This is a genomic window from Erythrobacter crassostreae (assembly GCF_019204045.1).
GTDB classification, from domain to species: domain Bacteria; phylum Pseudomonadota; class Alphaproteobacteria; order Sphingomonadales; family Sphingomonadaceae; genus Erythrobacter; species Erythrobacter crassostreae.
This window is the reverse complement of the sequence record NZ_JAGSPC010000004.1, coordinates 1-57,671: the sequence shown is the minus strand read 5'-3', so window position 1 is coordinate 57,671 and position 57,671 is coordinate 1. Positions and strand designations below refer to the sequence as shown.

40 protein-coding genes and 3 pseudogenes (1 of these 43 running past the window's edge) are annotated in these 57,671 nt (G+C 54.7%); 11 read left to right on the top strand and 32 right to left on the bottom strand.

The features are described 5' to 3' along the window. Positions 1 to 3,147 carry the 5' portion of a TonB-dependent receptor gene (locus tag KCG46_RS12150; RefSeq protein ID WP_218405710.1) on the bottom strand. Its footprint begins 27 nt before the window's first position, so only the first 3,147 of its 3,174 coding nucleotides appear in the window; the start codon lies at positions 3,145 to 3,147; its stop codon lies beyond the left edge, outside the window. Positions 3,148 to 3,521: 374 nt separating this feature from the next. Here KCG46_RS12150 and KCG46_RS12145 point away from each other — a divergent pair, with 374 nt between their 5' ends. The 4 genes from KCG46_RS12145 (at position 3,522) to KCG46_RS12130 (ending at position 10,626) form a co-directional block, all read left to right on the top strand. Then, positions 3,522 to 6,569, top strand: coding sequence for a TonB-dependent receptor (locus tag KCG46_RS12145; protein WP_218405709.1), 3,048 nt, complete (start codon positions 3,522 to 3,524; stop codon positions 6,567 to 6,569). A gap of 262 nt (positions 6,570 to 6,831) precedes the next feature. After that, entirely contained in the window at positions 6,832 to 8,427 is a 1,596-nt protein-coding gene (locus KCG46_RS12140) for a toll/interleukin-1 receptor domain-containing protein (protein ID WP_218405708.1), read from the top strand. Continuing rightward, on the top strand, positions 8,427 to 9,107 hold the full coding sequence (locus tag KCG46_RS12135; protein ID WP_218405707.1) for a hypothetical protein: 681 nt from the start codon (positions 8,427 to 8,429) through the stop codon (positions 9,105 to 9,107). The genes KCG46_RS12140 and KCG46_RS12135 overlap by 1 nt, the downstream gene beginning before the upstream one ends. A 34-nt stretch (positions 9,108 to 9,141) precedes the next feature. Continuing rightward, complete coding sequence (locus KCG46_RS12130; protein ID WP_218405706.1) at positions 9,142 to 10,626, top strand: TRAFs-binding domain-containing protein; 1,485 nt, start codon at positions 9,142 to 9,144, stop codon at positions 10,624 to 10,626. A 9-nt stretch (positions 10,627 to 10,635) separates the two neighbouring features. Here KCG46_RS12130 and KCG46_RS12125 read toward each other — a convergent pair whose 3' ends face one another. Beyond that, complete coding sequence (locus KCG46_RS12125; protein ID WP_218405705.1) at positions 10,636 to 11,289, bottom strand: Crp/Fnr family transcriptional regulator; 654 nt, start codon at positions 11,287 to 11,289, stop codon at positions 10,636 to 10,638. 246 nt (positions 11,290 to 11,535) lie between these two features. Between KCG46_RS12125 and KCG46_RS12120 the strand changes: the two genes are divergently transcribed. The 4 genes from KCG46_RS12120 (at position 11,536) to KCG46_RS12105 (ending at position 14,751) form a co-directional block, all read left to right on the top strand. Beyond that, entirely contained in the window at positions 11,536 to 13,131 is a 1,596-nt protein-coding gene (locus KCG46_RS12120; protein ID WP_218405704.1) for a phage tail sheath family protein, read from the top strand. A gap of 61 nt (positions 13,132 to 13,192) precedes the next feature. Then, on the top strand, positions 13,193 to 13,756 hold the full coding sequence (locus tag KCG46_RS12115) for a phage tail protein (RefSeq protein WP_218405703.1): 564 nt from the start codon (positions 13,193 to 13,195) through the stop codon (positions 13,754 to 13,756). Between the two features lie 237 nt (positions 13,757 to 13,993). Beyond that, positions 13,994 to 14,527, top strand: coding sequence for a DUF2975 domain-containing protein (locus tag KCG46_RS12110; RefSeq protein WP_218405702.1), 534 nt, complete (start codon positions 13,994 to 13,996; stop codon positions 14,525 to 14,527). Next, entirely contained in the window at positions 14,527 to 14,751 is a 225-nt protein-coding gene (locus tag KCG46_RS12105; protein ID WP_218405701.1) for a helix-turn-helix domain-containing protein, read from the top strand. Before KCG46_RS12110 ends, KCG46_RS12105 begins: the two co-directional genes overlap by 1 nt. Positions 14,752 to 14,904: 153 nt before the next feature. Here KCG46_RS12105 and KCG46_RS12100 read toward each other — a convergent pair whose 3' ends face one another. From KCG46_RS12100 to KCG46_RS12770, 20 genes and pseudogenes are all read right to left on the bottom strand, one after another. After that, positions 14,905 to 16,086: an ABC transporter permease gene (locus KCG46_RS12100; RefSeq protein WP_218405700.1), complete on the bottom strand. Its 1,182-nt coding sequence runs from the start codon at positions 16,084 to 16,086 to the stop codon at positions 14,905 to 14,907. 1 nt (position 16,087) lies between these two features. Then, complete coding sequence (locus tag KCG46_RS12095; RefSeq protein WP_218405699.1) at positions 16,088 to 17,236, bottom strand: ABC transporter permease; 1,149 nt, start codon at positions 17,234 to 17,236, stop codon at positions 16,088 to 16,090. After that, positions 17,229 to 17,921 (bottom strand): ABC transporter ATP-binding protein, encoded by a 693-nt coding sequence (locus KCG46_RS12090; protein ID WP_218405698.1) that lies wholly within the window; start codon positions 17,919 to 17,921, stop codon positions 17,229 to 17,231. The genes KCG46_RS12095 and KCG46_RS12090 overlap by 8 nt, the downstream gene beginning before the upstream one ends. A gap of 3 nt (positions 17,922 to 17,924) precedes the next feature. Further along, positions 17,925 to 18,986 carry an efflux RND transporter periplasmic adaptor subunit gene (locus KCG46_RS12085; protein WP_218405697.1) on the bottom strand — a complete coding sequence of 354 codons (1,062 nt, stop codon included), beginning with the start codon at positions 18,984 to 18,986 and terminating at the stop codon, positions 17,925 to 17,927. 43 nt (positions 18,987 to 19,029) lie between these two features. Further along, positions 19,030 to 19,974 (bottom strand): thiopeptide-type bacteriocin biosynthesis protein, encoded by a 945-nt coding sequence (locus tag KCG46_RS12080; RefSeq protein WP_218405696.1) that lies wholly within the window; start codon positions 19,972 to 19,974, stop codon positions 19,030 to 19,032. A 44-nt stretch (positions 19,975 to 20,018) separates the two neighbouring features. Then, entirely contained in the window at positions 20,019 to 21,401 is a 1,383-nt protein-coding gene (locus tag KCG46_RS12075) for a TfuA-like protein (protein WP_218405695.1), read from the bottom strand. Then, the gene (locus tag KCG46_RS12070) at positions 21,398 to 22,663 is read right to left on the bottom strand and encodes a YcaO-like family protein (protein ID WP_218405694.1); all 1,266 of its coding nucleotides are present in this window, start codon (positions 22,661 to 22,663) and stop codon (positions 21,398 to 21,400) included. The genes KCG46_RS12075 and KCG46_RS12070 overlap by 4 nt, the downstream gene beginning before the upstream one ends. Next, positions 22,663 to 24,066, bottom strand: coding sequence for a molybdopterin-synthase adenylyltransferase MoeB (gene moeB, locus KCG46_RS12065; protein ID WP_218405693.1), 1,404 nt, complete (start codon positions 24,064 to 24,066; stop codon positions 22,663 to 22,665). Before moeB ends, KCG46_RS12070 begins: the two co-directional genes overlap by 1 nt. After that, positions 24,059 to 24,502: a M67 family metallopeptidase gene (locus KCG46_RS12060; RefSeq protein WP_218405692.1), complete on the bottom strand. Its 444-nt coding sequence runs from the start codon at positions 24,500 to 24,502 to the stop codon at positions 24,059 to 24,061. Before KCG46_RS12060 ends, moeB begins: the two co-directional genes overlap by 8 nt. 11 nt (positions 24,503 to 24,513) lie before the next feature. Further along, the gene (locus KCG46_RS12055) at positions 24,514 to 25,941 is read right to left on the bottom strand and encodes a nitroreductase family protein (protein ID WP_218405691.1); all 1,428 of its coding nucleotides are present in this window, start codon (positions 25,939 to 25,941) and stop codon (positions 24,514 to 24,516) included. Next, entirely contained in the window at positions 25,910 to 27,802 is a 1,893-nt protein-coding gene (locus KCG46_RS12050; RefSeq protein ID WP_218405690.1) for a TOMM precursor leader peptide-binding protein, read from the bottom strand. The genes KCG46_RS12055 and KCG46_RS12050 overlap by 32 nt, the downstream gene beginning before the upstream one ends. Then, on the bottom strand, positions 27,799 to 29,502 hold the full coding sequence (locus KCG46_RS12045; protein WP_218405689.1) for a hypothetical protein: 1,704 nt from the start codon (positions 29,500 to 29,502) through the stop codon (positions 27,799 to 27,801). The genes KCG46_RS12050 and KCG46_RS12045 overlap by 4 nt, the downstream gene beginning before the upstream one ends. Further along, complete coding sequence (locus tag KCG46_RS12040; protein ID WP_218405688.1) at positions 29,499 to 30,593, bottom strand: lantibiotic dehydratase C-terminal domain-containing protein; 1,095 nt, start codon at positions 30,591 to 30,593, stop codon at positions 29,499 to 29,501. Before KCG46_RS12040 ends, KCG46_RS12045 begins: the two co-directional genes overlap by 4 nt. Next, positions 30,590 to 33,337 carry a lantibiotic dehydratase gene (locus KCG46_RS12035; RefSeq protein ID WP_218405687.1) on the bottom strand — a complete coding sequence of 916 codons (2,748 nt, stop codon included), beginning with the start codon at positions 33,335 to 33,337 and terminating at the stop codon, positions 30,590 to 30,592. Before KCG46_RS12035 ends, KCG46_RS12040 begins: the two co-directional genes overlap by 4 nt. 6 nt (positions 33,338 to 33,343) lie before the next feature. After that, positions 33,344 to 34,075, bottom strand: coding sequence for an ABC transporter permease (locus KCG46_RS12030; RefSeq protein WP_218405686.1), 732 nt, complete (start codon positions 34,073 to 34,075; stop codon positions 33,344 to 33,346). After that, entirely contained in the window at positions 34,068 to 34,799 is a 732-nt protein-coding gene (locus KCG46_RS12025) for an ABC transporter ATP-binding protein (protein WP_218405685.1), read from the bottom strand. Before KCG46_RS12025 ends, KCG46_RS12030 begins: the two co-directional genes overlap by 8 nt. Positions 34,800 to 35,136: 337 nt before the next feature. Beyond that, positions 35,137 to 35,316, bottom strand: coding sequence for a thiazolylpeptide-type bacteriocin (locus tag KCG46_RS12020; protein ID WP_218405684.1), 180 nt, complete (start codon positions 35,314 to 35,316; stop codon positions 35,137 to 35,139). Between the two features lie 928 nt (positions 35,317 to 36,244). Next, positions 36,245 to 38,902 (bottom strand): transferrin-binding protein-like solute binding protein, encoded by a 2,658-nt coding sequence (locus tag KCG46_RS12015; protein WP_218405683.1) that lies wholly within the window; start codon positions 38,900 to 38,902, stop codon positions 36,245 to 36,247. A gap of 245 nt (positions 38,903 to 39,147) precedes the next feature. After that, complete coding sequence (locus KCG46_RS12010) at positions 39,148 to 40,476, bottom strand: surface lipoprotein assembly modifier (RefSeq protein ID WP_218405682.1); 1,329 nt, start codon at positions 40,474 to 40,476, stop codon at positions 39,148 to 39,150. 308 nt (positions 40,477 to 40,784) lie between these two features. Beyond that, positions 40,785 to 41,195: pseudogene (locus KCG46_RS12770) on the bottom strand (DDE-type integrase/transposase/recombinase). A gap of 207 nt (positions 41,196 to 41,402) precedes the next feature. Here KCG46_RS12770 and KCG46_RS12005 point away from each other — a divergent pair. Next, positions 41,403 to 42,326, top strand: coding sequence for an alpha/beta hydrolase family protein (locus KCG46_RS12005; RefSeq protein WP_218405681.1), 924 nt, complete (start codon positions 41,403 to 41,405; stop codon positions 42,324 to 42,326). A 3-nt stretch (positions 42,327 to 42,329) separates the two neighbouring features. On the opposite strand, the gene KCG46_RS12000 is transcribed toward KCG46_RS12005, so the two are convergent. Together KCG46_RS12000 and KCG46_RS11995 are read right to left on the bottom strand one after the other, a co-directional pair. Continuing rightward, positions 42,330 to 43,781, bottom strand: coding sequence for an SLC13 family permease (locus tag KCG46_RS12000; RefSeq protein WP_218405680.1), 1,452 nt, complete (start codon positions 43,779 to 43,781; stop codon positions 42,330 to 42,332). A gap of 68 nt (positions 43,782 to 43,849) precedes the next feature. After that, positions 43,850 to 45,226, bottom strand: a complete 1,377-nt coding sequence (locus tag KCG46_RS11995) for a lyase family protein (protein ID WP_218405679.1) — start codon at positions 45,224 to 45,226, stop codon at positions 43,850 to 43,852. Between the two features lie 157 nt (positions 45,227 to 45,383). Between KCG46_RS11995 and KCG46_RS11990 the strand changes: the two genes are divergently transcribed. Beyond that, the gene (locus tag KCG46_RS11990; protein ID WP_218405678.1) at positions 45,384 to 46,598 is read left to right on the top strand and encodes an FAD-dependent oxidoreductase; all 1,215 of its coding nucleotides are present in this window, start codon (positions 45,384 to 45,386) and stop codon (positions 46,596 to 46,598) included. 3 nt (positions 46,599 to 46,601) lie between these two features. On the opposite strand, the gene KCG46_RS11985 is transcribed toward KCG46_RS11990, so the two are convergent. The 7 genes and pseudogenes from KCG46_RS11985 to KCG46_RS11955 form a co-directional block, all read right to left on the bottom strand. Next, positions 46,602 to 47,840, bottom strand: coding sequence for a dicarboxylate/amino acid:cation symporter (locus tag KCG46_RS11985; RefSeq protein ID WP_218405677.1), 1,239 nt, complete (start codon positions 47,838 to 47,840; stop codon positions 46,602 to 46,604). After that, positions 47,834 to 49,420 carry an N-acyl-D-amino-acid deacylase family protein gene (locus tag KCG46_RS11980; RefSeq protein WP_218405676.1) on the bottom strand — a complete coding sequence of 529 codons (1,587 nt, stop codon included), beginning with the start codon at positions 49,418 to 49,420 and terminating at the stop codon, positions 47,834 to 47,836. The genes KCG46_RS11985 and KCG46_RS11980 overlap by 7 nt, the downstream gene beginning before the upstream one ends. Continuing rightward, positions 49,417 to 50,655, bottom strand: coding sequence for a M14 family metallopeptidase (locus KCG46_RS11975; RefSeq protein WP_218405675.1), 1,239 nt, complete (start codon positions 50,653 to 50,655; stop codon positions 49,417 to 49,419). The genes KCG46_RS11980 and KCG46_RS11975 overlap by 4 nt, the downstream gene beginning before the upstream one ends. A 68-nt stretch (positions 50,656 to 50,723) precedes the next feature. Beyond that, positions 50,724 to 53,855: a TonB-dependent receptor domain-containing protein gene (locus KCG46_RS11970; RefSeq protein WP_218405674.1), complete on the bottom strand. Its 3,132-nt coding sequence runs from the start codon at positions 53,853 to 53,855 to the stop codon at positions 50,724 to 50,726. A 189-nt stretch (positions 53,856 to 54,044) separates the two neighbouring features. Next, complete coding sequence (locus KCG46_RS11965; RefSeq protein ID WP_218405673.1) at positions 54,045 to 54,923, bottom strand: LysR family transcriptional regulator; 879 nt, start codon at positions 54,921 to 54,923, stop codon at positions 54,045 to 54,047. Positions 54,924 to 55,187: 264 nt separating this feature from the next. Next, positions 55,188 to 55,880 (bottom strand): annotated as a pseudogene (locus KCG46_RS11960) (IS6 family transposase); the annotation flags it as partial. A 70-nt stretch (positions 55,881 to 55,950) separates the two neighbouring features. After that, positions 55,951 to 56,667: an IS6 family transposase gene (locus KCG46_RS11955; protein WP_218405672.1), complete on the bottom strand. Its 717-nt coding sequence runs from the start codon at positions 56,665 to 56,667 to the stop codon at positions 55,951 to 55,953. Positions 56,668 to 56,772: 105 nt separating this feature from the next. Between KCG46_RS11955 and KCG46_RS11950 the strand changes: the two genes are divergently transcribed. After that, positions 56,773 to 57,045 (top strand): hypothetical protein, encoded by a 273-nt coding sequence (locus KCG46_RS11950; RefSeq protein ID WP_218405671.1) that lies wholly within the window; start codon positions 56,773 to 56,775, stop codon positions 57,043 to 57,045. A 459-nt stretch (positions 57,046 to 57,504) separates the two neighbouring features. On the opposite strand, the pseudogene KCG46_RS12765 reads toward KCG46_RS11950, so the two are convergent. Then, positions 57,505 to 57,671 (bottom strand): annotated as a pseudogene (locus KCG46_RS12765) (IS6 family transposase); the annotation flags it as partial.

The following is a 57,671-nucleotide window of genomic DNA, read 5'->3' as shown; positions in this document are numbered from 1 at the left end:
GTAGCGCGGTCCATAGACTTGGATAGCGCCAAAATCGTCCGGCGCACCGCGGAAGTTGGTGCGCGGCTCGTTGAATAGGTTGATCCCTTCAACCGAGAACCGGACATTGCTGTTCAGTTCGTAAGACATGCGCGCTTCGAATACGCCCACATCATCAACGTAGCGGACCCGGCCCGGCGTCGAGACGAACTGCTGGAAGTAGTCGCTGCGATATTTGTAGACACCTTGGAAATCGAAGTCGCCGATCTCGTAATAGACCTGTCCCGAGAACACATGCTCGGAGAAACCGAACAGGTTCGAAGGAGCGATCAGTCCGTTGCTGGTCGTCTGAACGTTGTTCGCATCAACCGTTGTAATCGCACCAAGGCTGTCATCTTCGAACTCGAAGTTTGAATCCGCATAGTTGTAGCTGAGCTTGAAACCCAATCCGTCGAGCGGAGCAGGCAGATAGCTGAAGCGGTGCGCAGCGGTCACTTCGATGCCGTAGATCGTGCTGGTTTCATCGGTCGTATTGATCGTGAGAACCGGCAGGTCGACCAGGTTGCCTTCGATGTTGAAGGTTTCCGTAACAGCCGCCGTTTCAAATCCGCCGTTAAAGCTCTTGTAGTAAGCGTTGAAGGCAAGAATCGTATCGTCATTCGGATACCATTCGAGACCTGCATCGATATTCCATGAGAGCAATGGATCGGTGGCTGGGTTACCGGTAGCGGTCACGCTGTCGATGCCGCCGGTCAGAGCCTGCTGCGCGGACGTAAATTCATCGTTGTTGGTGTTGAACGTGCGACCATTGCCGAGATCCGAAGGATCGGGACGCGAGAGCGAACGGTAAACACCAAGACGACCAAGAAGGTCAGGCTGGAACTCCGCGACCAAGTTAAAGCTCGGCAGGAATTCGGTGTAGGAACCACGCGTAACGTTCGTAACGAGAGTGTCCGTGTCCTGAACGACAGTGAATTCATCGGCTGAGTTGGGATCCGTCGGGTCTGCAGCCGTAAACAGCACAGACAATTCAGAGCGGAAGCCACGTGTTGTGATGTCGGTACCCACAATGCGAACACCGACATTGCCGCGGATTGGCAGGCTACCGAGATCACCATCGAAGTTGGTCTGGAGATAAGCAGCCCAACTTGTTTCTTCGACGTCGGTGTTATCGATCGAGTCAAAATCACCAGTGAGATAGATCGGCACGCCGTCTTCGTCGAACTGCAGACCGCGCGGATCTTCACGCTCAAGCACTTGCGCAATGCAGAGCGCATCGAAAGTCGCAAAGCTATTCGAGCTGCTGAGGACGTTTCCATCAAGATCAACATTGGTCACAAGCGCGTTGCCGCCTGAAACCGACTCCAAGAAGCCGGCTTCAGGGAAGCTGGTACGACACTCTTGGTTAGCTACGAACAGCGCGCCTGACCCGTCGGTGTCGTTATAAGTTTCCTCGAAACGGCTCAGGCTGTCGTCTGAGCTTCCTCGCGCACCAGGCACGTCGCGATATACGAGCTCCTGATAGCGCGCACCAAACATGACGGAGTTGAAAAAGCCGTCCATCTCGTAGTCGAGATCGCCGCGAACCGCCCAAATCTCATTGAAACGATCCTGCTCGAGATCGGCGCGAAGGCGCGGATCATTTGCGAACAGCGTGTAATCGGTCACATCGAAGTTCTGAGTGATGAAATTCAGACCTTCAGAACCGTTTTGCTGGATCAAGACAGCCGTCTCGATACGGTCATCCGTACCGTTGGTACGGCCGGCATTTGGAGTCTGATCGCTTTCAAAAGCTTCCGGGAAGAACGGATTGCCATCAGCATCTGTGTTGCCAAAAATGCTCTCTCCATCCTCAGTCCGGAAACGAATCTGAACCGCTTCTTCGACACGCTGGGTGCGCGAATAAGAAGCATCGAGCGAGACTGTGAGACGATCGCTAACCTGCGCCTCTAGCGAGAGGCCACCACCGTAATACTCTTCATCACGCTCAAGATATTCACTGACAGCTTCGACACGCTGCTCGTTGGTGAACGAGCGCAAAGCGCCGCTTTCTGTGAACGTCAGATCAACGCCAGGAATTGTGTTCGGATCGCCAGGGCCGTCAATCCGGCGACCTTCAGCAAAGTTCAAATCGCTGCGCTGCTCTTTGAAAAGTCGCTTGGAATATTGGAAGTCAGCATTGATATCGACGCGCGGGCTCGGCTTGTACTGAATAGCGCCGAATACCGCGTCACGTGTGTCTTCGGTGATGTTTGAACGGAGTGCGTAGCTGTTGCGTGCGATAACAAACGGCAGATCGACACTGCCATCACGCAAACCATCGATCGTGCCGCTGCTTGTATCGCAGTTGCCATCATCAAACACGCCGTCGCTGGTCGTGCTTGGGTCGATCACGCATGCGCGGATCGTGTTTGAAACGTTGGCCTCTTGCTCAGGATTGGTTGTAGAGTTGCGCTGATACCCGATTGCGATACCGAATTCGCCATCACCAACCTGGAACTGATCTACATAGCTTCCGGTCGCGCGGTAACCGAATTTCTGGAACCGTTGGTCAGGATCAATATCAAGGTTGTCCGGGTTGATGTTCAGTTTGAACTCCCCCTGGATACGCTGCTTCCCGTAATCGACAGGCTTGATCGTCTCTAGAACGATCTGACCAGCGACGCCGCCCTCAACATAACTCGCAGCCTGCGTCTTGTAGATACCAATTTTGCTAAAGAGCTCAGAAGGGAACTGACTGAAGTTTACCGAGCGATCGCCTGAGCCGTTTGTTGCGACCCGGCCATTGATGACTGTCGAGCTAAGGAATGGACCGAGGCCGCGAATCGAAATCTCGGTGGCACCGCCCTGCTCGCGGTGCGAACCCGCACCGGTCAGCGTTTCAAGCGCCTCACCAATTGAGAGCGCTGGAAGGTCACCGATTTCGGTGGCTGACAGCGCGTCAAAGACTTCAGTCGAATTGCGCTTCTCTTCAATCGATCCCTGGATCGTGCCGCGGATGCCGGTGACAAGAATAGCGCCCTCTCCGTCAGCCACTTCCACTGGCTGCTCATCCGGATCCGCGTCCTGCGCGTACGCAGGCGCCCCAACAAATGCAGCCCCGGCCATGAGCGTAGCCGAGATCGAAATGCGCGCCGAAGCGCCGCGCGAGATTGCACGAAAAGTCATTGAGCCCCCTCCCTGAGGTATGTTTGTTGGTCTTTGGGATATAGGCCTACACCGCATTGTCAACCAATCTATCATACCAATTGGTGAGAAAAGTGGGGAGTCCGCAAACTCAACAGCAAAGGATGACGCAGACGACAAACCAGGCCGACAGCAGACTGTGCAAAATTGCCACACTCCTGACCTTTCGGTCAGAGCGTCACGTCAAAGCTCACATCTCAAAATGTCATCACTGCATTGATTTTAAACGCCTTTACCCGGCTTACAAATTGGTATACTTCTTCGCAAAAATAGGACTGCCACTCTGGTTGACAGAGTATGTGCCCCGACTATGTTACGTGACAGATAAAAAGAAGTTCACAGTGAGGGGATTACTTATGAAGTACGGGAACGGGGGCGTAAGCCTGTCCGCAAAGAAAGCGCGTATTGTTGCAGGCTTGATGGCTGGTTCGGCCATTGCGTTCACGCCAGGCGCCGCTTTCGCACAAGACAGCGATTCGCCAGCCGATGTTGCTAGCGACGCTGATGAGAATACAATCATCGTGACCGGCATTCGCAGCTCGCTCGCAAGCGCGCTGAATGAACAGCGCAATGCAGACAGCATTGTTGAAGTCATTCAGGCAGAAGACATTGGTAAACTGCCTGACCAAAACCTTGCAGAGGTTCTTGAGAACGTCACCGGCGTTCAAATCACCCGTACTGCTGGCGTCGGCACCGGCGTCCAGATCCGTGGTACCAATGACAACCAAGTTCTGATCAACGGCGTTAAAACCGTTTCCGCCGGCACAGGCCGCGGCGGCATCAGCTTTGAAGACATCAACCCGGCCATCATCGGCTCCGTTGAAGTTATCAAGGCGCCAACTGCTGACACTATCGAAGGTTCTGTCGGCGGTACCGTCAACCTGCGCACGATCCGCCCGCTCGACATCGCCGACCGGATCATCTCTGTTCGTGCACAAGGCGAATACAGCGAACTTTCAGACAGCATCACACCGCGCATCTCCGCAAGCTTTGGCGATGTATGGCAAGTTGGTGACGGAGAGCTCGGCATTGTATTGAGCGGCAGCTATTCCGAACAGGAAGCCACATCGTTCCGTCCGCGTGTCGACCGTGACACTGTGGTTCTTACAGGCGCGGGCGTCGCTGCTGATGGGTCACCTGGACCGGCATTCAACTATCTCGGTATTCAGTTCCTCAATCAGGAACTCGAAAACTTCGAATACGAGACCATCAACTTTGCTGGTTCGATCGAATACGCACCGAACGACAATTTGATGTTCTTTTTCGACACGATCTACAACGATCAAACTCGCACGCAAGATAGCTCGCGCGTTCAAGGCTCGGGCGTAAGCTCGCTCCGTTTCAACAATGTGCCAAACCAGTTTGAAACTGTGAATTTCGGTTCGCTCGACGGTGTCGCGCTCGGATCGATTGAGGCCGCGTTGGTCGGAGCAATCGAACCGAACATCGCGCGCGACGATGATGATCCCAACCTGCGCTTCTCAAGCGACACAGGCGCACGTGTCACGACCAGCGAACTCTACCGCCTTGGTACCGAGTTTGAAACTGGCCGGTTCTCCGCCCGTCTCGAAGCGTCGCGTTCGACGTCGGATTCGAGCAACCCGAACCTCAGCACCACGCTAAACTTCATCAACCCAAACCCGCTGACACCTCTGGATGGATCGAGCAACGATAACAGCGTGCCATTCCGCTACGATTTGTCCGGCGGCTCGCTGACATTCGGTGTGAACTTTGACTCGCCGTTCGCACCGACAGTCGCTGATCTAACCGATCTCAGCGGCGCCAACGTTGTCCTGGATGCGGTTACAAACAGCAACAACCGCACGCAGAACGAAGAAACCGCTTTCCGCATCGACACCACGCTCGATCTGGAAGACCTCACTCCGTTCTTCACATCGTTCGATCTGGGTTATCGTTTCAACGATACATCGACACAGTTTGATCAAGTCCGTTCCACCTTTGGAACCGGGGCGATTGCAAACAGCCCAAGCGGCACGCTGTTCGCCGACTTGCTTGTCGCTGGCCCAAGCAACTTTGGGGATGCCGATGGCCGCGAACTTGCCTTCCGCAACTTCGTTCTGATCGATCCAAACCGTGCTTTCTCTGATCGTGACGCTGTGTTCGCGCAGCTTCAGGCCGCGCTTGATTCAACCCCAGGTGGCCAAGCACAGATCGCCAACGGGAACCGTCTTCTTTCGGACCTCGATCCGAACGCACCGGGCAACCTGTCAGGCTCGTTCCGTATCGAAGAGACAACCAACGCCGTTTACGGTCAGCTGAACTTCGAAACCGGCCCGATCCGCGGTAATATCGGCCTGCGCTGGGTGAGTTCGGAAATCGATTCGTTCGGCAACACTGTCGCCAACGGAGTGGTTTCTCCGATCACATCACGCGGCAGCTACGATGAGTGGCTTCCACGGGTTAACCTGATCGCTGATATCACTGATGATCTTGTCTTCCGCGCAAGCTACACCGAAGACATCAACCGCCCGGACTTTGACGATCTGTCGCTTTCCGTGACATTCCCGACCGGTCCGAACAATCCAGTGTCTTTGGGTAACCCGAACCTGGCTCCGGAAACTGTGCAATCTTACGATGCTTCTTTGGCATGGTATTTTGCACCGTCTTCGCTGATCAGCATCGGCTTCTTCCACAAGGATCGTACGAACCTGTTCGTGACCCAAGTTGAAGATGCCGTCGAAGATGCCAATGGCTTCCGCGATATCACTGCGCCGTGTGAAGGTGGCGGTATTTTTAACCCGGTTCCGGATCGCAACGTTCTGTCGCCAACGATCGGCAACGGCCTGTGTGTTCCGCTGCAAACAATCATCAACGACACGGCAACGACGACCCAAACCGGTATCGAAGTCGCGTTTCAGTATGATTTGTCGCAGTTCGAAGACACACTTGGCTTTGCATCGGGCTTTGGTGTGATCGCCAACTACACCTACCAGGAATTTGGTGGTGGTCAGGCGACCAATGAAAACTCGGGCCGCGGCGAAGATATCTTCCAAGCGATCAACCCCGGCATCGCAGTTCCTGTGACTGCGGTTCAGGGTCTGCTCGACTTCTCAGAGAATGCGTACAACGCGACGCTTTACTATGAGAAGTACGGCCTGTCGGCTCGTGCACGCTACACATGGCGTGACGCGTTCCGTACGCTGGATACAGCTGGCGGTGCATCGCTCAACTCGACCCTCGGCTTCCCGACAGTAACGGAAGCTCGCGGCCAGTTGAACGCAAGCGTCACCTACGACGTGACCGAGTGGCTGAATATCGGCGCGGAAGGTGTGAACCTGACCAAATCGGATATCACACAGCGCTGTGTGAACTCCGGCGCGTTGCTCTGCTTCCAAGGACTTCCGGATCGCCGGATCACCTTTGGTGCGACGCTGCGTTTCTAACGCCAGAAGAACATAGAACCCAAGACTGACTTCGGTTGGTTTCGAGGCGTCGCCAAACTCTCCTGGCGGCGCCTCTTTTGGTTTTTAGGTTCGGCTTTGCCCGCCGTGAGAAATAGCCTCGTGCGTCCAATAAAGACGGTTCAAGCGATCTCGTCTTCCGAATTCTCTTGCCCAATCCCCATCAAGATCAAGAATTCGCTACACCCCAAGACTAACAATCGATAGCATACGCTCACTTTTCCAAAGCTGATTGGGGGTTGCATTGGAAAATCAGTCAAGTGTCACGTCCGAAACAGAGGATGAGCACCAGAATTATTTTGGTGCATTCATCAGCTACAGTCACGCCGACGGCAAAGCTGTTCGTAAGCTTCATAGACAAATCGAGGCCTACCGCTTGCCCAAGGGTCTTGGTTCTGTCCGATCGCTGAATGGCGAACCCGGTAAGCTTGGCAAGGTATTCCGAGACCGGGAGGACCTTTCTGCGGCTGAAGACCTGTCAGGAGCGGTTAGAGCGGCTTTGGATGGCTCTCAGGTGCTGGTTGTTGTCTGCTCGCCGGCTGCCAAATCATCCCACTGGGTCGGCCAAGAGATCGCTTACTTCAGGGAGCAGCACCCTACCCGCCCTATCCTTGCCGCAATAGTCGATGGCGAGCCGAAGGCGGCGTTTCCTTCAGCATTGACCACGGGCGGAATCGAACCGCTAGCCGCGGACCTGCGCAGGGAGGGCGACGGATGGAAGCTCGGCTTTCTAAAAGTCGTCGCAGGGATCGCCGGAGTGCCGCTCGATGCTTTGATCCAGCGCGACAGTCAAAGGCAATTACGCCGCGTGACGACCATCACGGGCATGCTCGCTTTCATAGCCATAGTAATGACCGCCATGACGACAATCGCAGTTCAGGCGCGCAACGAAGCGCAACGACAATCAAGGACGACCCAAGAGTTTAATGCTTATTTTCTGACCGAGTTTCGAGAAGAAATGGTGGCAATCGGGAAGCTTGAAATCGCGATGGGCTTCTATGACCGAATTCTGAGCTATTGCGAGGAACAAGAACGTATTGTTCAGTCTCTTGAAGACGGCCAACGGACGTGCGCGCGTCTCGTGGAGATCACGGGCATGGACTATGAACGGCTTGGCGATTTTGATCAGGCCCGTCAGCACTATCTGTTGGCATTCAGAGCCACAGAACTAGATCTGAAAGCCAATCCAGATGATCCCGCCCGGATATTGGAACATGCAATTAGCGAGAACCGGATTGGCGCCTTGGAGGTTAGGACTGGGAATTATGCGAAGGCGTTAGACTGGTTTGATTCGGCAAGAGGCCAAATCACCTCAATCAAACAATGGGGTCAAACCCGCCAAAAATGGCTCCGAGAGGCTGCATATGTGTACGCGAATCAAGGCGCGCTCTTTGTCCGGCAAGATACTTTCAATCAACAGGCCCGGGAAATGCTTGAAGAAGCCGTGTCCCTCAATCGACAAGCCCTCAAGCTAGGTGAAGACCAGAAAGGATTTGAGTACGATTTAGCGTTTCACCTAATATGGCTAGCGCATGGCGAATTCATCGCGTTGAACCGCGATGCTTACAACTCATATTCGCAAGAGTCGCTTGCAACCTCTGAAGCGCTACTCGCTGAAAATCCGAACGACACGTGGATCGCGGAACAGAGGATGGAGTTGATATTCAGGCACGCTGATATCCTGAATGAAGCCAATCTAGATACAGCCCAAATTGGTAAGCTTCTCAAAGAAGCTATTTCAATCAGTGCCACCCTCGCAGAACTGGAACCCAAGAATGAAAAATGGGTAGCCTATCGCGATCGAGGGTTAGATTTGAACAAAAAAATGGAGGATTATTAATGGATTACACCGTATTAGAGATACACAGAGCGGGTGATTGGCTCAAGTACCGAAACATCAAGAAAATCGACTCAGAAGCCAAATTGGATGAGTTCTTGGCAGATCCTGTTGGCAATATTCAAACACTTGAAGACTCTGAAAATTTCTCAAGAGATTCAGAACCTCCAAGCGGGGAACGGGCACTTGATATTGTATCCGGTTCAAAAGAACTGCACACCTACATTTTCCTGATTGCCGACACCGCCTTCAAACATGAAAACGTTCTCCATTCACATGATCACGGCGTCAAGTTTGCATCTCCAGTGGCCTTCGGCATCGCTCCATCAGGAGAAAGCATCGGGCGGGACTTTGGCAGCGTCATAGTAGAGCAGCAGGTTTGGGAGGGCGGCAGACTTGCAAAGGTTGTAATTGACGCGGATCGTATCCAATCTTCGCCGGCGGCCTGTGCGCTAAAGGAGCTTAAGTTTGACTCTATCGCGATCCCTTTCTGCCTGAATTTGGTGGCCAAGTTTGAGTCAGACACCGCTCTGCCAGTTGTGATGGTCTCCGGTTCCCATTCCGGACGGCACCTGTCCGATCACTCTGATCACGAACACCTTGATAGAGATCATAGTCATGAATTTGCTCATCGCGGTCCTCATTTGGCGGCCGCCTCTTACTTCGTTCAGGACTTAGGGTGAGCGAGTTTCGGGCAACTGTTCTCTGAATTTGACGATGCAAAAACACAGCACCATTCTGCGTATCGCCCGTGCCGGAAATCCGGCGCGGGCTTTGCGCTTGTTTCGCGGGCAGGGTCTCGATCAACATAAGGATGATCCCAAGCTTCTAACGCTGAATGGCAGGCTGTTAAAGGATCATGCCCGGCTTGCGACAGTCCCTGAGCGGCATGATCTGTATCAAAAAGCGTTGGCGGCATACCTTGCGGCGTTTGAATGCGAGCGCGATACCTATCCGCTTATAAACGCGGCTTCACTCGCGATGTTTGCCGGCGATGCCGAACAATCCCGAACGCATGCGCAGCAAACGCTGGACATGCTCAACGCCGATCCTGACGAAGGCGAAACGCCGTACTGGCGGGAAGCGACACGCGCCGAAGCCTTGCTCCTGCTCGGCAATCATGCGCAGGCTAAGACCGCGCTTTCCGCCGGGATCGCGAAACAGCCTTTGGCGCATGAGGATCTTGCCGCGACTATTGGCCAGTTTGAGCGCATCATCGCCGCACAACACGGTGATGCAAAATGGCTAGATGGCTACCGGCCTCCCGCATCAATCCATTTCAGCGGACTGATCGGGCTTGATCCGAATGCGTTTGGCTTACACGAGGCGATAGATGAAGCCATCGCCGCCCTGCGACCCGGCTATGCCTTTGGCGCGCTCGCCGCAGGTGCCGATATCATGATTGCCGAAGCTGCTGTTGCGGCCGGTGCGCAGCTGCATGTGACGCTTCCAATGGCGATTGGGGAGTTCCGCAAGACTTCGGTTGAACCATTCGGCGAAAACTGGACGGCTCGGTTCGATGCTTTGTTGAACCAAGCAGCGCAGGTCGATGTTCTGGCAGATTATCTGCTGCCCGACACCTGTCCCTTCGCCCTTCGGATCGAACTGGCGAGCCTGATTTCGATGGGCCAGTGCCTGCGCCAGTCCTTTGTTCTGCGCAGCCAGTCTCATGCCCTTACAATCGCTGCTCCTGGAGAAGCGGAGCGGCCGCATATCGAAAAATGGCTGAGCGCAAATCGCTCTATGATGCGGATTGAAACGCCTCGATTGGGCAAGAACCCCAACAGCGCCGAAAATCAGCTAGACATGCAATTGATCGGGCTAGCATTCGCTGTTGGATGTGAACTGACAACCCTGACCAGCATCGCTCAAGACTATGGCGCCAGAGTTATCGTGCATCCCGATGGATGTCTTTTCAACGTGCCGCTCGAAAACTGCCTCAACTTCGCTAGGAAGTGCCTACAGGCTTTCCCTACGTGCGACATCGGTATGGCGATCACTGTCACCGATAACAGCGCGCCGATGCGGTCTGTAATAGAAATGGTAGAATTGCTCGCAAAGACGGCCGAGCCGGGTCAATTGCACGTTGACCGAATGACGGCGTTTGTCGCCAAGACCCTCGATCAAGAAATCAAGACGGAAGAGATCGGCGAAATCCCGTCGCTCTATGGCGCGATCTCGCTTTGGCAGGCGCGCTTTTGATCCGCTTCCTTAAAGGACCAAATCCTCAAGCTGCCTACGAGAGACGATAGTAAGGCTTACGCTGTCCCGCGCTATGATACCGCGTCGTTCAATTGCGCTGGTGGCGCGTGAACCGGTCTCGCGCGTTGTTTGCGCTGACAGAGCAACGGCGGCGATGATGGGCGCCGGTGAGATCGTATCGGATGGGCCCGCAATCCGCAAAAGCTCTCTGTAAAACCGGCCTGCCGCGGAAAGCGTCACTCGTGCTGCCAGCCGGTCGAGCACTGCATCCAATTGACCTGCGTAAATTCGCGACAGGCCCGCTCCCAATTCCGGCCAATCCATCAAGAGCTGTCGCAATTGAAGGCCATCGATTTCCAAAGCCTCAACCGGTGTGAGAGCGCAAATGTCGTAGGCGCTTTCATAGTCGTCCGGCGCGCCGCCGATCAATTCTCCCGGACCAAAGGCCGAGATGATAGTCGCTTGCCCTTCTGCAGAGATCGCCTGAAGCTGGACCGTACCCTCTAGGATAAGCCAGAGTTGACGCCTTACGCTGCCCTGATGGCAAAGTGTGTCGCGGGCATCGAAATCGCGGCTCTGCATCCGCGCTGCGAGCGCAGCCGCAGCCTCCACAGAACAATCGAGCAAGGCCGAAAGAACAGCCGATCGTTGGTCCAAATTCATCAAAGCCCCTCGTCCGAACACACCCGCGAAGCTAACTGAGGCTTACAGGTTGCGTCAATTGTTGCGGAAGGTGATTTCTCATCATCCGTCGATCTTATTCTTACGCTCGATGACGGGATCAGCTTTACTCAGCTTGTTACTCGGTATCGCGTGCTATGCTGTTGCGGCGAACGAGATGTTAGAATTGTGATAGACGTTGCGCTCCCACAACCAGGATCTGACAACAACCCGCACTGAGGAAACAATATGCCAATCGAAGTGTCCTATCCGGGTGTGTATGCTGAAGAGCTTCCAAGCAATTCGCACTCGATAGCCCCGGTCGTTACCAACATCACCGCTTTCGTTGGACGAGCAATCTCCGGAGCAGTCGAAGAGCCAACCCCTATTTTCAACTTTCAGGATTTCCGCCGCTATTTCGGCGGCCTCCAGCATGACTATCCAATGAGTTATGCGGTTCAGGATTTTTTCGAGAACGGCGGGGGCCAGGCGCTCATAATCCGGTTGTTTGAGCCTGCGATCGGGCGCGGAGCCGCAAGGCTGAGTTTTCAGTGTCCGCTGACCTTGCAAGCAGCCGATCCGGGGCGGTGGGGCAACATGCTGAGTGCCAAGATCGATACCAACGGGATCAACGAGCAAACAGCAGCGCAATTCAAAGACCAATACGGCATTGGCAAGGATGACTTGTTCAACCTCACATTGACGCTGACCGATTCAAAAGGGAAGGCTGTTTCGGTAGAGCGGTACCTCAACCTGTCTGTTTCCATGGAAGGGAAAAGACGAACCTTCCCCAATCGGCTCGACAAAATTCTCGCGGCAGAAAGCTCGCTCGCACGGGTCAGTCACATGCCTGAAACGCCGCCCGGCGACGGCGAGACCGCGCAAGGGGTGGATGGCGATGACGGGACCTATCTGCAGCCCAGCACCTACCTTGGCAGCAGGCGGGCAAAGACCGGGATTTACGCGCTTGATAAATGCGAGCTTTTCAACTTGCTTTGTATCCCGCCTGATCGTCGTTTGCTGCCTGACCTGCCGCAATCGGAGTGGGATTTACCCTCATCAGTGCGCTCTGCGGCCGCGCAATATGCCGCAGAGGCACGGGCCTTTTATATAATCGATCCGATCTCTGAATGGGTGGATAAGGCGAAGCGCGGCGAGCTTTCCGATATCCACCCTTCACAATTGGGTATCGACGGCGGCACCCCATCAGATGGCAAGGTTGGTCGCAATTGCGCAGTCTATTTCCCGCGGATCATCAAAGAAGACCCGGTGAACGGGGACGAGGCACTCTTCCCAGCATGCGGCGCGATTTCAGGGGCCATAGCCTCCAACGATGTCGCCTGCGGGGTCTGGAATTCTCCTGCAGGAGCGACAGCTGGGCTCAGCGGAGTTGTCAGACTGGAATTGGATCTGTCAGATGACGACAACAGTCACTTGAACAGTTTAGGGATCAATTGCCTTCGGACTTTCCCGAAAATTGGGCCGACAATCTGGGGAGCTCGCACATTGCGAGGTGCCGACGCCAATGAAGATGAATTCCAATACATTGCAATTCGGCGGCTTTGCCTGTTTGTGGAAGAAGCCCTCTATTGCGGCACGCAATGGGCTGTTTTCCAGCCCAATAATGAAGCCTTATGGTCTTCATTGCGGCTGGGAGTCGGCACCTTTCTCGCGGGCCTCGGGAAGCAAGGGGCGCTCTACAACTACACGGTCCAATGCGACGCGACGAACAACACCTTGGATTCAATCGAACAAGGGATCGTGATAATCACCGTGCGCATTGCCCCTGTCGATCCGACTGAGTTTATCACCTTACAAATTCAACACAGCGTCCTGCCGGTTTAGCGAATACGATCATTGCAACACTATCGCACCGAAATCCTTCGCCAAGGACTGAGAAGCAGCCATGACAAAGAACACAGATTTCCCAAAGGCGACATACCGCCTCGATCCGTATCGCAGCTACAAATTCCGCCTCAAATGGGACGGGAAATATGTGGCTGGCATTTCCAAAGTCAGCGCGCTTTCGCGATCGACTAAAACCGTCACCCATCGATCAGGCGGCGATCCGTCGTTGCCCCGCCGGATGCCAAGACAAAGCGAATATACCGCGATCACGCTCGAACGCGGAGTCACCCATGATCCAGCGTTTGAGCGGTGGGCAAACAAGGTTTGGGACTACCACAATTCGCCCGCTGATAATCAACAAGGCGGCACCGGCAACAAAGACGTCTCGATCAAGGATTTCCGTAAGAACATCATCCTCGAGGTCTATAACGAGGCAGGGCAGAAAGTGATGGCCTACAACATCTATCGCTGCTGGCCTTCCGAATTCGAAGCCCTGCCCGAGCTTGACGCCAATGGAAATGCGGTGGCGATTTCATTGCTCAAGCTTGAAAATGAAGGTTGGGAGAAAGACACCTCTTTTCCCGAACCGTCAGGGCCGAGCGATATCGAGCCGTTAAGCTAAAGACGGAGTGGCACCGCTCACGCCGCATAGAGCACGCTAAGCGCCTGCGGGGCGCAGATAGCCGTTCGCTGGATTAACTTCAAATCACGAGAATTGCCCCTTAGTCAGACGCCAGAGGCGACGAAATTGGCGTCAACCGCAACGTTTTAAGTTAAGTGCCTTTATGTTTTACATAAAACATCTTGATGTATTTCGACAAGCTTCTATATGTCTTGCATCAACAAAGGAGAAGAGCAGATGTCTCAAGCTGAAAACCAGAACCTGTTTCGTCTGACCGCCGCAGTTGTTAAAGCTTCTGTTGCACTCTTTTCTGTATTGGCCGTTGCAGCCCTGCTGGTTCTTGGCCTGGCAATCGTCAATTCTCAGTCAGTCCTGCAGTTCATCTTCAGCGACTTGGGCAGCGCGGCTGATGTTACCTCTCCGGTGGCGCTGCCGCTGTACCTGACGAGTTTGTTCGCACAGCTCGCAGTCACCGCCATCGCGCTTCGCATCCTGTCAAATTTGGTGACTGCCATTCGGGAGAACGGCCCTTTTACGAGCCAGAACATTACCCGCCTCAAGCGTCTTGGATGGTTTGCGATTGCGATTTCGATATTGGGAATGCTTGTAAGCGTCACCAAGGCGAATTTGTTCGAAGGCCTGCCCGATATGACCGCGCCTCCGTATCAATTTGACATCGCTGGCCCGGTTCTGGCGTTGACCTTTTTCGTCATCGCGCAAGCCTTTTCAGTTGGTCTTGCCAATCGGCAAGAGCTTGGCGAGTTCGTTTGATGGGCATCAAAGTCAATCTGGATGAAATGCTTCATCAAAGACGCATGACACTCACCGAGCTTTCCGGAAGGGTTGGAATAAGTTTGACCAACCTTTCCATTCTAAAAAACGGGCGGTCGAAAGGTATTCGTTTCAGCACGCTTTCATCAATCTGCTCCGAGCTGGATTGCGAACCAGGAGATATCCTAGCACGCGATCACAGTTCGTTAGAGGGCGAAGATTAATCACAACTTCCTCAGGCTGTGAGAAATGCCCTCGTTGGAACCCCCGGTGTGCGAAACGCGCCGGGGGTTTCTTCGCTCAGCGATGTGTCGCCCAAAACGGGGAGCGCATCTTGCCAGAACTGCCCGGCATGGCGCTTGCGAAGTTCGCCCGGATCAAGCCAGAATTTCGCGTATAGGTTTTCTGGCCGCTTGCCATGCAGGGTAGACACCGCCCAGCAAAGCGAGCGCAAGTGCCCAAGTCACACCTGTAAGCGCTTCTCTCCATGTAAGTCTCAGCTCAAATACAATCTGGGTGAAATTGCTTCCCAGAGTGCTCGCGCTCAGCCCGTTGAAGATCAGCAAGGAGAACAGAACGCCTACGGCGCCGCCGACGACGCCAAGAACCACAATCTCTGCAAGGGTCCCGAAAAAGACGGCAGACCGGCCGAAACCGATCGTTCTAAGGGTCGCGATTTCGACGCTACGCTGGCTAACCGAGTTGAATGCCGCATTCACCGCGCCAGCCAGCGCACCGAACGACATTAGGATCGCCAAAGGGCGACCGATCATTGTAATCAAATCGCTAACCGCTTCGCTTTGGCTCGCGAAAAACTCGGTTTCAGTCGATACTGTCGCATTCAGTCGAGGATCTTCCTCAATGAAATTCTTGAGACCTTCGATAGACCCTATGTTGTCAATCTTCGCCCGAACGCTTTGCACCGTGTCGCCGCGATTGAAGAGGTTTTGCAGGATTAGGCGATCAGCCCACATCTCTGTGTCATATACCGAACCACCAGTTTCGAAGACGCCTACCACCTCCCATTCGGAGGCTCCGAGCCGGGTCTTCTCTCCAAGAGCAAAGCCGTCAAAATTTTCGATCACATGCTTGCCGACAACAATCTCATTGGAACCCGGTTCAAAATTGCGCCCTTCGACAATGTTGAAGTTGGTCCGAAGAGCCGCTCCTGCCGGATCGATGCCTCGCAATGGCAAATTCACCTCGGTCCCGGTCGACCTTTTAATACCATCAACTGCGACCACAAATTCATAGGAAATCAGCAATTCGTTGCCGGAAGTGGCGATGCCTGGAGCTTCCGCCAAAAGGCTATATTGCTCCTTTGTTAGGCCGCTACTCGCCTCGCTGCTCGCTCCTTCACTAAGGATGACGACAACGTCATCTGCGCCGGCCCTGTCCAACGTTGCTTGCATGCCTTTATCCAGTGCAAGCGCGCCCAACAGAACAAACACGACCATCGCGATAGCCACAACCATCGACAAAGCGACCCAGAGCCTTTTGGGAACGCTCGCCAGAATGATACGGGAAACGGCAAGGAATTGTCGGAACTGACTTGTCATTTTACCGCCTGCCCAATGCTTCGAGGATGGTGAGACGCAACGCTGTAATCGATGGGGTCACGGCCGTTACGAGGCCAAGCAGAAGCACAAAAATCATGCCTGTCGCCCATACTTGCCAACGCATATCGATGCCGCCAAGGTCCGCATACTGACCAGCCAACAATAAGATCACTTGCGCGAGAAAAAGGCCAGCCGCCCCGCCGATGAGAGCGATTGCGAGCGTTTCCCCCAACAGCAAACGCACAATCGAACTATCAGAGAACCCGAGAGTTTTCAGCAAGCCTAACTCACGGGTGCGCGATCGGATCACAGAGGCCATTGTTGTCCCGACAATGATCAGACTCGTTAAGAATGAACAGCCGACCACCAACGCGATAATCAACCTCAAATCGCCGAATTGCTGCGCAAAGGAGGCCGCAAATTGCTGTTCTGTCACTGTTTCGGTTTCAGCCGGTGAATTCGTATAGCGGGTATCAATCGCATTGATGATCTTAGCGTTGCGATCAGGCGACTGCGGGGTCAGCGTGACAAGCCCGATCGTGTCGACGCCAAGGTTGCGTGTCTCGTTGAGGTATTCGAAACCGAAATAGACCGCATTATCGGCACCGCGCTCGTTGGTATCAGAAAAGAAACCACATATTTCGAATTCCCAAGTCCGTCCTCCGTCGCGGTTCATAAAGATTGCGCTGTTCAGGCCGATCCTGTCCCCTCTCTGCCAGCCCAATGCATCAGCCATGGCCTGGCCCACAGCGATACCATCACGCGTTGCAGAGCATTTTTGGAGGTCGGATGGTGCAATCTCAAGCTCGCTGAAAACATCAAAGTAGCTCTCGAAATCAATCGCGAACGAGACGATGAAATTGCTGGGTTCGCGGTAATACCCGCCGAACCAGGTGCTATGCGTTGCCGCATCCACGCCCTCTGTCTGCGCCACTTGTTCGTAATATGAGATCGGCAATGGCTGCGTGAAACTGATTTTATTGGCAACAATCAACCGGTCACTGCCGCTTGTGTCAGTATTCAGTGCGCTGAAATGGAAACTGGCGAGCAACCCGAACAACAGAAAGCTGCTGGCAACAGCAATGCAAAGCAGCGCAGTTCTCAATTTATTGTGCAGCAAATTGCGCACGACGAGGGTACTGTTATGCATCAGCTTTCTCGGTCGCGACAAACCGTCCCTTGTCCAGCTTGAGCAATCTGCGCGCGCGTCCGGCGGCGGCCGGGTCATGAGTAACCATGACGATTGTCTTACCCATATCGTCATTCAAGAAATTCAGAATTTCAAGGACTTCCTCCGCGCTCTTGCGGTCCAGATCGCCGGTTGGTTCGTCGCAAAGCAGAACCGGAGGATCGGCGATCAAAGCGCGTGCAATGGCCACTCGCTGTTGCTGTCCGCCAGACATTTCGTTGGGGCGATGGCCGGATCTTGCGGTTAGGCCGACGGCTTCCAATGCGGAAGCCACTCTCCTTTTTCTTTCCTTGGCGCCTAGCTTTGTCAGCAGTAGCGGCAGTTCAACGTTCTGTGCGGCATCCAGCATCGGCATGAGATTGTAGAATTGGAAAACAAAGCCAATATTGCTCGCCCGCCAGCCTGACAATTGGCTCTCTGAAAAGGTATCGATCCGCTGGTCGCGAAACTCAATCGTTCCGCCGTCTGCCCGGTCAATCCCGCCTAGCAAATTCAAAAGCGTTGTCTTTCCCGAACCCGACGGCCCCATCAACGAAACATAGTCTCCTTCGGGAACGGCGAAATCCAAACCGTAGAAGATTTCGATCTTCTCTCGCCCGCGACTATAGACCTTAGTGATATCTCGAAGTTCGAAAATATTGGCCATATGTCAGGCTCCATCTGAGTTTGGATTGCGGGTCTCGGAGACTGGGCGAAACTGCACCTTGACCGACAGATTGGGAATGAAACGCGGGTTTGTTTCATCGAATGCGATGCGAACCCGAAGCGTAGACCGCGCCCGGTCCACTGTTGGAACGATCGCGATCACGCGCGCATCCGCCTTCAGGGATGGGTAGGCATCAAAAGACACCTCCGCAGCCTGACCCACGGCAACACGTTCGATATACTGCTCGTTCACGTCGACTTCGATTTCCAGACTAGACATGTCAACAATTGTGCAGATGCCGGTTCTGGTGAATCCGCCCCCGGCCGAAATTGGTGAGATTACTTCACCGACCTGCGCATTCTGTCCGACCACCACGCCGGAAAACGGGGCGCGGATGAAGTACTGCTCAGCGCGGTTCTGCACGCCTTTTCGACTTTCACTGGCAGCCAAAATGTCGGCCTTAGCTCCGCGGATTCGGGCGCCAAGGCTATCTACCGATGCTTGCTTACGACCAAGCTCCGCTTTGGTAACGAAACCGCGTTCATCCAAAGCTATGGCTCGCCCAAGATCGGCCTCGGCCTCTTTGAGCTCCGCCTTCAGAGCATCGAGGTTAGAGCGTGAGGAAGCCAACCTGGCTGATGCCGTTGACACTTCTGACGCTATGACGTCGCGATCAAGAACAGCGAGAATCTGTCCGCGGGTCACTGATTGACCTTCTTCAATCCGGATTTCGGTTATCCGGCCAGTGACCTGGGCTGCAACAGTGGCTTGGTTTCGCGCCACAACATAACCCGAAGCAACCAATCCAGCCGGCTCGGCTGCAGCCGGTTGAGATTGATTGGTAGAAGACGAAGCTTCCGCCACTTCACTTTCAGAGGAGCCTTCGCTTTCGTCAACGCTCCAGGCGGATACAATCCCTGCGCCTAAGATTATCCCCACCAAGCCAGCGATCAGCAAGAATAGCCAGTTGGGCCGCACCTTGCTGACTTCATCACCGTCGAACTCTTCGCGATCAAGAGAAAGAGATCGCAAAAGTTTGCCACGATCGTTTTCTGTGCCTTCCATCTCGACTTAATCCGATCCCTAGTTTCAGCGAATAATTATATTCTCAAGACGCCTTTATAAAAGCGTTCGCAAATATATACTCATTAGCGGGAGTTAAGCCCAACCTATTATTCATCATATGAATTTGTGAGAAAAGAATATTATGCAAAGCGTCAGATAATTCGCTTTCATCTTTCGGCCGAACCCCGGTCAGTGGAGAAATAAGCAAACCCTGATTGTACAAATCTCTCAAAGCATCAAAATAATTGACAAGGAGCGTGCGCCATAAAGTAGCGACTTTTGAAAGTTCGCTGCTTTCACTGTCGAGCGCGTTGTTTATCCAAGCTCTGATACGATCAGAGGCCGCATTGTGGATCGCATCGATTTGAGCGGTTGCACCATCGGGATCGGTTAAAAACCCTTTCCAACCTTCGCTCATCGATTGTGCAAATAATGTGAACTCTTCCCGATCGGATGCGAGCACGCCGATTGCTGTCGCGGTGAGTTCCAATCCAACCGATTGACGACGGCTCATATCGCCGAGCGTCTGCCCAACGATGGGTATCGCAATTTTCGAAGAGCTTTGAAAAACCTTATGAGCGAGATCAATCGCTACCGACCCTCCATAACGCCGGATCTCCGGCTCATAGGCGACTTCCAAAACGGCGCCTTCATCGAACCAAGGCGCGGCATTGGCTGAACTGTGCCAGCCATCAACCGGCATATCTTCGGGAAAGCTAGATATGGTAGACGGCGTTCTTTCTGCCGCTGAACTGGCTGCCTCTGAAAGCTTCTCGCCCAAGCGAGAGAACGCGGTGTCCTGTGCGTTGCACAACCGGATGCGCAGATGCGGACCATTTTCCCAATACCGGATAAAGAACCATTTCAGCTCATCAAATTCTTGACTTAAAGATGCAATCTCAGAGCCTAAGCACCTTACGAGCACCTCTTCCGACGCGACTGGATTATGAACGAAAACATGCCAAGCGCGCCAATCGCCGATGCGCATTTCGGCCTTCAGTTCTTCACACTTTTTCAGGTTAACAGTGGAGTTCATTCTTGATCCTCAAAAGTGTGTGACAAATCATTGGCAAAGGATTTTTGCGGGTCTTTTTTGCGGTCAGCGAGGAACACGACCGTGGCGCAATCGACGAATTGGCGTAGGCTTTCGAAGCCCAAGCGCTTTGCATGTCCTTCGGGATCAGGTGTCATCCGCCCGCAGCGTTCGCGATACCAATCCTCCAATTCTGCAACGCCCAGACCAAGCGATTCAAGCGATGCTTTTTCCGCGCCGTTTTTCCGCTGGTCATCGATTTCATCCGTCACAAGCGAGGCAAATTCCGCAAAATCGCCTCTCAGGACAAGGCGCCGCAAAATGTGGGGATCCAGCCCCGCAGCAAGCCGGGAAAGCAGCCAATCACGCTGCGCTGCAAATTCGGCCTGTTCTCGAAGGGCGACTTTCCCAAGCTGCCCTAAGGGTCCACCCAAAACGTCTTTCGGCAATTCGCGATTTAGATTCGCTGCGGCCAATGCAATATCCCGCCCCGTGGGTTTGTATTCAGCTGCGAACACTTCGATCAGCCTATCGAGTAACGCCAAATCAAGTACGTGCGTCCGCTCAGGGCCAGCAGCCCTGAAATACTCGGGGATCCCGGACGAGAAGGTGCTGGGTATATGATCGCTCAAGATGTCCCGAGAACCATCACCATCAAGCGACCGGTCCATTGAAAAGGCCTGCCAGAACGTTGTGTGTTGAAAAGTGAAGTTGCCAGGCGGTGGAACCTTCTTCTCGTCGGCGCTGAGCAGCTTGAGCAGTCGCTCCGCGTCGATCGCTTTTGCATCAGGCTGTCTCGCAAGACGAAGCAAGACCTCGCGTTGTTCTGAAAAGCCCTCAAGGCCTTTAGCGACCTCCAGAAGATCGCCCCAGTTGCGCTCAAAATAGTGCTGCTTCTTCGCGTGATCGATAAGTGCGACTGCCGAAGCCGGATCGATTTCCTGACGCTCAAGCGCATCCTCTAACGCAAAACGAATGCTGGCCATCGATGTCGATAGGCTTCGATAGCCGTGTTCTCGCAGTGCGTGGGATACAGCGACTTCATCGTCGTCTTCAATCGTCCCATCCCGATAGGCCTCGTAAATCCGGCCTACACCGATCATACCATAAGGGTGTAGCTCAGCCGCGCGAAGCGCGCCCATGCTTGATGCACCAAAAACCGGATAACCCTGGTCAATCGCAAACAGTATCTCTTTGTGCCAAACGGCCGGAACCTGCTCGAACAGCCCATCGATGATTGCAATCCTGTCGCCAGGTTTGCACTGCGTCTGAACGATTTTGTAGATGTCGCCCATTGCAACGGGCGGCAAATATACCGCATCGCAGATTTCGCTGGCTGCTTTTTGCGGCAGTGATGGGCCCAGAAATACGTAGTCTGTCATGGGCCGCCCACCGGCGAAACTGGATTAGGTTGAACGATTTCGGCCCCGCCGACGAGCGATGAGGGGACCTGCAATCCGGGCACGACAACTTTGACAACCGGAATACCGACATCGGGTTTGGCAAGGTCCACGATAACAATTTTATTGTATCCGCGTGATTTCAAAAGCGCCGCAATGGTGTTGAAGTCAGAATCGAATTCTTGCCCAGTATCCGGCCTTTCAAACCTGATTGACCGGCCTGCGTCACCGTCTGAAAACAGCTTGCGATACGCAACCAGATCGTCCGGATGAGCGCCCGCGCGATATTGCCCCGGATTAATGTCATCTCGTCCGCCGGCGATGTAAGTCAATCGGCTTTGAGCCGCCTCGGTAATGGCGCGGGCCATCGCAATCGCTGGGTCAAGATGGCAGCCATAGCCATTAAAGGGAGGCAAGTTGCGCCAGTAGGTGCCGTCATCCGCAGAAAGGATCGAGCAAGCGATTACGGGTATACGGGTCCCGCTCGGATCAATGTCAGACCCCAGCGCAAAAAGGCGAACAAGCATGCCGGCCTGCCGCAGCCGTTCAAGAAGCTGCTTTAGAAATGGCTCCCGCACCGCATCGGGTGACAGCTTTATCTCGTCCGAAAACTCGCGTATTTTTCTTTCGTTCTGATAGATTGTGTGGCGTTCAATCACCTCGCTCAGCGCATGGGTTGCCGCTTCCCAATACGTATTGCCCCCTGCCAGCCCGTTGCTGGATTGAACGAACACCGCGGCAGTGACAGATTTACTCGCCGGGACGACATAGTCGCCACTGACCATTTCATATGGGATCCAGACCTTTTGGTCTGAGAAATGCTCGTGACCTTCGATCCATGTAAGCGCGAGATCATCGCGCAAAGCCACTCGCCCCCAATGAGTGAAGGAGCGCGGGTCGATAGGGGAAACCAAAGACTTTAAAGTTTCATAGCTGCCCACACGCAGCGGGGCGTCAATCTCCTCGGCGTGCCAATTCTCAATCGATTCCATCAAGGCTGAAACCTTGGCCGCCTCGTGCGTCGCGCCTTTGCCCTGAGAAACCGCTAGACCGCGCGAATTTGGGCGCACCGAAACCCAAACAGGAATTCCGATAGTATCAAGCCCGGTGACGTTGCCGACACGCGTAACGCCGGCCATCGCCTTTTTATCAGTCAGCCATTCCCAAGTCTCGTCTAAGCGACGGGCGCGCTTTGTTCCTTCAAGAAGGTGGCATGCATCAAGAGTTTTTGCCGAAGTGCCCATCAAACCTCTGATTGATCCGCTGCAAACGCATTTTGGCGTTCCGAACACACGGAGCAATTGGGATCGCGAGGGAACTTAACTTCGCGAACACTCCCGCTCTTCGCTTCGTAACACAGCATCCGGCCCGATAACGCTTCCCCAAAACCCACAATCACCTTGATAGCTTCGGTCGCCATTAGAAGGCCCGCAACACCGGGCAGAACTCCGAGCACTCCGGCATCAGCACAACTGGGAGCCAGCTCCGGCGGGGGCGGTTCAGGCAGAAAACACCGATAACAAGGGCCATCATCCAGACCGAATACACTCACCTGCGCGTCGAACCGGTAAACTGCGCCATGCACCACGGGCTTGCCCTGATGCACCGCCTCATCATTGATGAGATAGCGAGCGGTGAAATTGTCTGTGCAATCGACGATCAGATCGTACGACTCGAAGATATCCCGGATGTTTCCGTCATCAAGCCTTGCCTTGAGCGGCTGAAACGAAATTGTTGGATTGAAGCGTGCCAATTCCGCCTCGGCGCTCATTGCTTTGCTACGCCCGACCATATCCGGGGTGTAGAGAAACTGGCGCTGAAGGTTGGAAAGATCGATGTCGTCGTCGTCGACAAGCCCGATATGACCGACCCCGGCCGCAGCCAAATAAGTGCTAACAGGGCACCCAAGCCCGCCCATACCGATCACAGCCACGCGAGCATTCGCGAGCTTTACTTGACCCTCGGCCCCGACCTCAGGAATCGTCAGGTGACGCTGGTACCGCGCCGCCATTTCGTCTGACACGCGCGGTGGAACTTCAAGGTTGCGCCCCTCTGCTTTCCAGCGCTCGATCCCACCGTCTAGACTGACCGTTCGACCGTAACCCATATTGATCAAGGTTTGAGCAGCGAGTTTGGATCGGACCCCCGACTGGCAATAACACACGATCATTCGCGTCTTGTCCGCGACAACCTGATCAATCCGTAGCTCGAGAAAGCCCCGATCAATATGTTCGGCATTCGGGATGTAGCCCAGCCGCCATTCTTCGTCAGTTCGAACATCGATCAGGACAGGATTGTCGCTACTCGCATCACATTCGTCCGGCGTGACAAGCGAAACCCCGTCCGAGGCGGGCCTGTCCCTCTCCAACGCTTCGCTGCCACCTGCGATGGCGGGCAGTATTTCAAGTTCGTCTGTGCTTTTCAGGTCAGTTTCGAGCCCGTCTCTCAAGCGAATATCCTCCCCGCTGACAAAGATATTCACGAACGGGCGCAATCCGCCATCAGGCGCCATCAGCAGCGGCTCAATATCAGGATACTTATCAATCAGTTGGGTGAGAGCCTCACCGACTGTCGTCGGCTCAAGAGGCACACGCTCTGCACCGTTGCAATATCGGCGAAGCGGCAGCGGGATCGACAGTTCAATCATCTAAAATCAGCTCCCTAATTGGCACCGGCTGCCACAAATCTGCGGTTGCAAAATAGAAGAATGGCTTAGGGCCCTTGCCGTCAATTGATGCGATGATTGCCTGAATATATCCGGGCCATGGCCCAGCCTCGGCGATGTCTTTGATTGATGGCCGGTGTGATCCGCGGGGATGACTGTGAAAGAACCCGACAAGGTCGTAGGTCCGCTCTCGCCGCACTGCCTGCGATAGCTCTTGAGGAGCGATCGCAAATGCTTTTGTGCGATCTCCGCCGAAACAGTTTGTTAGCCCGACCGCCTTATCTATGTGCCAATCGCCGTCCCGGCCCACCGAACCGAACAGAGCGCCGCAGCATTCATTCGGAAAAGCCTCGTCAAACAGGCGCTTCAGATCCTCATCAAGATTTGCCGAGACCGTCAGAGCAAAAGGCGAATGCAACTCCATTCTCCTCAAATCTGCTCAAACGAATAATACGGTTGCCAGGCGCGTCTTTTGCCCAAGATAACCGAATAAAACACTTGGCCGTCCATCGCGAAACCGTTCTCGATTTTCTTTGCCATTACGCCTTTAAATGGCCGCGCAAAAAAGCCGAGGCTCGAAGCATTCACGCAGATCCGTTGGGCAACTGTTCCCGCAGCGCCAAGCGTCTGAATGTAAGGCCAACTGGACTTGGCATTGACGAAATCAGCGAAGCGGGCGGAGAAAAGAAGAATTGCCGGGATCGTATTCAGATCGATGTTGAAGGACGTACCGAATGCATCAGCAAGTTTCTGCTGATTTGCCTCTGGAAACGCATATGATTGTTTATCGCGAAGGTTGATTTTCCGAACTTGATCGCCCGGTTGCGGCATCAAGAGATGAGCGGAAATCTGGTGGTCCGGCCATTCCGAACACAGGTCTTGGAAAGCCTGATGGCATTGATCGATCAAGGCATCACGTTCTTCGCTTCCGGTCGGCGCGCCAAATATGCCAAACGGGAAATGCCCCGAACTTCGCTGAAAGCCTTGCGCCTCGCTGGCTGACAGAGTGGCGCCCAATCCCGCTGATCGACCTGGTTTAAGGCTCACTGCCGGAGCGGGCGGACAGACAAGCCGCCCAATCGCTGTTGCCACCCTTCCCCGATCGGCCTTGTTCAATTGGGGGACTGGAACGCGCAATTTGGCCAGACGCCCGCTTTCCTCGGGCGACCAGTTGAAGCGTCCATCTTCCAAGATCAGCGAGGCAATAGGGAAAATGCTCTCTAGCGAATTTCCGTTTTGAGAATGCGGGCCAAACCAATCAGATCCGCTCAGCTCGCTACGCACAGTATGCCCAAGAGCGCCGAGGGTGTCTCGCAACTGCTCTAGAAGATGCCCGGTTTCAAGGGCGCATAATGTCGGACCCAGATCGCCATATAGTGGCGAAATCCTCTGTAGATCTCCGACGATGTCAAGTCGCAGGTCATACTCGCCTTCCGTGAGGGTTTCGAAGCCGCCGCACAAAGCATGATGCTCGGGCTCATATGTAAACGGGTGGTCTACACCATCTCTTACAAATACGATCTGGGCGGTTGCAGGAAACAGCGAGCGCGGCGATGGATACGAACGATGAATTGGGGTCTGATTCATCGGCTCAAACCGTGAAAAGCACTGCATGACCTGCCTCAATGCTTCGGCAAAAATGCCCAGAGCCATGCGTTCATCACCGCCCAGCAACAGGCCCACAGCTAACTCTTCCTTGTAGGGCACAAGTTTTACCGTTGCGGACGGATCGAAAACAGGTGCGTCAAGCGCCGATATCTGATCATAAGAACTGATTACAATCAGGTCCTTCAAAAGGTCTTCGCCTCTTTCTTGATCGTCAGGATCAGGGGAAGTTATGGGGGAATGGATTTTCACCTTCGACCACCCTTTCTCCTTTTGCCGCGAGAACATCCCGCGCCGATTGCAGCCTTTTCTTGCTGATGCGCCGATATTGATGTCCAAAGGTCACCGGATGCATTCCAGGCGCCAGCGTCTTCACGCAGTGCAGACCTATCTGCTCAATATGCTCGGCTGTCTGATCGATAACTATGATGTCATCGGATACCTTCGCGACCTCTTTGATAAGCGTATCGAGATCCCGTTTCAGGTCGGTGCTGCCCCAATTGCGTTCCATATCTGCAAAGTGGCGATCCGCGTCGACAGGCGCAGCTTTCCGATCCAGAAAGTCGAGCCGCTCGATCGTTTCGGGTAGCGAATAGAGCAGCACGTGATCGCGCATTTCTGTTGCACGTGAGCCGTCTTCATAAAGCTCTCGCGCCCTTTTGCGCTCTTTGCCAAATTGCCCCTGATATACAGCGATTGAAGATGTCACCTCGACAATGGCGGCATAGATCGCATCGCGCGCCACTGGATTGCAGGCGCTTGCGCAATAGCTCTTAACCGGGGCATCATCGTCAGGATCGACAATCATGGCCAGCACCGTCGGCAGTTGTGCTTCGATACCGATGTCGAAAGCGAACAGTTCGAAACCTTGAGCTTTCGCCCTTGCATGAAGGTTTCTGATTTCGGCAGAGGCGCAAGATTCCAGATCAAGCCGCACTGGTTCACCCTTCACATGCCACCGTGTCATATAAGCATCGCGCTCAATCGTCTCGAGCAATCCGTGGAAAATGGCCTCAACCCGTGAATTGCCGAGCGCACAGCCATTGGACGATTCCTGAACAAACCGTTCCTGCGGATCTGTAAGTCTTTGGCTGTAGAAACCGAACTGCAGCGGGACCAGAACCGCTTCATCCTGGAGCAGTGAATACCCCCAAATCCAATCGTATGCCTGATCGGGCGAAAACGCCTGAAGATTGTGACTGGGCTCGCCACGCTGCGCCTCGGGGCACAAGATCATCGATTGAGGATCTGCTACATTCAATCCGCGCTCCAGGCATTCGCTAAAAGACGCTCTCAAAAAGCCATGCCGCGAGCGTGGAGATTGGCCGCAAAAACGCTCCAGGGCCTCCAGTATCGCGATCGCTTCGGATTTCTGAGCGCTCTCATGACGACCATATCCGGCTTCAACTATAGAGGTGCCCGACACATTGGTTTCGGCGACCCACATCGGCAACATCACAGAAGAAGAGTCCCTATACATGTGTTTGACGAGCCCGCTACGATAGCTGACATAAGCTGCACGAAGCCGGCTTCCATCCAATGACTTAGAAGAGGTCCGGTAAGTGTCTGCGGAAAGCTTCGGCAACGCTCCGGCTTCCAGGAACTCCTGTTCCGGCGCATCCTTTTTTGACGAAGAGCAAGTCGGGCAATGCGGTGCGGTAAGGTAGCCATGGCGTTCGACATGGACCGGCTGAAAAGACACGTCGACAAAGCTGCGGAAGTCTCGCAGCGTCAGATAGTCGATTGCGGCCTGCTTAACGGTCTGACTGAAAAAACCAGTCCAAGGCATTTCAGCGCTAACAGGCACTGGCTCTAATTTGTCTGCAAATTCTGCCCACAACTCGCGGTCAGGACGGTTGTGGTCCAGCCAATATTGAAGGCAATGACGGCAACCGTTTGCACCGGAACCGATTACTGGACCTATCCTGGCCCGACCGCCTTCAAAGTCCAGCAAAAGGACCGGTTCAGCCCCCTCACTGCCCCCCCTATCGCCTAGGTCCGCACCAATCAAAACCCGTAGATCGTCTCCGTAATTCTGGCGCACTGCCTCATCCAAACGGATCTCTTCGATCAGCTCTTCCAAAGGCGAAAGTTGGATGGTCGTTTGCTTCACGGCCTGCGGCGCTCGCTGAGCTTGCAGATGAACTTGCCGTCGAGCTCCGAATAGCCGAGATCTGCGGTGAGAAGGCCGACTTGCAGATCAACCGAGCCACCGGATTGATTGACTGGCCCTGCAAAAGAACCGGCTGGCTGGGCGGAAACTTGCTGGAGCGCGCAAGCAGCTGTGCCCAATGCCTGCCACGCTGCTTCTGCAATTTGCGGGGCGGCCGCAACTTGCTCTGGGTGATCTCCAACTGCGCATTTTGCAGCGAAATAGCCGCCGTCTAGTACGCTCCTTTTCAGTGTTACTGTGGCGCCTGAAACCATTTCCAACAGCCGTGCCAAGCGCCAGCATTCCGCATCATCAATATCTTCGAGAGGCAGCGCCTCCCATGGATGTTCACTAGAAGCGACGAGACCTTCTTCGACAATTCTGCGGTTTGATGCAGCGATCGCGTCCTCAGGAGACCAACCGACCCCTGCGAAGCCGTCCAATCCCTGTTCTCTCGCTTTGTCGGTAAGAAACACTTCGACACCGGCTTGTAGCCCCGCGAGCGTTGCCTCCTGATGGGTCATCCCCCAACCAGAGACAATCAATTCGTTTTGTGCTCCGTCACTCAGGCCGCGAACCCGGTACCGTACCACAGACAATGGCACTTGCTCCTCATCATCAAGACGATCAAGAAACCCCGTCACCGGATCAAGAACACAGCTCATCAGATCAATCTTGGCATCGATATCGAGCTCTTCGTCCGCGACAGCCGCTTCCTCGGCAGAAGCCGCAAAGGAAACGGGCCGAGGCAAGGAAAGGGCCCTTAATCGAAGAGCAGGTTGCGTCACGAACAGCCAGTCGTCTGATTGATCTGTATTCGCCATGCCGACCTCATCACACAGAATGCCGAATGCCAGACTTGATGCGGCCAGCTTAAACCTGTTGTCAGCAACTCTGCCGCTACGGACGGCGCGTTCCGGTTCAGTTAGTCTGGCGTTCCAATCGGAAAGCCGTTCTGCAAAGCTCCCGTCGACTTTTGCAGAAACCAGATGACCGGACAGCACTCCGAAATACCAACCATCAGACCAGTCGCATTCGCGCGCTAGGTCAGGTGTTCTTCCACCTGCAAGGATCCGGACTGTCGACGAGAATTCTGGCGCATCCGCCCCCTTATCAAACTGGATATGTGGGTGCCGAGCGCGCAGATCGGTAAGCAAGCGATCAACCTCATCAAGATCGCCCTTAGGCAAAGGCATGATGGCAATATTGCGAGCTGCGGTATCGGCGAGCGCTTCAACCATCCATGCAACAGCATCAAGATCACCTTGAATGACAAATTGAGTGCTAAGCCATTTTTGGAGCGCATCCCCCGGGCTTTTCAGATTGTCCCGGAGGAACAACCAGAATGAGTTAAAGTTGGCATCAAGATCATCTTCACAGTTTGAATCCGTGGGCCTCCGCTGACGAAGCAAATTCGACTCTTGCAGATCATTGAGAAGGTTGAGAACCACCGGTCGGACCGGTTCGGGCAAGAGTTCAAGCAGGCCGGATTTCGTAACGCCATTTTCCATTGCCGCCACGACCGGAGTGACAAGCCGCAGTGCATTCTTTCCGCGAAGGATGACAGGCGTTTCACCGCCGCGGAACACTACGCCTTGATCGAAAGCCGAGTAGAACACCCCAGACTTCAGCGCGATTTTTGGTTCGGCATGTTCCGTCACTGCTTCAATTTCCGTTCCACCGCGCTCGCGACAAGATGGCACATCCCGAACCGTTCCACTGGCGAGATCCCGAGCGGCGGAAGGATCGAGTAAAACATGTTCACAATGATACGGAATGTTTGAAATTCGCGAGAAGAGAAGAAGCTCGTGTCGAGCCCTTCGGCATGAGCTTCATGCACTTTGGTAAGTGTGTCGCCCTTGCTAACCGTGGCGTCTATTCCTGCATCTTGGAATTGGCCGGCCAAAGCTTCCTCTTGCTCTTCGGGAAAGCTCATAGGCGTGTAACTGTACCAACCATCGTCAGCATCGGCAGCTGCATCGATGGACACGCGCGTTTCTTCGAGTATCTCAGACCATCGCCGCAGCACGCTTTGGACTGTATCTTGCTTGCCCTCGGCTTTGCCGATTTCTTGCGCGTTACCTATAGCGTCATCAAGAAGCGACGCGGTGCCAGTCGCGAGAGTGTCAAACCGCTGCTTGATCTTCCCGCTTTGGTCAAAATTGGCAAAGAAGAAGTCCGCATGGGCTCTCAAGGAAATGAACCCTCTTTCGATACCGTAAGGCCGATAGTGAGAGGCGGATTTCGCGAGCATCGCCATGAGTAGAAGGCTAGCGAGATTATTGTTGTTCTGTTTCAGACTGGATATCTCGAACAGCAACGGCGCAGTGTCTGAAAGGTAACGTAGGTACAGAGGCTGCAGAACATCATGACCATCGACCAATCTTGGGGGTGAGTGCTCCACCACCTGAACAGTATTATCGGGATTGAGCGGAAGATAAGGCCCTTCGATCCCCTCTAACGTACCGAGCTTCCGCGCGTTTGCCAGATACGCGTCTTCGGTCAGCCTGACATCTGACGGATTGGTATCAACCCATTCCCGCAGCTTCTCGCACTCGCGTGCGATTGCATCGTCATTGATGGTGTCGCCAATCACGCAAAGACTAAGGTGTGGCCCATGCTTCCAACCCGAGCGAAGGAATATGGCGGCGTCGCGGTTCTGTTCTCGCAAAGCGTCAAAAGATTCTTTCAACGGACCTGCAATCAAACCGAGCCGCTCGGGATCATGATAGTCTATTCGAATTGCTGTCATTCGCTTGCCTCACAGGCCTTGGCTTTCGAAACTTCGAACTGGATTTCGCAAGCATGCCGATCGCCATTCCAAAGCACCCCGCCTTTGTTGATTGCTGGCAAAGTCTCTTGAAGCACAATCCGGCGGGGCCGACGGCGTAAACGCCGCTGGAGGCCCGCGATCGTTGGCGGCGATTTCAGCGAAAGGTAGCTCGGTTTGAAGTCCGTGGTTTCACCCATTCCGCCAAGCCCTTCCTGTCCACCGATGATGTCCTCCTGGTTAGCCATGAGCCGAGCAAAGTAGTCTGCATCGCCGCCCAATTCGTGGAGCAATTCTTCAAAAGCGCGGAAATACTGAAACTCGTCCAAGCCGGGATCGGGCTGCATTGCTGGCGGAATAAAAAGGCTGCGCCGCATCAATATGAGCGAACCAAATGTCACACGTGGCAACAGCACGACCTCGTCAGGATCAACATGCCCCGCATAATCGAGGTCCTGCCAGAGATCTATTATGAGACCCTGCATGTTCATGCGGACAAGCAGTTGGTGCTCGCTAGGAAGCATCCTCAAAACCAGAAAGCCAAAATAGTGAGGGGCAAGTTCACCAAGCCGTTCATGCGTAAGGCACAGCCGGTCTAACGCTTCATCATACTCCACAAAGATATCATCCAAGGATAACTTCTCGGTCTCGCCATAATTCGGACGTCGCCCGGGTACCTTCAGCTCGGTATCAACAAAGCGCGGATGAAGGTTTGCATTGAAACCGAATGCTCCAGGCATTTCAAAAGGATGGCGGTGCTCCGCGATCCTCGAAATGTATCCCCTAACGTCTTCCAAATCTCCTTCCGATAGGTTCGAAAGAAACCGTGAGGCGAGCATCGAATGCCCGGAATACAAGCGATTGATGGCGAACGCCGGATGGCGTTTTTCCTCAGCCGATCCGCCCCAGTCATCAAGCTGTCCGATAACCGTGTACGAAGTCGCGCGATTGCGCACCACATTAGGGATGCGATCGCGGTAACTCGCAATAAAGGCTTCATCCAGATCGACCGGTTCGCCCTGACGAAGCAGCTCTGCAAGCTCCCCAAGCAACTCGGCTTTGAGGGCAAGAAGCTTATCTGCATTCGCATTTGTCTTGCCGACTTCTTTGCGCTGCTCCTCTAGAGGCAGCGGAGAAACGGACTGCGCATAGGCTGTGGCTTCCTGCGACAATTCATCGACACAATCCGAAGCCCTAACACGAACCCCTGCGCCGTATTTCTCCGCGAACAACGACGCCGTTATTGACTGCACCATATGAGTGAAATCAAGGAGCGGAAATAACTCAGAAAAGACGTGAGTGTCTTCAATAACTGAGCCAAGGGAACCAGTGCCCACTTCTGCTGGCGGCCCCGCCAGGAAGCAGTCTTCATAGAAGAGAACGCCTTTCGGCTCTTTGTTTTCCTCGGCTTTGAGAAGGTCAAGACACTTCGCAAAGTGACCGTGAAGCTGACGGCTTATCTGGACACGATCAGCGGCATCGCAACGCGAATAGGCCTCGCATTTCGCTTCCAGCTGTTCAAGCTCTTCTCCCAACTCAGGGAAACGCGGCTTAACAAAACCGGCCAACCAGTTCAGATCGCTTTCCTGATCCAAAATTGGCAAGTCAGGGAGTAACAGCCCGGCAGCAAGAGACTGTGCGACCAGACGCACAAAAGCTTTTTGGTCAAACCCAGGGGATGATCCTGCGATGCGAGAATAGATTTCACCAACATTAAGAGCGCTCTGATCGTCGGTAAATGCAGCAACCAACGCGCCGATACCCGGACTGTTGGGCACACGACCAAAAGGCAGCATTGTTCCCCAAACCCGCGGCCCAGCCTCACCCTTGTCCCACAGTTTTGCAAACTGCAGGTAGCCATCCATTTCCTTGACAGTTGGATTGAGCTTTAGCGGGAAATCCTGCCCCCAGAATTGAATCCGGCGCGTGAGCAAGAACAATATCTGGTCCATCGCACGGCGACTGATCTGGACTTCATTGTTGATGGATGCCTCGGTCAGCTCCGTCACCGAACCGTGCGGTCCATCGCTAAGCTTCGCGACACCGATTGGAGTAAAATACGATAACGGGCTTACCTTGGTGGAAGCACGCATAAGGTAATTGAACAGAGCCGCGTTGAGGTTGCGCCCCCGTTTACCCGTGTATTTCGCAGGATTGGCTTGCGAGGCGTAAAGATCATCGATGCATTTGGGCGCGCTGATCGAGAGCGCTTTGAGAAAATTTTCCGAGGCGAGGCTCTGATATCTTGTCGCCGACCCGATTTCTGCGATTTCAGAAGCGAATTCGTCAGCCAGAGCCTTTTCGATACGAACGACTTCTGCGATCTCATCGCAGGCCTGACTAACAATTTCCAGCTCGCCATCTGCAAACACATTCACAGAGATTTGCGCCGGCTGCAATCCTGCGACGCGCTGGTTAAAGATATCGCGCCTCAACTTAATCAGGCTCCGCCGCTCTTGATCTGTCAGAGCATCGTGGCCGATGGCGCGCTCCAGAATCGAGCTCGCTTGATCGATGAGCGGTGCCAGATTTTCGTTCATCGCGCGCAATTGGGTCAGCTTTGCGAATGTATGCCCTGGGCACATGGCATCGAATGCCTGAAATGGTAATCCGGCCACCCTGAAAAACATATTGGGATGACAGAAATACTCCTGATCTGGCGCCTCGGAGGCTTCCGCGTGGACGGACGGAGCTCTCAATCCTGCATTGGAAGGCACAACGTTCATCGCAACCTATCTCCAGCTCAGGTTACGACGCACCACAAAAATACCGAGCGCGGCGCAACCCAGCATATAGGCGGTGCTAATCATGGCGCTTGTGGTCAGCAGGTCCCCTTCGAAACCGGCGCGAAGGACGCCAAGCAAATGGTACCCAGGCATGAATTGCGAAATCACGTTGACTGCAATTCCGATCCCACCAAACGGAGGCATCGTTCCAGAGAAGAAAATAATGACGTAACTAAGAACGGTAGACATCGTGAACATCGTATTGGCGCTCTTCACGAAACAGGCCGGTATTATGGCGAGCAAGAAGAACCCGCCGCCCCCGATGAGAATGGCAACAAGACCCCAGAAGATATTGATGTCAGGGAAAACACCGGTCAAAATCAGGCATTCGGCCAGGATCAACGTCAGGCCAATCAAGACAACAGAATACCCCCTGATCGCGTTGGAAAGCGCGATTGCAGTGCTGTCGATATACGTGACGAGAAGCCTCTTATAGAACCCCGTCTCTGTGTAGATCACGAGCTGAACCGCCAGCGTAAACACCGCCACAAAAACGATGATCAAACCAACCAGAACAGGCACAAGTTCTGTCGCCATCGCGACAGGGTCTTCGCTTGAAGAAACGACCACCGCCAAAATCACACAAGGCATCACGAACGTAAACAGAACCGCCAGAAAAGCTTTGAAAAAAAGCGACAGCTCGAACAGTGAAAACGCGATTAACGCACGGCTATTCATGCCCAACCCCCTCCAGCAGAAATGAATAGGCTGATTGCAAGGTATCCTTGCCGGCCGGCGCATGCGACAGCAGGTTCGGCACGGTGTCATCGGCGACCACCCGCCCTCGATTCAGCACAACCACCCGGTCGCAAAGCCGCTCAACCTCATCCATAAAATGGGACGTCAAAAGCAGAGTTCGCGACCCGACGTGCCACTCCTTTATGAAGGACCACAAGTCTTCGCGCGCAACAGGATCAAGACCCGTCGTAGGCTCATCGAGCAGCAGGATGTCCGGATTGTTGATGAGAGACAAAGCCAGCAAAACACGCTGCTTCAGGCCGCCCGATAAATCGCCAAACTTCTTATCGACATGGCTAAGTAAATCGAGATCGGCCAAGATCTTATCGCGATTGGCCTGAGTATCGTAGAGCTTGCCGAAGAGGTCTATATATTTGCCCACTGTCACACGGGGAAAGAGGTTTGCCTCTTGCAACTGCACCCCAAGGGTAGCGGTCAAATTGGCATCATCACGAATATCTTGGCCATTGATTGAAACAGACCCCAAGTCAGGCTTGGTAAGACCCATGATTATTTCAATTAACGTCGTCTTACCCGCTCCGTTTGGCCCAATAATACCAACGGCTTGACCATTTTCAATTTGAAGTGAAACATTCGATAACGCTAATGCGTCAGGATAACTTTTTTGTAGACCAACAATCTCTAGGGCAACGCCTTTTGACATTATTGATTCTGCTCCCGACCCAATGACTAAATGCAATCAAACACTTAATCTGATCGGCGTCAATGAAGAATATGAAATTTCTAATTGAGTCTGGAAACTTCAATAGTTCGAAAATCAAATTTTTTGAATCTCATACGAACAATTTACTAAGAGCTATCGAATCAAGCCCATCCACAATCCAAATTAATATTGAAATCCACAAACCAGATCATCTCGTTTGATGAACTTTGAATGTAATATACTATTTTCAATCCAAACCCACATCAAGCCGAAGCGCATGATGATGAAATTGGGTGACTGACCCAGATAAATCAAAGCCAGTCACCCAGTATTCGCCTTAGGTGAGCTGACAAGTCGACGTCGAGAGGCAGCAAGACGACGAGTTGCAAGAACTGATGCCGCTAGATGCACCAGTTTCCGGCATAGCCATCGCATCACCAAGTGACACGACTTCAAAGTCGCCGAGATCTCCGAGATCGTCTAAATCAAATGAAATATCTAATTCAGCATTTTTCATATTTACCTCCTCAGGCTTATGCTTTCCCACTGGATGTAGGAAAACGAATCCATTCTTAAACAAGAATTTATTTTGATCAAGTTTGGTATGAATATAGTTTATTACAATCACTCACGACATGACCGTATTACATGGGTAATATATTTCAATACGAATGTTTTTGAGAATGACATAAGGGTCGAACCGAAATAGTTCGACCTGTGGCAAATTTAAAAATGCGAAATTAATTAACCGTAGCTCTATTTTATTATTACAGGCCTGCGCAACAATAAACATTGTACACAAATTCGAAATAACTGACAGTCCGCATAATCTATTCAGTTGAGCATATTTTCGGTCGGAGCGGCCAAAGGTAAAAAGAGACTATCCATCTTGAACGGGGTTGGAACTTGATCGTCATTTGCCGGCCGTTATCGAGAGCCTTGAGGCGATACAGCCGGCATCCCGGAGGGCGCTTAACCTACGATCTCCTAATCTGTCGCGGCTCTGCGGCTTGCAACTCAGAACCGTAGGCTGCTTACAATCATCTGCGAGGGCGAACCGTGAGGCGTTGGCGCCAGAGACAATGGCGCTTGCAGTTTTTCTTCTCGGCACCCTGATCGATGCACAAGTTCCGCTGCCTAACGCCTCACATCTGGTCAACCGGCTCACTCACTGAAACCTGTGATCACATAAGGCCCGCGGACCGAATCTGCTCCATTATTGCTGCGAAGTCTTACGCGAGGACTCGCTCCTGCATTCAGCGAGCACATCTACAGCACCAGGCAAGCGCGGCGGAGAGCCGACTTAAATCATACCACTACGCAGTTGATCTGCTGAGATGAGTTGAAACATCGGAACGCACTGGCCGGTTGGCGAGAAATGGGCGAAGCGCCGCATCACCCTCGCACCCTAACCGACGATCAGGGCATTTAGCCCGGCACTGAAATCAGTCGCGTTCGCCCACCACGATGCCGTCCATGTCTATGTTGTATTCAAAACCGCCGCGTTGGAAGTTTTGGAATACGTCGAACACACCGCCGAATTCGGCTGCATCCGGGCCGAAGAACCCGCCCCGGAACGAAAAGCCGTTCCCTGATATCGTTGGAACCAGATCGGTTCCGACGATACTGCCGGTGAAGTTGATATCAGCGAAATTGCCATCGAACGATGTGCCGCGGGCGAAGCCTTGGTCTTCGAAGGTACCGACCAGCGAGCTGATGGTGAGATCGAAAGTTCCGTCACCGAAATTCGCAGTGAGACCGCTGCTCCCGGTGAAATTGAAATTGTCGATCCCTTGGGTTTCAAACTCGCGCACAGCCGCAAAACCGACTGCTATGCCCGAATAGGCCCCTTCGCCCGTCCGCGGCATTTGCCGGGTAGGCAGGCCGTAGACGATATAGGCCCGATCATTGAAATTCTCCCCGGAGGAAAACTGTCGTTGTCCGACCTCTGCGAAAGAGGTGTAGGTCAGATCGATTGCTGGAGTGCTGCTTGGAATTCTCAAGCGGGTCAACGTGGCATCTGCGCCAGCATTGATGGTTCTTGCATCGAGCGTGGGCGTGCTTTCAGCCGCATCGGCGTCTGCTGGCGCAAAGACCGCGTTGTCGACGGTTGTGCCCCCAATAGGAGCGAGCTCGACAATGTAATTGCCGGTGTCTGGATCAAACCGGAAGCCCGTCACATCGCTGCGGAACTGCGCCGTTTGCTGGACATAAAAGGGCAAGTCGCTTGACCAATTATAATCAGCCAACGTCACATCTGGCGCATTTGGATCGGTGACGGAGCCATCGAGCAAGCCGGCAAAGCCACCGACCAGCGAACCACCCGCGCCTCTGCTTGCAGTAAAGGTTCCTCCGACCTCTTCGGCGTTTGGCCCGAAGAATTGGCCGCTGCCGGCACCAGTGTAGTCACCGAGGCCGTCCAATGTGACGGTGCCGTCGAAGGCATTCTGGGCTGCCGAAAGATCACCTGCAAAGCGGAATGATCCGCGCCGCGTCTCGGCTGTGATCGCCGCATTTATTGTGTTCTCGCCATAGTCGAGCTCGGCGAAAGCGGATATTTCTCCGGTCTCAAGATCGACGAAAAAGTCGCCGGCGCCGTTAAAGCCCATCGTATTACGGAACGCATCGTCGATCGCCGTTCCATCCACGCGGATCGCATACCCCGCGCTCCCGGTGCGTGCGATGGCCGCATCCGCGGTTGCAAAACCGAATACGTGATGTCCAAAACGTGTTTCGGCGATGCTCCCGGTCCCGCGCGCAAAAAGCCAGCTGCGATGACGCACAAATTCAGTCTCGCGCTGACCGAATGAAGGATCAAAAGCGAATGTCGTGAGGGACGAACTTTCGCTTCCGCCGAGCAGGTTGTTCAAGGGATCACTGCCGCTAAAAATCAGACTGCGGTCATCATTGAACAGCACATATCGATCCTGATCGGCATCATACCGGATTCCGAGGGGACCTGTGCTGGTCGTGATATTGCTGAATGCACCAAGGTCCTGGATGAATCCGTCTTGACCAGCGATGTCCGCTTCAAGCACTGTTTCCTGCGCTACAAATGTCTGGCTGTTTTCAAGCCTCGCGACACCACTGACAGGTTCAAACTGTGTGTTAGGCGGATCGCCGCCGCCGCGCCTGCCCAGAATCGCGCCAACAGCGACCGCGCCGGTTCCATCGGTGGTCGCAAAGCTGGCGCCGATTTCTTCGGCTGCGGGACCGAAAAGCTTGCCTTGCAAGACGCCGTTGAAACTCTGGAAATCAGTAAATGTGAAAGTTCCGACAAAGGTGTTGTCGTCAGCCGACAAATCAGCCTTGCCGAAAAAGTCGCCGCCGTCCTGAATGCCGCCCAGCGTGATCGTTCCAAGGAACAGGATCGTCCCGGTCGGAAAATCGACAGTAGCACTCCCAGCACCGGCCATCGGATTGATCGACGTCGATGTCGTCCTCGCGCCAATCAGCTCGATATCGTAATTGGCGGTGCCGGTTTGCGGGATGGCTGCCAATGGGGTTGGCGCGCCGTAGACCAGCGCATCAAGTGAGCCGGTTACGAGCGTTGGGCTTTCCTCATTTGTAGTCTGCCAAAAAGCTCCGCCAACATACTGATATGTCAAAGGACCCGAAGTTCCCGCTCTTGTCAGAGTTAGTGAATGGGTCGTGGTACCGTTGGTCTGTACGTAGACCACGATTGTGTCGTCCGACTGTGACTGGTCAATGTCGCTTGGACCGAAAGTGATCGATCCGCCCGGCGAGGAAAGCGAGTAGCTATCGCTATCCGCGTCGTAGCTTATGGTCGCGGTAATCCCGTCTGCAGTGCCAGTGGTGCCGTTCGCATCGAAGCGCGCCGTAATACGCGCGCCCTCGTTCGCGAAAGTTTCACTTTCAAGTATGCCAAGCAGGTCATCATTGACCCCGGTCGGAGGCGGGGTTGGCGAGGGAGTTGGTGACGGGGTTGGAGATGGAGAAGGCGCCGGGGATGAGATTGGCGTCGGGGTGCTGCTAACCCCTCCGCCACCGCATGCACTCAGCAGAAACGCCATGCTTGCAGCTGAAGCAGCAGTTTGAAGAGTATATTTGCCCATTTTTTCTTCCGCCCTCGTATCGCTCATTCACTTTGCGTAGTTGTCGGAAGATCGAAGACTGTTCGATGCCCGCCCCTTGGCCAATTTGAAGCCATTGAAGTTGCTAGCAATAGTGTCAATCGTAGGGAAGACCTCGTTGCGGAATTCTGGCACTCTATAGGTGCGCCATATTATCAAAAATTCCGCTCAATTTGTGCTTCCGCGAAGGTGTCGCCGGCTGATTTATTGCACTCCAAATGCGCTGCCGCGCCATAACCTGTCCGTGTGTCCGGTCAGAAAGCGGCAGTAACTCCAAACTCGGCTGCAAAGCGGCTGAAATCGTTGATCTCGACTGTCGATTGATTGCGTTCGTAATTTAGGCGCACGATCGGGGCGAAGCGCCCCACCCGAAGCGCGCGAAACGTTCCGGCAAGCGATGCGGCATAGCGGTTGTCGACCCGCCTTTCCGGAAACAGCTGCAGGCGTTGATCTGCCTCCAACCGCGAATATCCGACATTCACCACTGCTGTGGTTTGGCCAAACTCGCGAAATGCGAGGGCCTGCACTCCGCCAAGAGCCGTGGAGAACCCCGCATCGCGTGCAGCATCGCGTTGGGCCTGTAACCTCAACCCAACTCCGAAACGCTGTGAAATCGCGCGATCATATCCGACCGTGAGCGCGAAATTTTCTGCAGATCGGTTCGCATTAAGCCTATCATCGCGATGTGTGATAGCTCCATTCAATCGCACTTGCGCGCGCTTGCCGAGCGGGTGGATATATTCGGCATTCGCTCCATAGGTGAAGGAGAACGGCTGGCGCCCAAACCACCTCCATCCTGCAAGTGCCGAAAAGTTTATGCGGTCCCGCCCAAGTCGGTATTGGGGCCCGGCTTGAACCACGACGGAGTAATCATCGAATTCGTTGGTCCGATAGAAATCTCCGCTCGCAGAGGCCCGAACCAACAGATCCGCGCCCTCGCCAAGTCGCTGCTTCGCAGACGCCTGACCGCGCAGCGCCAGCCCCACACCAGAATTCGCCTGCGCGTCTTCGCTGAGCGTGAAATCGCCAATAATGGTCCCGAGCGTCTCGGAATTCGTTGCTCGGTTAATGTTGCTATCGGGGGCGATCGCAACTTCGAAGTTGAAGCCGATAGGTTTTTCTGCCGAGAGTTGCTGCGCGTAGAAGCGCACAAGACGTTCCACGTCGGGCGGCAAACCACCTGCTTGCGCTGCACGGAATTCGCGCTCGGCGCTGCGCAGGTTGCCAAGCAACAATTGCATCCGCGCTAATTCGATCCGGACCCTTGCCGCATCGGGCTTTTCATCAAGAATTTGACGCAACAGAACTGCGGCGTCTGAATAGTTCTTGTCTCGATCAGCAATCAGCATCGCGAGCCTGAACCGCGCCTCTGTACGGATTTCGATGTCGGCGTTCTCGGCAAGTGCGCGATAGGCGGTTTTCGCCAATTCCAGATCGCCCTTTTGGACGGCTTCCTCTGCCAACTGGAAGAGTTGGGCCGGTGTTAAGCTCGCCTGCTGCGCAGCGACCGGCTGATCCAGCCGCTCAATGGGATCGACCAAAGTCAATGGGCTGCCTGCCAAAGCAGTGACTGCCAACAACATTCTGAACAAGCGCCTTAAATCGAGAAGAGAGGGCGGCATGACTGACAGCCCAAATTGGCCGAGTCAAACACCCAAAAAGGGGCTGTTTTCGACTTTAAGTCCCCTGTTCTGCGTCACCAAATAGCCTGTTTCGGCGATTAACAGGGAAACTCATCTGACTAGGATGGGTGCAGAGACTAACCGCGCGCACCGCCGCTTTGCGCGGACGCCCTGTAAAGAAAGAATGGTGCTGGGGGTGGGTGGCGGTGCTGTCAGTCCAATCGCAACTTGTCTCCGATCGGCGCGAGTGCCCCTACACCGTTAGGTTCCTAAGCGACAAGATTTTGCCATTCAGCCAATGCGGCTGAGCGTCCAGTCTTGTTAATTTGGGGGTCGGTGAAATGGTGTTCTGAGTTGAAGTGATTGTGGATGTTGGCGTGGACGGAGGCGAACTTTTGTAAAGACCTCATCTGTTGAAATCTGGACATCGCTCGCTCTTGTCGTCGGAAAGAAGGGTGCGAGTTCTCCGCTCAATTGTTAGGCCAGCGCCAGTTTCTGGAGGCCCGCATTCGGCTGATCCGCGAATGCTTGATACCCGCTGCAAACAGAGGGCAAAATCTGTTCCACCACAAACGAGCCGTCCCATAATAAATGTCGATGCCGCGCATCGCCAGCAAGTCTTCCACATTCCGTATGCTCAGCGGAAAACGCACATACATCATTACTACCGCGCGGATGATCTCAGGCGAGGAGTTAAAGTAACGGAACGGACTGGCTGGTTTGCGAGGTCTGGCTAATGCCCCGCCCTCGCCAAGTAGCCGCTACGCGCTAGACGGTGCATTTGCTCTGAAAGCCTCCGGCGACAAGCATTCAATGCAACGCCTATTCGACAGAAACTTCTTCGCGCTTTAGTGTCCATCCCTATTGGAAAGGCATGGTGTGATTGGATGAGATTGGCGATTTTCAAAATTCCGCTTCGGACACTGCATTTCGCAGCCTTCGCCACCATAGTTGGCGCCGTGTCGCCCTCGATTGCCGCATCTGAAAAACCCCACCAATCGCAGCAGACGCAAATCTCAGCCGGGCTGGACATGTTCGAATTCAGAAACTGGCCCGGGCCTAGCTTGCCGGTTTGGACATATGTCCCCGCCTCTGTCGACCCGAAGACGGCACCGATTCTGTTCGTCATGCACGGCGCACGCCGCGATCCTAAGCGTTACCGGGATCAATGGACTGACAAAGCTGATAAAGGCAGCTTCATCGTGATTGCACCCGAGTTTTCGCGCAAGGATTTTCGCGGATCTCGTAACTACAATCTGGGTGCCATGTTTGACCAAGAGAGCACGGATTTACGTCACGAGAAATCATGGAGCTTTTCCGCAATTGAACCGATCTTTGACGAGGTCGTCGCGCAGCTAAATGGGAAGCAAACAGACTATACGATCTTTGGCCATTCGGCAGGTTCGCAGTTCGTCCACCGCTTCTTACTGATGAAGCCCGAAACGCGCGCGAAACGTTATCTCGCCGCCAATGCCGGCTGGTACACCTTCGTTGATTTGGGTGTCGCTTATCCATTTGGCCTGGCTGGAACACCAGCAGATGAAAAGGCGCTTAGGCAGGCGCTCGCCAAGGATGTTATCATTCTGCTGGGTGATCAGGACACTGACCCCGATCACTCTTCGCTCAACCGAAGCGAAGGGGCGATGCTTCAGGGTCCACATAGGTTTGCGCGCGGACAATCATTTTACGTCGCTGCCCAAGCAATAGCCGAGAAGAACGGTTGGGATTTCGGTTGGTCGCTGCGGGTAATCCCGGGCGTCGCGCATTCCAATGGCGGAATAGCTGAAGGTGCTTACGATCTCGTCGAATGAAGCCTAACTGAAATCGAGGCCCATGGCCCAGCCGCCCAGCCAATAGACAAAGCCTGTCACCAGCGCGATCCCGATCAGATTTAGCACAAACCCACCGCGCGCCATTTGCGGAATTGTGACGACGCCCGTGCTGAAAGCAATGGCATTGGGCGGCGTGCCAACGGGCAACATAAATGCGCAGGTCGCGGCAAACGCGGCAGGCACGAGCAGGCCCATCGGGTCCATCCCAACGCCTAGAGCAACCCCGCCCAGAACAGGGATAAATGTTGCAGCCGTGGCGGTGTTGCTGGTCACTTCTGTGAGAAACAGGACAATCGCCACGACGCATCCAATGATCAGAGCCGTTGGCAGTGTGGCCAACCCTGAGACCTGCTGGCCAAACCAATCGTCGAGCCCGGTTCCTGCAACGGCTCCTGCGAGGCTCAAGCCCCCTCCAAACAGCAGCAGCACCCCCCATGGCAGGCCGCGCTCGGCGTCTTGCCAATCGAGCACCATCCGTTTGCTGCCTTCGCCCGGCAGCATAAACAAAGCGAGGCCTGCCGCGATAGCAATCGCTGCATCGCTTAAGCCGCCGAGCCATGGGGCAGAGGCAGTGACTGAAGGAAGTTCGGAAAGCAGGCCCGGAACGATCCAAAGGAAGGCTGCGCCGCCGAAAACCAATGCCACCATTTTTTCGCCCTGGGACATTTCGCCCAACTTTGCGATCTCGCCAGCGATCAAGTTCTCGCCGCCCGGAATTTCATCCAACTCAAAGCGGTAAAGAATGCGGGTCATCATCACCCAGCCAATACCAATGAATGTGAATGCCAAAGGCACGCCCAGCATCATCCAATCGACAAAGCCGATATCAATGCCCAGCTCGTCGCTCGCATACCCTGCTATGATTGCGTTTGGCGGACTGCCTAGCAGCGTCCCAAGCCCGCCCATACTGGCCGACCATGCAATCGCCAGCACGAGGCAAATGCCGAAATTGGTAACTTCAGGATCAAGCGCTTCATTCGCGGCAGGTACGCCGTCCGCCATGCTGCGCCCCGACACCAATGCCAACACTGAAAAGCCGATGGGCAGCATCATTAAAGTCGTCGCTGTGTTTGACACCCACATCGACAGAAAGCCCGTGGCGAGCATCATACCAAGCACTATTCGCCGGGGAGAAATTCCGACTTTGCTGAGCGTCCACAGCGCAATTCGCCGGTGGAGCCCCCATTTCTCCATCGCAATCGCGATCAGGAAACCGCCCAAAAACAGGAACACGATCGGACTGGCATAGGATGCAGTGGTTTCGCCTACGCTCCGCTCGGTCAATGCGGGGATCAAGATAATCGGAAGCAGTGATGTTGCCGCGAGCGGCACAGCTTCGGTCATCCACCACACAGCCATCAGGGATGCAATTGCGGCGACAATCCGCGCATCACCCGAAAGATCAGCAGGCGCGAGCAGCGCGTAGACGAGCATGGCAGCAACGATCCCGCCAAGACGAAACGCCCATATCGCCCAAGCTGGGCGCAGATTTGTATCGTCGTCTATTGATCCGCTCCAGAAGTCTTGGCTTGATTAATGACACGTTCGACCTGCTCAATTGCGGGTGGATCGATGCGAGCTGGATCAAGCAACTTCGCAAGCGCCTCCAGATCAAAATGCGCGGTCACCGCTGGCTCAGATAACAAGGCGGTGATGAAATCAGTCTCTTCTTCCAACGCCTTCGTGATCACCGATTTGGTCAAGGCCTCCGCATCTGCACGCGGCATATGGTTCGACAAGGCGAAAGCGATGCGCTGCGACATTGCAAAGCCGCGCGTGCGATCAATGTTCGCGCGCATTTTTGCAGTATCGACTTCAAGCCCTGCGATCAGCGCATTGAGCCTGCGAACAGCGTCCACCGACGTGATCGAAATTTCCTCGACAATCGGTGTGAGCCGCGAGGTGTTGTCCCGCTCGAACATGTTCACGACATCGTCGCCCAGAACTTCTGCAAGGCGTGGGATCGTCCGGCCAGCATGGATAAGCCGCTCCGGCGCGCGCGGGTTGCGTTTGTGGGGCATAGAGCTGGAACCAACCACTCCGGAAGGCTGAGCTTCGCGGACTTCGGCAATGTCGGTGCCCTGCAGCAGAAACAATTCCTGTCCGATGCGTTGATGCGATCGCGCAATCAGGCCGAGAGTCAGCCCATACTCGGCGATCACATCGCGCGTTCCGCTCCAGTCAGACAGATATGCGCCGTCCAAACCCAGTTCGGAGGCGAAGCTCTGCTCGACCTCAATCGCTTTGTTGCCGAGGCCAGAGTAATTGCCCACTGGCCCTTTCAACGTGGCAGATTGTCGCACCCGGCTGCGCAATTGTGCCAAGCGTTCGCGGTGGCGCGAATATTCGCCAATCCAAGCGCTCACTTTCTTGCCGAAAGTAATCGGCTGCGCGTGCTGGCCCAGTGTCCGTCCGATCATGGGAGTTTCTTCATGCGCCTCGGCTAGGGTGGACATGACATCGATGCTCTGAGCCAGACAGCGGTCCAGATGCTCTATAGCTTGATCGATCTGGATCACGGTTGCCGTGCCATAGATGTCGACCGTCGTCGCGCCGTAGTGAACATATTGATCGCCGCTATCGTTCAGGCTCTCCCGCCAAACGGTCAGCAGAGCAACCATGCGGTGGCGAACCATGCTGTAGGTTGCATCAAACTTCACCTGCGGAATTAGTTCGACCAGCGCTTTATCAGTGATCTCTTGCGCAGCCTCTGCTGGGATCACGCCATGCTGTGCCTGAGCGCGGGCCATGGCGGCTTCTACATCGAGAATGATCTGGGTTTGCGCTTCGTATTCAAACAGCGCGCGCACCGGACCGACCCGGCACTCCGAGGCGCTGACAGGAGATGCCAACAAACCAAGAGCAGCTGCTGGGATCATGCATACGGATTTTGCAGTACTGCTTTTCAAGATGCGCCCCTCCTGCGTCCTATAGACCGTATTTATGGCCGTCTCGTCAATCGCTCATGGCTCGCATGCCATACCCGCTTCACAGTCAATGCTCGCTGGCTGACAATGTCGGTAGGAGGGGTGCACTTTGGGGCGAAGCGCGATCATTATCGGCGGGGGCGTTATCGGCGTCACATCCGCTTACGCGCTGGCGCGGCGCGGGTGGCAGGTGACGATTGTCGACCGGTCAAGCAGCCCAGCGATGGAGACCTCCCGCGCGAATGGCGCTCAGCTCAGCTATTGCTACACCGATGCGCTTGGAAGCCCAGCCGCACTGGCTTCACTGCCGCGATTTGTGTTTGGCGGCGGCGGTGTGTCTTTCCGAATGCCCACGAGCACCGATTATGCGTGTTGGCTTGCCCAATTTGCGCTGAATTGTTCGGCAGCAAAATTTCAGGAAAACACACTAGCCGTTCTCGATCTGGCGCAGCAGTCGCGGCGGGCGATGGACGCGTTGTGTGAAAAGCACGATTTGCAATTTGCTCACCGGGTCGCAGGGAAAATCCATCTGCTCTATTCTGAAAGAGATCGTGCACATGCAATGCAAATGCAGGCCCTCAAATCAACGAGTGGTTGCGAACAGCATATTCTGGATCGTAGCGATCTGGCGCAGCTTGATCCAGCATTGGCAAGCAATCGCGCGCTTGACAGCCAAGTGGTCGGCGCGATCTCCACACCTTCTGAAATGGTTGGCGATCCATTTCTGTTTTGCCGCGAACTGTTGAGCATTCTCACCCGCGATTACGGTGTCAAAACGCAGTTCAATTGCGTCGCCTCCGCTTTGGAAGACAGACCGGACGGGGCAAGAGTGACGTTTGGCGATGGCAACGTGCTGACAGCCGATCTTCTGGTTGTTGCGGCGGCCACGGATAGCAATCGTTTGCTTGGCCCACTGCGCCAAGCCATCACTATACAGCCGATGAAAGGGTACTCATTCGAGATGCCTCTTTCACAAGGCTCGCCCAGCATTTCTGTGACTGACGGCAAACGCCGCCTCGTCTTCACGCATTTGGGGGACAGGATGCGCGTCGCGGGCATTGCAGAACTGGGTAACGGGTCAAACCATATCGATCCGGCGAAAATACAATGGCTGATCGACGCGGCGCGCGATTGCATGCCGGATGCTGGCAACTACACGATGGCTGGCAAATTCTGGGCAGGATTGCGGCCGGTGACGCCCAACTCTCAGCCCGTCATCCGTCGGGCGAGCAGGGCGATTGCCATCAACACAGGACACGGCGCGCTGGGCTGGACTCTGGCCATGGGTTCCGCGGAGCGGCTTGCGGAATTGGTCGAGCGTTAGACCTCAAATATCGTCGGCGGATTCGTACTCTTCTACGTCAATTTCACCCGCCATGCGGCCAACAGCAACCGCCACAGTCGCATCGCCCGTTACGTTCGTCATCGTGCGCATCATATCCATTATGTGATTGATCCCTGCGACAAAGGCGATGGTTTCCAACGGCACCCCGATCGCACTTAGAACTAGGCTCATCATGATTAGGCCGGATCCCGGAATCCCTGCCGCTCCAACAGATCCCAGCGTCGCGGTGAGCGCGATCAGCAAGTACGACGTCATCGTTAACTCGATCCCGAAGAGCTGCGCTCCAAACACCGCGACCAGCCCAAGATACATGGCCGTGCCGTTCATATTGATAGTTGCACCCAGCGCGATGACAAAGCTCGAAACCGACCGCGAAACCCCGAGGTTCCGCTGGACACAGCGTAGCGTCACGGGAAGCGCTGCGTTGGAGGACGCAGTTGAAAACGCCACCGCCTGCGCGTCGAAAATACCGCGGTAGAAATCCATTACCGGCAGCTTTGCGATTGTGCGTAGGATCAGCGGGTAGACAACCAAGATGATGATGAAACAGCCCGCGTAGTTCAGCGCCACCATAGTGGCGAGCGGCAGCAGCGCCTCAAATCCAAACGTGCCTGTGACCCACGCCATCAATGCGAACACACCAAACGGGGTCAGCTCCATCACGATCATGGTCATCTGCTGCATAACAGCCGCGCCCGCATCCACGGCTCTAACGATGGGTGCGGTTTCTTCCCCAGCCATTAACAGGGATACGCCGAACAACACGGCGAATACGATCAGCGGCAGGATTTGCCCCTCAGCCATCGTCATGATGGGATTTTCAGGGATTAAGTCCAGCAACCGCTGGGTCCAGCTAAGATCGGGCGGAGTGATGATATCCGCGCCCTCAGCCAGTGACACGTCCAGTCCAACGCCCGGTTCAAAAATAGTGCCCATGGTTAGGCCAAGGGTGATCGATGTGAGGGCGGTGAAGAGGAACAAGCCCAGCGCCTTGCCACCGACATTCCCAAGCTTCTTCAGATCGCCCAGTGCCGCAATGCCCGACACCAGCGAGAAGAAAATCAGCGGGACGATCAACATCCGAATCGCACGGATAAACAGGTCACCGATCCACCGGATACTTTCGGCGCCCTCGCCCAGATAAAGCCCTGCGAGCACGCCAAGGAGCAGCGCACCCAGAACGCGCTGCCACAATTTGATGCCGAACCATGCTTTTAGCATTGCGTATCCTTAAGCAGCGGCTCGCCAGGGAGCGCGCCGGTGTATGACCCGCCGGTAATGACAGGAACGCCGTTGACGTAAAGGTGCGCCACCCCGCTCGAAAGCTTACGCGGGGCCGAATAGTCGGCGTTCGGCGCGAATGCCGAAGGATCAAAGATCACTACATCTGCGTGATAGTCGACCTTAAGATAACCGCGCCGATCAATGCCGATAATGTCCGCAGTTTTACCGCTGGACCGCCGGATAAACCGGGCCAGGCTCATCTGCGCCTCTCCCTGAACAAGGTCGCGGTAGGCCTTGGGAAAGCTGCCATACTTGCGCGGATGACCATTTGACCCATCTGAACCGGTGACGACCCATTCTTGACTGGCAAAGGCAGCGATGTCTTCGGCGCTCATATTGAAGGATGCCAATCGAGCATCGCCCTTGCGCAAAACCTCAATGGCGGCGTCTGCCGGCGAGAGTTCGCGCAATTCGGCCAGCTGCGCGAGCGTTTTCCCAACCGGTGCATCAGAACCTGATAGCTGACCTGTAATCAGCAACCGGTCGGCCCCGCCGCGTCGCTCGATTGCTGTCGCGATACCGGTGCGGATAACGGCAAGCTGCGCCGGATCACCGAGCCGCACACGCAGAGCCGGAAGCCCTCCTTCGAGCGCCTTCCTCGGGACGAGCGCGCTTGATATGCGGGTTCCCGATGCTTCCCATGGATATTGATCGGCGGTGACGCGCTGTCCGGCAGCCTGCGCCTCTTCGATCATCGCGATCATGCGCGCACTATGTCCCCAAACGGCTGGGCCAAGCGCTTTGATATGCGCGATATGAACGGGCAGATTGGCTCGGCGTCCAATTTCAAGCGTCTCAGCAACCGCGCCTGTGACTGTAACATTGTAGGTGCTCTCATCACGCATATGAGTGTCAAAATACCCACCTGCTTCGCCCGCGATTTTGGCAAGCGCGACGACTTCATCCGTCTGGGAATAGCTTTGCGGGACATAATACAGCCCGGCTGAAAATCCCCATGCGCCTTCGCACATGGCGGTGCGGGTGATACTCTTCATTTTCGCCAGTTCAGCTTGGGAAGGCGCGCGGTTCTCCTTAGCAAGAACGGCTTCTCGCACCGATCCAAAACCCACCAGGTAGGCGGCGTTCGTACCGATCCCATCGGCTCTTGCCGCCTGCGCAAGCGCCGCAATTTCTGGCTTACCGCCGCCATCATTGCCGATAACAACAGTGGTCACTCCCTGAAAAGCGAATGGCAGATTGGCCCGCCGTTTGGCTGTGTCCGAGGCGAGGTCTGATCCGGCATGGGTGTGCGGATCGATAAAGCCGGGCGCAACGATCAGGCCGTTCGCGTTGACTGTGTTCTTGGCTGAGTACCGCGAGGACGCATCCGGCCCGATATAAAGGATCATGCCATCGCGAATGGCGATATCCGCATTGCGCCCGGCGACACCTGACCCGTCAAACACTTGTCCGCCTGCAATGATTGTATCTGCGGCCTCAGGCTCTGACGTAGTCTGACACCCAGCCAGACTCGCTAGAATGAAGAGCGATACCGGAGCGTCAATCCGCTTCGTCATTTTTCTGTTGGAACGGAATTCGCCGGCTCGGGCGTTTGCAACAGCGTCTCCATCATCGCGATAGCAGATTCGCGGCCAATACGCTTGATCAGCTTGCGATCAGTATCGTCTCCGATCTCGAAAGTTATTCCGGGCGCGCCGTAAACGTCAAAGGCGTGTGCCTTAGAGATCGGGCGACCTTCTGTGTGCCGTGCGTCGCGGTTCACCTCGTAATCCGGCATGCGCTCCTGATAGAGCTCCAGCCATTTCTTCGTGAACAACTCGGGATCAGTCGGAAGTTCATCAGGGATGGTATAGAATACGTCACGATTGGTTGAATGAAAGTCGATCAGGACGCGCATATCGCGAACCGGATCATCCTCGATCCATTTTAGCATATTGCCCAGCAACCGCGTTTCAGGCTGCGTGAACGGACCCCAATCGCGGTTTAAATCAACCCCGCCGGTGTTGTGACGCCAATGGCCATGGACAACGCCGTCCGGGTTCAAGAGGGGCACAGCGAGGGTCTCAAATCGCGAACGGTACGCTTTGGCCAGATCGCTTTCTCCCATTATTGTCTCTACAAATGGAAGCATCGCAAGCGCGCCTGTAACCTCTGGCGGGTGCTGGCGGCCGACCAACACAACCGTTTCGCGCGGGGTCGTTTCGGGGTCAGCGATCCGAAGCAGCTCAATCTTGCGGCCCTGAGCAGAGCGGCCGAGCAAACTGACTGTCGCAGACGACATCTGCTCAAGTTTATCCAGCCACGCATCATAGATCGAAGGCGGGAAAATTTCCTGCGCAGCAACAAACAGCGGCGTCTCATCCACTTTCAGCGTTAATCGCGCCGAACGCTCCCCGCGTTCGCCTTCGACCTTCACATATTTTGGCTTCATGAATTCCCAGTTCACGCCGTCTGTGCTGGTCTTTGGCCAGTAGCGGTGGCCGCATTTGGTGTAGTCGAGATCAACGGTGATGCGCGCCTTGCGTGCCGCATTGACGCGGAAAGCATACCAGGCGCTGCAATTGATATCGCCTTCGTCTTCAGGGGCGATTGTCAGCTTGAAACTCTTGTTTCCGTTAACCTCGCAAGATTGATAGGCACCCGTCGGGAAATTCTGATCAATGCGCGCCGTTTCCGTTTGGCAGCCAGAGGGTGCGTCTGTGGACGCTCTTTCGCTGTTGTTGGCCAAAGCGGAGGATGGCATCACTCCGAGACTTAGAAACAGCCCGATAATCATCGCTGGCATGCGCATCGCGTCCTGCTCCCTTGAGACTTAAAAAGGTGGAGGGCCGCAGCGCATAGCTGCGGCCCAATGCCGGATTAGAAGTTCTTGCGAATATCGAATGAGAATTGACGTCCGCGTCCGCTGTGCAGGCTGCCGTAGAAGCCAAAGCTTTCATCAGCGAGCGGTGGGTCTTCATCCAGAATGTTGTTCACACCAAACCGAAGCCGTGTTCCGTCAAGCCCGGTATTCGTATCATCGATCGAATAGCTGATGCCGAAATTGAGCGTGAACCAATCGCCTACTTCGAAAAGTTCTGCGGTGTCATCTTGCTGAGCGCCGGGATCAAACACGCGGTCGACATATCGCCCGAAGAAGTTGATCCGAACAGGTCCGCTTTCCCATGCGGCCGAGCCACTAAGCCGCCAGCGCGGCCGGCCATCGATTTCAAGCAGTTCGCCAAAGCCGAACGGCGTGAGCGCCGCAACGTCTCCGACAGACAGTTCCTGAATTTGCTGAAGCGCAGGTGTCAGTTCAGAGAACAGCAGTTCAGCATCCGGGCCGGCCTGTTGCTCGAAACCAAGCAAGCGCGCGGCATTGATCTGAAAATCGAAATCACCAAAACCAGTGCCGAATTCATACATCACACTGAAATCCAGACCTTCGGAGGTCCGCTGGTCAAGATTGCGGTACGGGTTCAGAATTTGCTGAATGTCGCCAGCCGGATTGATTCCAGTTCCGGAATACAAGTCCAATTGGCCCGCATCGGGTGCGTCGCGAACAACATTGGGGTTCGAACTGCCCTGCAAACGCAGAAGTAGGTCCAGCAGCAGTGCATTGCGGTTGCCAAAGATACCGATGATGCCTTCCTGCTCAACCTGCCAGTAATCGGCAGTCAGCGTCAGACCTGGGATAAAGCTTGGCGTCAGAACGGCTCCGAAATTGATACTCTCGGTGTTCTCCGGTTCCAGATCCCGCGCACCGGAGCGGAAATCGATTGTACCGCGCGTGCCGCAATCCGGAACGTCATCCTCGTCACCTTTGATAATCTCGGCAACGCATTCGACGGCTTGCACAACCGAGTTCGAGCGAGTGGTACCAGCGTCGTTGATCTGGATAAGGTTCGGCGCGCGGAAGCCTTGTGACCAAGCACCGCGCAACAGCAGATCGCCGAATGGGCGCCACGCCACCGCTGCACGAGGAACGAACGCGCTGGACGAATCTGAGAAATCCTCAAAGCGGGCAGCCAACTGCAATTCAAGCGTGTCGATCAGCGGGATGCCCATGTCTGGCGAAACAAGCGGCACCAGCGCCTCGGCAAAGGCCGAATACACTTCGCGGTTGCCACTGGTATCAGGCGACGGGCTGGAGCCCACGACATCGCTGCCGAATGTGTCACCATTCACCGCGTTGGTGAATGTGATTGTTCCATCAAGCCGATCGTCACGGTCATCATCGAAAGTCTCGCGGCGGAATTCCACGCCTGCTGCGATGCCGACACCGCCGCCTGGCAATACGAACAGATCAGGGCGCGAAACCTTGAAATCCGCCAGCGCCAATGTCGTCTCGCCCTTGCGGAACACGTCGATACTGATCGCATCGATCACGCTTTGTGGGTTCGGCGTGCAATCGGCGATATTGATGCCGAATTGATCAGTGAAACAGCCACCGTTGAACGGATTGTAAGCGCTCGCATCGGTGCGGTTGATTGCATCTTGAGCAAGCGTGCTCGAAATGCGGTTGCGGGTCAGGTCGGTTGTGTTCGCCTGAGCGTACAGGAAGCCGGTGTCATAATCCCACCCGCCAAACTCGCCGCGCATACCGGCGACCAGACGGAATTCGTCTTTAGTCACAGAGCCGAGACGCGGGCCCGCATCGACCCAGCGATAATCCTCAATCAGGAGCGCGCGTCCAGCATCGGTCACACCCGACCCGATGCCGTTATCAACACGGTTGGGGTTTGGCGATCCATCCGGCAGCAATGTCGCGCCCAAAGGATTGTAGAACGCCGTAGCTTCGATACCGAGCGGTACCGCGCTGAGCATCGTACTCTGTTCACGTTCACGGAAGTTTTCCGAGCGGTAATATGAACCCTCGAAGTAAAACTCGGCAGTATCGCTCAGTTCATAGTTGAACAAAGCCTGCGCATTGTAACGTTTCTTTTCTGAATAAAGGAACCGGTTTGCGCCCAGATCATGGCGCAATGCGCGGTCGATTGTACCGCCATTATCGGCGCAAATTCCATTGCCCAGATCGATTACCCGGCCATCGCTATCTGCAGCGCCGGCCGGACCGAAGAGGACACAAGGTTGAATGTGAAAGTCATCATCGCGAAGAGCGGTGGTGTTCGAAGACGTCGCGCTCGACCCCTGGATGTCAAATGCACCCCAAGGGCTGTTGATCGAGCGGTTGTCAAACTGCGTGTCGCCTTCGAAATCAGTGCCGACAAGGAACGGACGCAGATCGCTCGAAGCAGAATACGGCCGGTCTTCGGCACGCAGGCCGTTTTCATAGAAATAGCCGCCATACAAGGTCAGGTTGCCGCGATCATCAGCAAAATCGAAACCGACACCGCCATTGATCCTGTAGCTGAATAGGCCTGTGCCGTCTGAGGCGCGGTAATTGGCCTGCAAGAAGCCGCCATCGCGGTTGCCACGCAGGATCGTGTTGACGACACCCGCGACAGCATCAGCGCCATAGACAGCCGATGCACCGTCGCGCAGAACTTCAACGCGGCGAACGCTTCCCGGCGCAATTGTGTTGGTGTCCGGCGATACGACAGGGACAAACAGCTCTGTTTGAAAGCCCGGGTTCAACAGCATCCGACGGCCATTGACTAGAAGAAGTGTGTTACCCGTTCCAAGGCCGCGCAGGTTGATCGAGGCGATGTCGCCGCGCGCTCCGTTGACGCCGCCCGCTGTACTCTGTTCGTTGAATTCTACCGAGCCCGCCTGCGGGATTGCCCGGAAAATTTCGTCACCAGATGAAGGGTCGATAGAATCAATTAGGTCTTCACCAATGACCGTAACCGGCAATACGTCATCCACTTGCGCGCCGCGGATTTGCGTGCCTGTCACGACGATTTCTGGCTGGTCAGAGGCGCCTTGCGTGGTGACGTCGGCGGGCTGATCACCGGTTCCCGTATCGGTTGACTGAGCCTGCGCGCTGGCACTGGCAAGCGCCAGAACAGATGCGCCTACGAACGAGAATAAACGCGGTCCGGTTTTCATGAATGTCTTCCCCTGATTGTTTTGCACATTCCGCCTTCAAAAAACGAACTGCGCCCCCTTTTGTTGCTTGATTAGACGTCAATCCGGCTCATCACGCAACACCATTTCAAAATCATATCCCAATAGACCTATAGCCTAGCGTTATGGAAACCGGCACTCGACGAGCGGGTGATGCCTTGCTTCCGGCGCCTATCCGAACAAGCTGGTTAGCGTCGCGATTGCATCTTCGACCAACGCATTTCCGCTTTCCTCAGCCAGCGTCATCGCGACGAAGGGTAAAGTTGGTGATCTATCCAAGGCAAATGATTGCACGTCTTCGTTTGCAAAGCGTTTGGCCGTAAAGCCATCAACGATTGCAAAGCCCGCGCCCAATTTTACCAGCTCGGCTGCGACGTAGTATGTCTGCGCAGATATCGCTACGACAGGCTCAACACCGGCGTTTGCGAGATAAACCTCAATCCGGTCGGCGACCGGCCCGCTATCGCGCAGTCCGATCATTTCTTTGCGGTCTAATGTATCAGGAGATATCGCCTTGGCGTTGTCATCAAACATGCCGCGCTGAGCGAGCAATGCGATACCCACCGCATTGATCGTCTGGCAGCGAATTCTGTCATCGAACTCGTCATCAAAACCTATGCATAGATCAAACCGCTTTTCCAACAGCGCGGTAGTGATCTCTTCGCTGTGAAGTGTGCTTAGATCAAAGCTGGCATCTGGATTGGCCGCACGCAGTTTGGCGACCATTGGCGGGACAATTGCAAAGCCAAGCGACGGCAGAACACCGATCCGCAAATGCCCTCCTTTGCGCCCGCGAATATTGCTCGCTGTTCGGTTCAAGGCTGAGACGCGATCATATATCTCGCTGACTTCGCGAAACAGCTCGGTGCCGGCATCCGTTGGGTAAAGCCTGCCTTTTCGCCGGTCAAACAGTGGAAAACCAAGCTGGTCTTCTGCGTGACGTAAAACCTTGCTGACGGACGGCTGGGACACGAAAAGATTGCGTGCAGCCTCGCTGATCGAGCCCTCGCGGTAGACGTGGTAAAACACTTCAATGTGACGAATTCGCATCGCGCGAATGTACACATTAAATTGCAATCGAGAAACAGAGAGTGGCTACGGCAAAACCCGCAAATTTAGACCGGGGCCGCGGCATAGCAAAGGGTGATCTGAACGCATTGGCCGGGAACTGCAAACGATGCGCTAGACTAGAAACCTCTTCTCTACGCGTCTCGCCCTGTAGTCAGAGATTGGTGCTGGGGGTGGGTGGCGGTGCTGTCAGTCTAATCGCAGCTAGTCTCTGATCGGCGCATCTGCCCCTTACCCAAAGTTGATTCAGGCCATAAGGTTTTGCCACTCAGCCAAGGCGGCTGAGCGGGCGGTCTTATAAGTCTGTCTATCAATGAGGTGGCGTTGAGAGTTGAAGTGATTGTGGACGTTGGCGTGGACTGAAGCGAACTTCTGCAGCGACTTCATCTGTCGAAATCTGAGCATCGCTCGCTCTCGTCGCCGGAAGGGTAAGTGCGAGTTCTCCACCCTGTTGTTGGCCCAGCGTCCCACCTCCTGTTTGTCTCGGTTGCCGAGTTCTTTCATGGCGGCTTTGTAGGAAGTCAGACCGCTGGTCGTGATCTCCGCGGGCGAGCCATGCCGCTTCAGCGCTTTCCGCATGAACCGAAGTGCCGCCTTCTTGTCGCGCGTCTTGGTGACGTAGCTCTCGAGGATCTCGCCCTCCTGGTCGACCGCGCGCCACAGGTAATGCAGTTCGCCGTTGATCTTCACATAGACCTCGTCGAGGTGCCATTTCCACTGCCTAAAACCCCGCATCCGGCTGACCCGCTGGCGCTGCACATCGGCAGCGAACAGCGGACCGAACCGGTTCCACCACATGCGAACGGTCTCATGGCTAATGTCGATCCCGCGCTCTGAAAGTAGGTCTTCGACATTGCGCAGGCTCAGCGGAAAGCGAACGTACATCATCACAACCAAGCGGATGACCTCCGGCGATGAGTTGAAATAGCGGAATGGACTGGCAGGGGTGCTGTCAGTCTAATCGCAACTTGTCTCTGACCGGCGCGGCTATCCCTTACCCGGTGTCAGTTCAAGCCATAAGGTTTTGCCACTGAGCCAAGGCGACTAAGCGGGAGGTCTTGTAGGTTTCTCTGTCGACGAGGTGACGTTGGGAATTGAAGTGATTGTGGACGTTGGCGTGGACGGAAGCGAATTTCTGTAGCGATTTCATCTGTCGAAATCTAAGCATGGCCCATTCTCTTCGCCGGAACGGTAGATGGCTGTTCTCCGCTCGGTTGTTGGCCCAGCGTCCCACCTCCTGTTTGCTCATGTTGCCCAGCTCACGCATCGCCGCTTTGTATGAAGTGAGACCGTCTGTGGTGATCTCTTTGGGCGAGCCGTGGCGCTTCAGCGCCTTTCTCATGAACCGCAGCGCGGCCTTTTTGTCCCGTTTCTTGGTGACGTAACTCTCCAGGATCTCGCCCTCTTGGTCGACCGCACGCCAGAGGTAATGCAGCTCGCCGTTGATCTTCACGTAGACCTCGTCGAGATGCCATTTCCATAGCCGAAAACCGCGCATCCGGCTTACTCGTTGGCGCTGCACATCGGCTGCGAACAGTGGACCAAATCGGTTCCACCAGTGCCGCACAGTCTCGTGGCAAATGTCGATCCCGCGCTCTGACAGCAGGTCCTCGACGTTCCGCAAGCTGAGCGGAAACCGCACATACATCATCACGACCAAGCGGATGATCTCAGGCGACGAATTGAAATAGCGGAACGGACTGGCTGGTTTGCGAGGTCTGGGCATCGCACCGCCCTACCCTCACCACCTCAATCGTCAAACAGGTGCATTTGCTCTGACAGTGCCCTGCGAGGAGGTCAGCGGCTCATCATCGCAGACGATAAGCCAGACGTGACGCCGGACCCGACACTGATCGCAGCGCTCCGCCGCGCTCATTCTTTACTGGGCCGCGACCGCAAGGGCATGCCGGTGATCGAGGTTTCTCCGCCCATTGCCCATAACCGCAACATTCTCCGGCTTGCGTTTCTGGCTCCGGATATTCAGCGCGGCATTATGGAAGGCCGCCAGCCGCAATCCCTCAACCTGCAGCAGCTTATCAAAATGCACATCCCGCTAAGCTGGAAAGAGCAGCGCGAAGTGCTCAATTGGCCGCATTCCAAATAGCCTGTTCCAGCAAAGAGCAGGGCCTGTTCCTGCTATAAAAGCCCCTGTTACACCCCAATAAATACCCTGTTCCGGCGATTAACAGGGAAACCCCATTTTACAGAGACTAACCCTCTGTAATCTGGGTTTTTTATCCAGAGGCATGCGGGCGAATTGTCCCAAAAAAGCTCTGTTTTCGGCCTCAAATGAGCAATTTTCCCTGTTATTGCCTGTTAAACAGGGAAACTCATCTGATTGCGATTGGCCAAGAGACTGGCCGCGCAAATTTGGCCTGATCTGCGCAGAGACTGATGCTGAAGATCCAGCGAACGGCGGTTTGGCCTGTTCAAACCCGCGCACACCGCCGCTTTGCGCAGGCGCCCTGTAATCAGAGATTGGTGCTGGGGGTAGGTGGCGGTGCTGTCAGTCTAATCGCAACTTGTCTCCGACTGGCAAAGCTCTCCCTTACCGGATTTGAGTTCAGGCCATGAGGTTTTGCCACTCAGCCAGTGCGACTGAGCGGGAGGTCTTGTAGGTTTCTCTGTCGACTAGATGGCGTTGGGCGTTGAAGTGGTTGTGGACATTGGCATGGACTGAGGCGAATTTTTGTAAGCTCTTCATCTGCCTGAATCTGATCATCGCTCTCT

Excerpts from the sequence above, each read along its gene's own strand:
- KCG46_RS12080 (WP_218405696.1), bottom strand. The coding sequence starts at position 19,974 with ATGCGCATCGGCGATTGGCGCGCTTGGCATGTTTTCGTTCATAATCCA.
- KCG46_RS12025 (WP_218405685.1), bottom strand. The coding sequence starts at position 34,799 with ATGTCAAAAGGCGTTGCCCTAGAGATTGTTGGTCTACAAAAAAGTTAT.
- moeB (WP_218405693.1), bottom strand. The coding sequence starts at position 24,066 with ATGATTGAACTGTCGATCCCGCTGCCGCTTCGCCGATATTGCAACGGT.
- KCG46_RS12095 (WP_218405699.1), bottom strand. The coding sequence starts at position 17,236 with ATGCATAACAGTACCCTCGTCGTGCGCAATTTGCTGCACAATAAATTG.
- KCG46_RS12005 (WP_218405681.1), top strand. The coding sequence starts at position 41,403 with ATGAGATTGGCGATTTTCAAAATTCCGCTTCGGACACTGCATTTCGCA.
- KCG46_RS12035 (WP_218405687.1), bottom strand. The coding sequence starts at position 33,337 with ATGAACGTTGTGCCTTCCAATGCAGGATTGAGAGCTCCGTCCGTCCAC.
- KCG46_RS12120 (WP_218405704.1), top strand. The coding sequence starts at position 11,536 with ATGCCAATCGAAGTGTCCTATCCGGGTGTGTATGCTGAAGAGCTTCCA.
- KCG46_RS12135 (WP_218405707.1), top strand. The coding sequence starts at position 8,427 with ATGGATTACACCGTATTAGAGATACACAGAGCGGGTGATTGGCTCAAG.
- KCG46_RS11965 (WP_218405673.1), bottom strand. The coding sequence starts at position 54,923 with ATGCGAATTCGTCACATTGAAGTGTTTTACCACGTCTACCGCGAGGGC.
- KCG46_RS11985 (WP_218405677.1), bottom strand. The coding sequence starts at position 47,840 with ATGCTAAAAGCATGGTTCGGCATCAAATTGTGGCAGCGCGTTCTGGGT.
- KCG46_RS12075 (WP_218405695.1), bottom strand. The coding sequence starts at position 21,401 with ATGACAGACTACGTATTTCTGGGCCCATCACTGCCGCAAAAAGCAGCC.
- KCG46_RS12040 (WP_218405688.1), bottom strand. The coding sequence starts at position 30,593 with ATGACAGCAATTCGAATAGACTATCATGATCCCGAGCGGCTCGGTTTG.
- KCG46_RS11955 (WP_218405672.1), bottom strand. The coding sequence starts at position 56,667 with ATGCCCAGACCTCGCAAACCAGCCAGTCCGTTCCGCTATTTCAATTCG.
- KCG46_RS12020 (WP_218405684.1), bottom strand. The coding sequence starts at position 35,316 with ATGAAAAATGCTGAATTAGATATTTCATTTGATTTAGACGATCTCGGA.
- KCG46_RS12145 (WP_218405709.1), top strand. The coding sequence starts at position 3,522 with ATGAAGTACGGGAACGGGGGCGTAAGCCTGTCCGCAAAGAAAGCGCGT.
- KCG46_RS11995 (WP_218405679.1), bottom strand. The coding sequence starts at position 45,226 with ATGATCCCAGCAGCTGCTCTTGGTTTGTTGGCATCTCCTGTCAGCGCC.
- KCG46_RS12130 (WP_218405706.1), top strand. The coding sequence starts at position 9,142 with ATGCAAAAACACAGCACCATTCTGCGTATCGCCCGTGCCGGAAATCCG.
- KCG46_RS12125 (WP_218405705.1), bottom strand. The coding sequence starts at position 11,289 with ATGAATTTGGACCAACGATCGGCTGTTCTTTCGGCCTTGCTCGATTGT.
- KCG46_RS12070 (WP_218405694.1), bottom strand. The coding sequence starts at position 22,663 with ATGGGCACTTCGGCAAAAACTCTTGATGCATGCCACCTTCTTGAAGGA.
- KCG46_RS12030 (WP_218405686.1), bottom strand. The coding sequence starts at position 34,075 with ATGAATAGCCGTGCGTTAATCGCGTTTTCACTGTTCGAGCTGTCGCTT.
- KCG46_RS12105 (WP_218405701.1), top strand. The coding sequence starts at position 14,527 with ATGGGCATCAAAGTCAATCTGGATGAAATGCTTCATCAAAGACGCATG.
- KCG46_RS12000 (WP_218405680.1), bottom strand. The coding sequence starts at position 43,781 with ATGCTCGTCTACGCGCTGCTCGCGCCTGCTGATCTTTCGGGTGATGCG.
- KCG46_RS11970 (WP_218405674.1), bottom strand. The coding sequence starts at position 53,855 with ATGAAAACCGGACCGCGTTTATTCTCGTTCGTAGGCGCATCTGTTCTG.
- KCG46_RS12100 (WP_218405700.1), bottom strand. The coding sequence starts at position 16,086 with ATGACAAGTCAGTTCCGACAATTCCTTGCCGTTTCCCGTATCATTCTG.
- KCG46_RS12015 (WP_218405683.1), bottom strand. The coding sequence starts at position 38,902 with ATGAGCGATACGAGGGCGGAAGAAAAAATGGGCAAATATACTCTTCAA.
- KCG46_RS12010 (WP_218405682.1), bottom strand. The coding sequence starts at position 40,476 with ATGTTGTTGGCAGTCACTGCTTTGGCAGGCAGCCCATTGACTTTGGTC.
- KCG46_RS12115 (WP_218405703.1), top strand. The coding sequence starts at position 13,193 with ATGACAAAGAACACAGATTTCCCAAAGGCGACATACCGCCTCGATCCG.
- KCG46_RS11980 (WP_218405676.1), bottom strand. The coding sequence starts at position 49,420 with ATGACGAAGCGGATTGACGCTCCGGTATCGCTCTTCATTCTAGCGAGT.
- KCG46_RS11975 (WP_218405675.1), bottom strand. The coding sequence starts at position 50,655 with ATGCGCATGCCAGCGATGATTATCGGGCTGTTTCTAAGTCTCGGAGTG.
- KCG46_RS12085 (WP_218405697.1), bottom strand. The coding sequence starts at position 18,986 with ATGGAAGGCACAGAAAACGATCGTGGCAAACTTTTGCGATCTCTTTCT.
- KCG46_RS12110 (WP_218405702.1), top strand. The coding sequence starts at position 13,994 with ATGTCTCAAGCTGAAAACCAGAACCTGTTTCGTCTGACCGCCGCAGTT.
- KCG46_RS12090 (WP_218405698.1), bottom strand. The coding sequence starts at position 17,921 with ATGGCCAATATTTTCGAACTTCGAGATATCACTAAGGTCTATAGTCGC.